Source organism: Pseudomonas sp. Irchel s3b6, from assembly GCF_900187415.1.
In the GTDB taxonomy this organism is placed as follows: Bacteria; Pseudomonadota; Gammaproteobacteria; order Pseudomonadales; family Pseudomonadaceae; genus Aquipseudomonas.
Genome location: NZ_FYDM01000013.1, coordinates 57,672 through 113,124, shown reverse-complemented (window position 1 = coordinate 113,124; position 55,453 = coordinate 57,672). Strand labels below are relative to the sequence as shown.

Below are 55,453 nucleotides of genomic sequence, written 5' to 3'. Positions count from 1 at the left end.
GCCAGGTCGACCCCAATTCGCATAAGCTTCATGTGTGGACTCCTTCTCACCGTTGACTGTGGTTCGCACTTTCAGTCTGGCACTCAAGATGCCGAAGTGAGGAGGAGTCCATCCCATTGCTTTTGGCGTTTTCTGCCTGTCGGGTCAGTTTGCATTGGACATCGTTAGGTTTCGTTGAGGGGGGCGATGTCCAATCCGCTGCATCATTCAATTTGATAACGCGGAGGGGTAGGAGGAGGGATGAATCTGGCTGCGCTGCGATCTACCTGGCGGTGTAATGCGCCAGGTACAGAGAGGTTGAAGCGACCCGTTCGAGGTCTTTACGTAGATCTGCAATCAGGCTCGCGATGGCATAACCGTTGTTGAGCGGGGCCATCGAGATCCCGGTGACAACGAGCATTTCTTGACTCGAGGCGCCTTGATAAAAACGCACGGTCAGCGCTGCTGTTGGGTCAACCGTACATTCGCAGCGGGTCGGGAGGAAGCTTTGCTCTATCAGGTGACGTAGTTCTAAAGTCGATAACATGGTGACTTGCCTCGACGGGAGTCAGCCAAGTGACTTTTGTCAGAAAGGAATGTTGAAGCTCCTGGAAAGTAGAGACGTGGTGGACCCCCTAAACTCATTGGCCAGGAGCCCGTCTTTAAGTATGGACCTGAGCCGCCCGAGGGATTAGAACGTTTTGTTCTCGCTGCTGGAAATGCTGCGCGTTCATCGCGGCCTATGAATCGCCCTTGGTTTCGTAGGCAGGCCCAACCGATCGCTCAATCCCGCCGCTCGGCCACCAGCAGCAATGACTGCGGCACAGGACTTTGCGGGTGCTGTGGCTCCTGCAGGCTGACCAGGCGAAAACCGGACATGTCCAGCGCATTGAGCCAACTGGACAAGGTGCGGAAGTACCAGGGCATGGGTTGCCATTGCCCCTTGAACCCGACGAAGGTCTCTTCCCGCCAACCATCCTGATAGTCGCCCACCGCAGCGGTCCACGGATGCAGTGTCTGGATCATCAGCGCGCCGCCAGGGACGAGCAGGGCGTTCATGGCGGCGAACAAAGGGATGATGTCTTGGTGCAGCAGGGAGAAGTTGGCGCAGATCAGATCGTAGTCGCTGCCGATGTCGACTTCTGCCTCCACCAGTTCCTCATAGCTCGCCACATGTACCGGCCAAGAGCCTGCGGCCCGTGCCGCCTCGACCAGTGTCGCATCGCCATCCACACCGACCGCCTTGATGGCTCGTTCAGCCTGCGCACGCAACAGCCAGCCCTCGCCGCAGCCCAGGTCGAGTACGTGCTCGGGCTGGCAGCCTTGCACCGCCAGCAGGATGGCCTGGTCGGTGACCTTGAGGCGGCTTTCGAGGGCGCCGGTGCGGATGGCTTCGATCCAGGATTGGGCGTTGTGGTGCCAGCTTTGGAGGAGGGTGGATTCGGGGGCGGGCATGTCGATGTCCGGCGTTGTTGGTTGGTTGGACGCAGGCATAGGACAAGTACTTCAGGTGCGGGCATGAGTGGCTGTTGTCGGCCATAAGCGACAGTCGTCACCGCCAAAAACTATCCAGATACAATCGCACCACTATAGGCCCGTAGTACGCTCCAACCAGAAACATGCCTTTGATTTACGCCGATATTTTCGTGCACCCGACTCCGGTGTCATCTACAACACTCGAAGATGGGTCAGAGCAGCCCTTGACTCTCGCCCCACTGCACCGCTCAAAGCCCCCTCTGCTGCGCCCCCTTCACGCTCACGCCTGATCCATAGCCTCGACTACTCCCATATCCTCACCCAGAAACCCGCCGCTTTGATGCTGCCACAGCCGCGCATAGACGCCGCTCTTCCCGAGCAATTCGGTGTGGGTGCCCTGTTCGATGATGCGTCCGTCATCCATGACGATGAGCCGGTCCATGGCCGCAATCGTGGACAGCCGATGGGCGATGGCGATCACAGTCTTGCCCTGCATCATTTCATCGAGGCTTTCCTGAATGGCCACTTCGACTTCCGAGTCCAGCGCGCTGGTGGCCTCGTCAAGAAGCAGGATCGGGGCGTTCTTGAGCATCACCCGGGCAATTGCGACGCGTTGGCGCTGGCCGCCCGATAACTTGATGCCGCGCTCACCCACAAGTGTGTCGTAGCCGGTATGGCCTTGCTGGTCGCTCAGTTGGCTTATGAACTCATCGGCCTGGGCATTGGCCGCGGCGCTTCGGATTTGCGCGTCGGTCGCATTGGGACGGCCGTAGGCGATGTTGTCTCGAATGGAACGGTGCAGCAGGGAGGTATCCTGCGTGACCATGCCGATGGAGCCGCGCAGACTGTCTTGCGTCACTTTTGCGATGTTTTGGCCGTCGATGCGAATCTGCCCGCTGTCTACATCATAGAAGCGCAGCAGCAAGTTGATGAGCGTGGATTTGCCTGCTCCGGATCGGCCTACCAGGCCGATTTTTTCGCCCGGGCGAATGTTCAGGCTCAGGCCATCGAGCACTTGGCGTTCGCCATTGTAGTTGAAGCTCACATTGTCGAAGGTTACCGCCCCGCCGGAGGTCACCAGCACACCCGCGTCCGGCGCATCCTGCACCTTGGGGCCGCGGGTAAGGGTTGCCATGCCATCCTGTACGGTGCCGATGCTTTCGAACAGCGAGGTCATTTGCCACATGATCCAGTGCGACATGCCATTGATACGCAACGCCATGGCGGTGATTGCCGCCACGGCACCTGCACCGACCTCACCCTGGTGCCATAGCCACAGGGCATAACCACCTGCGGCCATGATCAACGCCACCACCAATGCCTGGTTGACGATCTCGAACTGGCTTACCAAGCGCATCTGGCGGAAGCCGGTTTGCTTGAAATCCTCCATCGCTGCACGCGCGAAGTGCGCTTCACGATTGGAGTGGGAGAACAGCTTCACCGTAGTGATGTTGGTGTAGGCGTCTGAGATACGCCCGGTCATCATCGACCGCGCATTGGCCTGTTCCTGCCCGACTTTCCCCAGACGGGGCACGAAGTACAGCATGGCCAGCCCGAACAACACGACCCAGGCAACGAAAGGCAGCATCAGTTTCAGTGCGAAGCCGCCGGCCAGTGTGATGATCGCGATGAAATACACCCCGATCCCGGGTGCGATCTCGATAAAGGTGAATAGCACGTCGCGCACGGCTAGCGCAGTCTGCATCACCTTGGTAGTGACCCGGCCGGAAAACTCATCGGAAAAAAACGAAAGGCTTTGCCGCAGCATCAGGCGATGGAAGTCCCAGCGCAGCCGCAACGGCAGATTGATCGCCAATATCTGGTGCTGCACCATGGTGCGCAACGCCACTAGCCCGACGCTGGTCACCATTACGATTCCCATGCCCCACAACACGCGACTTTCCTGCGAAGCCGCATCACCGCCTGCCTGCCAGGTCGAGAGCAGGTCTACGACCTGCCCAAGGAAGGAAAACAGCCAGGCTTCGTAAATCGACACACCCGCACTGAGCAGCGCAAGCGCAAAGATGTAACCGCGGGCGCCCCGTGTGCAGGCCCACAGAAATCGAACCAAGCCATCGGGTGGCGGTGGTACCTCGTCAGGAGGAAAGGGGTCGAGCCTTCGTTCAAACGCACGAAGCATGGTGGTCTCCAAAACGATCAAGTTAAGGAGATTCTGCCATTGAACGCTTGCTTTGAGGGTTTTGCGAAGTTAGAGGTATGGCGCTGTTGGCAGGTCGCTCTGAGGATTGGGTTGCCGGGTACGGGCTCTCATACGTTGCCAGAGACCCGGTCGGCAGGGATAAAACGGCCGGTATCGAAGGGGGCTATTGGCCAAGATCGGACGTTCATCTAAGGACCGCTTTCGACTGTGGATTCAACCGGTCGATGCAACACAACTAAATTCTGTGTAAGCAGAAGGAGTGTTGCAGATGAAGCAGAGACCTCGGATCTATTACACCGAAAGCCAGAAAAAACTGATGTGGGATCACTGGGCGCTGGCATCGGCTTCGTGCTCGTCTGCAAATGCCATGAGCACCTCCAGATCGAGCACGTCGAGTTTGATCCGGGCGATAAAGGCAGAGAAGGCCAGGTTGGCGGCGAGCAGACGCAGGTCCGAGGCCCAGGCTGGAAGATAGATCGGTCCCTGGAGCCAGCCGGACTCGAAAAGTGGCGCCAGGCGTACGGTATCACCCAGGCTGAGGCGCCCGGCAAACAAATGGCCTACCAGTTCCGGCCGGTTGTCGCGGATCGCGATGCGCAGCAAGGTATGGACGCCGATCAAACCGGTCAGGTAAGCGGCATCCTTGGTGAACGCCGAGCCGCCATGCAGGTCCGCGCCGCGAAACACCCGTTGGGTCGAGCGGAAGGATTCCTCTTGCGACTGACCGGCGGCAAGGAAACCTTCGAATACCTGGATGAAGTCGGCGCCATCCAGCGCTTGCTGGACCGCGAGCACGCGCAGGGCGAGGCGCCGCAGGCGGTTGATGTCCATGCTGCCGGTGAACAGTTCGGCGAGGGTGGCGATCCCCTCCTGAGTTTGGGTCGTGCGTGGTGCCCCCAGACCCAGGCTTTTGAGATTGGGTTGGCGCGCACCGTTTTGTGCCGTGGCGACATGCACAAAGGCCTCATGTTGCAATAACTGGTTCTTGTCCAGCTCCGAAAACAGGGCGCTGGCACGCAGGCGGATGCGGCTTGCCCCGGCGATGGCCTTGGCGGCCAGGGTCGGATCGAGCATGACGGTGATCCGGCCCGCACCGAAGAAGCGGTCCAGTTCCGGCTGCATCCAGGCGGCAAAGGCCTCGGCCGGAATCTCGGCCAGGCTCGGTGGAATCTGGACGCCGCCCAGGAGGGCGTCGGTGGTCTTGAGGAAGAAATGGGCCGCGTCCAGCATGCTCAGTTTCAGGCGGGTGTAATAGAAGTCCGGGCGCCGATACAGCGCTGACGAATAGTGAGTAAAGGCGGGTGTGCCAATCGCATTCAGCATGCGTCCGGCGGTGGCATAGCTACGCGCTGTCATGGCGAGGTAGTTCCCGGCCGGATGCCCCTCATCGCAACGGCCAACAAAAGCTTCCAGGGCGGCGATCTCGGCGCTGTGCCTGCGTGGGCGCAGCTCGACTTTGGGCAACTCTGCATGCCCGCCGCGCCAATGCGCCAGGAAGACTTCCTCGACGCCACCCGGCCACGCCAGGGCATCCAGTACACGAATCTTGCAGGCCAAACGGGGCAGGGCGGCATCGAGTTCGGACAGGGTGGCGGTGCTCATGGAAATCTCCTTGGGGGACAAGGTTCATTCGCAAAAGTTTAGTCGCTGCCGATGTATTGCGTTGTAGCCGCTCAAGGTGGCCCGCTTTAGGCAGACTGGTGCTGACAGGCAAGAGGAGAGTTGAGCTAACAGCCATGCCATGCAGGCCGCTTCTGGCCGATTGCTGTCTGGCAGTGAGAGCCGCTCTCCAGCAGCCAACCAACCGAATCGCTCCTGATCATGATCTTCGGATCGGCGAGGACACTGGCCGGCAGCTTGGCCAGCCGTAGCATACGAATTGGATCGAGCCCCACTGAACGGGCAACCTGCGCATAGTTGGTAAGGTCGACACTTCGCGTCAGGTATACATGCTTTTCATCATGTCCCAGTTTCGCAAGATTGTGTCCTGAAAAGCTTAGTGTGGGACACCCTGTCAGGGCTACCTTCAGGCCGTCAACTGAGAATAGATGGAGGTAGATAATGGAGACACACACTGCAATGCGCATTGGTCAACCGCTCGCCGCAGCGCGGCAAGTAGATGCCGATGACCCTGATGCATTCCACCCCATACCTGGAGCGGCATCGATGGCTGTTTCGATGGCCCGAACTCGTTCAACTTCATCCACCGCGTGCAGGACAGTTGCACCCTGACCGCCGAATCCCTGCTCAATAACGTTCTGCCGTTCAACACCATGGCCCTGGCCCTGTAGATGCACCCTCGTGTGGGCATTGAAGACACTATCGCTCGCCGTACGGCTACACGCTTGATAACAACAATAAAACAAAGACATTGAGGAGGCTGCATGGCCTTTCACCCAATCGCCGCCGACGATGACGACTCCGGTGGAGTCGGCGTTGCGCGCCAATATGCCTGGATCGTCTTTGCACTGACGTTCGGCCTGTTGATTTCCGATTACATGTCCCGTCAGGTATTGAACGCGGTGTTTCCGCTACTCAAGGGTGAGTGGGCCCTGAGTGACGGTCAGCTCGGTTTGCTCAGCGGTATCGTGGCCCTGATGGTGGGCCTGCTGACGTTCCCGCTGTCGTTGATGGCCGACCGCTTCGGCCGGGTCAAAAGCCTGGCGTTGATGGCGCTGCTCTGGAGTGTGGCCACCCTCGGCTGCGCCTTGGCGCAGGATTATCAACAGATGTTCATCGCACGCTTCATGGTCGGCGTCGGTGAGGCGGCCTACGGCAGCGTGGGCATCGCCGTGGTGATTTCGGTGTTCCCCAAACACATGCGCGCCACCCTGGCCAGTGCCTTCATGGCCGGCGGCTTGTTCGGCGCTGTTCTGGGGATGGCTCTGGGCGGTGCCATCGCCGCCAAGTTGGGCTGGCGCTGGTCGTTCGCCGGCATGGCTTTGTTTGGCCTGGTGTTGGCGGCGTTGTATCCACTCATCGTCAAGGAAGCACGCATTGCTCCGCAACGTGCCGCGCAAGTGGCGAACAAGGCAACGGCTGCGGGCAAGCGTCCGCTACGCACGCTGTGGTCCAGTCGTTCGGTGGTGGCGACCTATGTCGCCAGTGGCTTGCAGTTGTTCGTCGGCGGCACGGTGATGGTGTGGATTCCCAGCTACCTCAACCGCTATTACGACATGCCCACGGACAAGGCCGGCGGTATGGCGGCAAGCATCGTGCTGTGCAGCGGTGTGGGGATGGTTCTGTGCGGCATGCTCAGCGACCGGCTGTGTCGCCACTCGCCGGAGCACAAGGTCAGCCTGGCCATCGCGTTTTGCCTGGGCAGTTGCCTTTTGCTGTCGACGGCCTTTGCCTTGCCGGCGGGGCCGGTGCAACTACTGCTGATCTGTCTGGGCATGCTGATTGCCACGGGTACTACCGGCCCTAGCGGCGCGATGGTTGCCAACCTGACCCATTACTCGGTCCACGGCACGGCGTTCGCCACGCTGACCCTGGCCAACAACCTGCTGGGGTTGGCGCCGGGGCCGTTCATAACGGGCCGAGTGTCCGATCTCATTGGTCTACATGCCGCGTTTCAATTGGTGCCACTGGTTAGCCTCGTGGCGGCGGCAGTGTTCTTTTATGCCAAGTGTCATTACCACAGAGATATCGCCCGCCTTCAGGGGCAGAGCGTTTCTGAGCCAATCAGCGAAGCCGGGTTAGGGGTGAAGTCGTGAATCTGCGCGCCCAGCGTCTGCTGGAGTGTGCCGGCACGCCGGGTAGTGCTGTCCAGCGTGAGACCTTGCTTGAGCGGCTGTTCGCGGCGTACTTCCAGAACGGCGAGGATTTGGGTAGCCGCGAGACGTTGCCGGCAATCGCCCGGTGCTGCGGCTTCGACGCGCAGGTCGTGGCCAGCGCTTCGATTCGCACAGCGGCTACCTGCTCAATTCCACCCAAGTCAAAGTCACCCACTACCCGGTCGAGATCATTGACGGCCAGGCGTTCATCGTCATCGTTTTCGAGGAGTCCGCGCCATGAGCGCCATTGCTTTCACCCGAATCCATAGTCGCACGCGCGAACTGGCCCCGGGTTTTATCGTCAGCCTGATCGTGGCGGCCGCTGCGTCGTTTCTGTCCGAGCACTACGGTGCGCCGGTCATGTTGTTCGCCTTGCTATTGGGCATGGCCCTGAATTTTCTGGCCGATGACGGCGCCTGCAAGGCCGGCGTCGAGTTCACTGCACGCACGGTGTTGCGCATCGGCGTGGCGCTGCTGGGCATGCGCATCACCCTCGAGCAAATGGTGGCGCTGGGCTGGAGGCCAATTGCGCTGGTGGTGATTCTGGTGGTAGTGACCATCGGCGTGTCCGTGGTCGCGGCCAAGGCCCTGGGCTTTCAGCGCTTGTTCGGCATGCTCACCGGCGGGGCGACGGCAATCTGTGGCGCCTCGGCTGCATTGGCGCTGGCGGCGGCGCTGCCCAACCATCCGCAGAAAGAACGCGCAACGTTGTTCACCGTCATCGGTGTTTCGGCGCTCTCCACCATGGCGATGATCGTGTACCCGATGATCGCCAACTGGCTGGGGTTGTCGCCGCAGGTGGCCGGGGTATTCCTCGGCGCGACCATTCACGATGTGGCCCAGGTGGTCGGCGCTGGCTACAGCATGTCGACGGAGACCGGCGACACGGCCACGGTGGTCAAGCTGATGCGGGTCGCCATGCTGTTGCCGGTGATCGTCACCGCCGCGATGATCACCCGCATGCAGGGCGCCGATCCGATGGGCAAACGGCCGCCGTTGTTGCCGTGGTTTGCCGTTGGTTTTCTGGCTCTGGCGTGTATCAACAGCACCGGCTGGGTGACGCCTGCGGTGCAAGGATCGGTCAACGAGCTGTCGCGCTGGTGCCTGGTGATTTCCATCAGCGCTCTGGGCATGAAGACACGGCTCAAGGAGCTGGTGGCGGTCGGGATCAAACCGATCCTGCTGATGGTGGGCGAGACGGTGTTCCTCGTTGTGCTGGTGCTGTTGTTGCTGCGCTGGGGCCTTTGAATACAGGCCTCCCATAGGTGTTATGGCAGGGCTTCACTGGGTTGGCTCCTCGTTTCAGTGAGGCTCTCGACCGGTGTCACAAACACCGGTTTTTCGCGGCGACTGTACCAGCAGTCGCCGTTTTTTTTGGCCGTGTGCTCAGAAAGGCTTGGGGGCGGCCGCGTCCGTTGAGGGGGGAACCGGACGGTTGCTGCGCGCTACGCCACACTGCCGGCGGCATGCCGAACTGGTTGATGAACCAGCGGGTAAAGGAACTCGCCATGGAGAAGCCGAACATGTCGGCAATGTGGCTCAGCGAGTTGTTCGGATTTTCCAGATAACGCAGCACCAAGGCGCGGCGCACATCGTTGATCAGGTCGTTGAAGGCACAGCCGTCTTCCTTGAGGCGACGTTGCAGGGTACGCACGTTCATGCCCTGGGACTGGGCGATCTGCTCGATGGTGGCGCGGCCCATGGGCAACAGCAGGTAGATTGCCTTGCGCACTTCGAACAGTATTGAGGTGCCTTCGGGGCTTTGCAGCGAGTCAAGGTAGTTCTGGGCATAACGGGCCATGGCCGGGTCGGCATTGGGGTTGATCATATCGAGACTGGCGTCGGAGCAAACGATGCCGTTGAACTCGCTGCCGAACTCTAGGTTGCAGCCGAACAGGCGCCGATGCAGGTGCAGGTTGTCCGGCGGCTGGTGCATGAAGTTGACGCTGTAAGGGTGCCAGTGCGAGCCGAGCAGGGTCGAGCACAGACGGAACATCACGCCGATGGCCAACTCCGTAGCCTGGCGACTGGGCATCGGCGACTCGGTGACCATCTCTGTACGAATGATCGTCATCTTGCCGGCCTCTTCAACGAAGATCGCCAGCGAATCGTTCATCAGATGACGGTAGCGCACCATCACTTGCAACGCTTCGCGCAGGGTGCGCTGATGGCTGAGCAGCAGGCTGACCACGCCGAAATCCGAAAGCTGGCGCGACTCGGCCATGCTCAGGCCGAAGGTCTGGCAACCGCTGGCGGCGGCCGAATCTTCCAGCAGGCGCACGGCGGCATCGATGGGAATGCGGTATTCGGGGGCTTGCAACTGAGCCTTGCTTAGGCCGGCGACTGCCATGACGTCGTGCGGGTTGAATCCCAGGTTCTGGGTGACGTCCAAGTATTTGGTCAAGACGGCGGCGCGAACAAGCATAGGCATGCGTAGTACTTCCCAGGGCCGATGGCGGCGGTCCATTTCTCATCGAAGATGTGTTGAGTGCGAAGACGGCGTTCAGATGGCTCTAGCAATACTCTTTCGGTAATCCGGGTGACGGAGTGCAAGTAGCGCGATCAGATTTAAGATCGTGTTTTTTTGCATCACCATCGAATTGTCTGGTGGACTCGAATTCGGAAACCGATGGAGCAATCAAAGATCCAATCGCGGGCGGGATACGTGTATCCGGCAGATGTTGCTGTCCCCTATCAGCAGAGCAGGGGCCGCTGACCCATAGTAGGTTGCACGAGAGCGAGGTTATGGGCTATTCGGGACAGTTTCTTCGCGTATTGGGACGCTGCCAGCGGGCCATGGTTGGGTGGCGGCGTCAGAAATATCGAGGATTCGACAGGTTCAGCCCATGTGGCTGGCCAGGAGGCTTGAGAGTCGCCCACGAACCTGTCTTTCTATTTATTCAGGCGATATGGGCTCGGATGCCGCCTTGCTCTCTCGATAGGAGACGGCCCAAGCCGAGGGTGTCTTGCCAAACTGGCTGCGGAACCAGCGTGAAAAGTCACCGGCAGAGGAAAAGCCGAGAAGTTCGGCGACCTCATACAATCGGCGTTTGCTGTTAGCCAGATACTCCTCAGCGAGTTCAGCACGTACAGCATTGATGATCGTTGTGACACTCTCACCCTCGGTCGCCAGGTGTCGGTTAAGGGTGCGTCGATGCACGCCAAGATGCTGGGCAACGCCATCGACGGAACACAGTCCGCTTGGCAGCAGCATCTTGACGATCTGGCGCGCCCGCTGCGCTGGCTCGTCACGCAGGTTAGCCAACTGCATGTCCAGCGATCGCTTTATCTCGCGATGCAGTGCCGGGTTTGCAGTAAGGATCGGCATGTCCAGATCTCGCCTTCGGCAAACGATGGCATTGGACTCCTGTGAAAACTCGATGGCTGTTCCCAGCACGCGGTGGTGCACTTCAAGGCTGACAGGGCGCTCGTGAGTGAAACTGACTCTTACCGGGCGTAACGTATTGCCCGTCAGCATGCTCAACGTCCGCAGTCCGACGCCAGCCGACTGTTCGATAGCCTGGCGCCAGACGCCGTGATGACCCTGCATATTCACACCTAAATGCAGCAGGACCAGGTCGCCTACATCCTCAAGCCGCAATTCCACGCCAGCGTTATGTAGCCGCATATAGCGAGCGCAAGATTGCAAGGCTGCGCGAAGTGTTGGTTCTTCGCGGATGAGCAGCGCCAGCATGCCAAAGTTGGAAAGGTGTCTCTTCTCCGCGAGCAGCAGTCCGAAGGCCTCTTGGCCAGACAGATGGGCTGACTCCTCCAGCAGCCACCCAACCGAATCGCTACTGATCATGATATTCGAATCGTCGAGTGCACTGGCCGGCAGCTTGGCCAGCCGCAGCATACGAAAAGGATCCAGTCCCACTGAACGGGCAACCTGTTCATAGTTGGTAAGGCTGGCGCTTCGCGTCAAGGTATACATGCTTTCCCTCATGTCCCAATTTCACCAGATTGTGTCCTGAGAAGCTTAGTGCAGGACACCCTGTCAGGGCTACCTTCAGGCCGACAACTAAAAAAAGATGGAGGTAGATGATGGACACACGCGCCGCAATGCGCATCGGTCAGCCGCTCGCTGCAATGGAGCCAGTGGATGCCGATGACCCTGATGCATTCAACCACTGCTTTGCCGAACTCAACGGCATTCGCATGCATTACATCGACGAAGGACAGGGCCCGCTCGTCATTCTGCTGCACGGTTTTCCCTACCTTTGGTACATGTGGCGGCGCCAGATCGTGGCGTTGGCCGAGGCCGGCTTTCGAGTCGTCGTCCCCGATCAACGGGGATTCGGGCAAACCGATCGACCCGATTCCATTGAAGCCTATGACATGAGTCAGTCAGTCGGCGACATGGTCGGCTTGATGGCTTCCCTGGGCGAAACGTCCGCGGTGATCATTGGACACGACTTGGGTGCCTGGGTGGCCCAAGCGGCGGCCATGCTGCGACCGGATCTGTTCCGTGGCCTGGTGATGCTCAATACGCCGGTGCCACCGCGCGGCAAGGTCAAACCGACCGTAGGTTTGCAGGCAATGGCGAAGGGCAGGGTGTATCACCACCTGTACTTCCAGCAGATCGATAAGCCGGATCGCGAGTTGGCCAGCGATACGAGAAAAACATTGCGTAGCGTCTTCTATTCGATCTCCGGCAGCGCTGTCGGGGCCGAACGCTGGCGCCTGTTCGTCGAGGCCGGTGAGCCCATTCTCAACGCCTTCACTGAGCCAAAGGAGGCGTTCCCGTCTTGGTTGAGCGCGCGGTCGCTCGACTACTACGTCGCTGAATACACCCGCACAGGGTTTACCGGTGCCCTGAACTACTACCGCTGTCGCGACCGGAACTGGGAAATCACTGCGTTTCTCGACGGTGCGGTGGTCCGCCAGCCGAGCATGTTTATCGGTGGTGCTGCCGACCCTTCACTTGAACCAGTCGAAATCCGCGGTCTCTACGACCAGCTCGACACCTATCTACCCGGACTGCAGAAGAAGGTACTGCTACCCGGCGTGGGCCATAGCGCCGCGGAAGAGAGCGCCGATCAAGTCAATGAATTGCTCTTGGAGTTTCTCGAGCAGTTGGAACGCTAGGCGCTAGCGTCCAGCGATATGACGCTTGAGCAAGGGGCATGTTTAGCCACTTGATAGCGTCGGTGCAATGGCAGGGCGAACGGTATTGGCATCTGCCACCGTTGGCCCTGCCATTGTGCACAGGTAGGACTGGATCGATCCTTACAACGCTCAGCCGACAGCTTTGACCATCAGATGGTCGCCGAACTGCTCCCGCAGTCGGTTCTTCTGGATCTTGCCCGTAGCACCCAACGGAATCGTGTCGACAAAGATCACATCATCCGGCGTCCACCATTTCGCGATCTTGCTTTCATAAAAGGCGAGCAGTTCTTCCCGCGTCAGTGTTGCTTGCGGTTTCCTGACGACGATCAGCAATGGGCGTTCGTCCCACTTCGCGTGTTTCGCGGCAATGCAGGCCGCCTGGAAAACTGCCGGATGGGCCATCGCAATGGTTTCCAATTCGATGGAACCTATCCATTCGCCACCCGACTTGATCACATCTTTGCTGCGATCGGTGATCTGCATGAAGCCATCGACATCGATGGTCGCCACATCGCCGGTTGGGAACCATCCTTGGCCTGCGTGCTCAAGCAGCAGCGAACTGTTTCCTTCGTTCCTGAAATAATCGCGCACCACCCATGGCCCACGCACCAACAGGTCACCTGAAGTTGCGCCGTCCCAGGGCAACTCCATGCCATCAGCGTCAACGATTTTCATGTCGACGCCAAACACCGCTCGGCCTTGCTTGGATTGCACGGCATAACGCTCTGCCGAGGACATTTCAACGTGCCTGGCCTTCAGGGTGCCGACGGTTCCGATAGGGCTTAATTCAGTCATCCCCCAGACGTGCAATACCGCTACGCCGTAGGTTTCCTGAAACGTGTGCAGCATGGACGGGGGGCAGGCCGCGCCACCAATGATGGTGCGTTTCATGCTGGAGAATTGCTGGCCCGTTTTTTCCAGATGACTAAGAAGGCTTTGCCACACCGTCGGGACACCAGCGCAGAGTGTCACCTGCTCGGCTTCGAGCAGCTCGAATAGCGATTCTCCATCCAAGGCATGTCCGGGCAGTACGAGTTTGGCCCCGACCATGCACGCGATGTAGGGAAGCCCCCAGGCGTTGATATGAAACATCGGCACAACGGGCAGGATCACGTCGTGCGCCGAACAATTCAGGGCATCAGGCAGCGCGGCCGCATAGGTGTGCAGCACCGATGAGCGATGACTGTACAAAACCCCTTTCGGGTTGCCCGTCGTGCCAGAGGTGTAGCAGAGCGTACTGGCGGCGTCCTCGTCGAAAATCGGCCAGGCGTAGTCAGAGGCCCCCCGTTGAAGCAGATCTTCATAGCACAGCAGGTTGTCGATTCCGGCGTCTGTCGGCATGTGGGCGTGATCGGTCATGGCGATGAACGCCTTGACCGTATTGCAGCGACCAGCGATGGCCTTGATCAGCGGCAAGAAGGTCAAGTCGAAGAAGATGTACTGGTCTTCGGCGTGATTGGCGATGTAGGCGACCTGGTCTTCATGCAGGCGAGGGTTGATGGTATGCACAATGGCACCCATGCCGGACACGCCGTAGTACAACTCCAGGTGACGATAGCCATTCCAGGCCAGCGTGCCGATCCGGTCGGAGGGCTGGACGCCCAGGCTGGTCAATGCACTGGCCATCTGGCGCGCGCGACGGTGGCAGTCACGGAAAGTGTAGCGATGGATATCGCCCTCCACCCTCCGGGACACGATCTGCGTATCGCCATGATGGCGATCGGCGTGCTCAATGAGCGAGGAAATCAATAGCTGCTTTTGCATCATCAAACCATTCATGGCATCGCTCCGTTCGTAAGTCTGTGATCGGGGAGCGGACAGGTAGCCAGGCCCTTGTCAGATTCCGCGTCAACACCGCGAACCGAGACAGCCCGTTTCTCTCCCCTGGATCTTTGCGATCTGGCAACTGCCCCGGCTACCCCATAAAACCGGGGAAGCCGGGTTTCTCCATGAAATCCAGATCAGTTGAATGCCGTCAGGTCTTTCGGTGCGATGTCATGCTGCTCGCAATAGGCAAGATAGCGCTGCAACCCGGACTTCCAGTTTTCGAGCGCGACGATGTTGTCGTTCCCGTCCAGGAACGCGAGATCGCCAGTCACTTGAACCAGCATGAGCGAATACCCGTCTGCGGTTCCCGTGCTGACGACTTCAGGTGTGTGAGTCGATGCAGCCGTCTCGTACACGATGCTGCCAGGGCCGGCGATCCAGTCATGCTCCTTGTATTTCCACTGGCCTTCGATCGTGTAGACCATGACCGTCCCCGTGTGGTGGTGCTTGGGGAGTTGCATGTCGAGCGGCGCCTTCATCATGACGATCCATTCACCGCGGATCGGGTCAAGTTTGAAGTACTTCAGCAGGACGTTTTCCGCATAGGGCGTAAACGGTATCCACGGCAGTGATTCGCCATCGATGACTGCGGTGTCGACGTGTTCGTAGAGCATATCTATCTCCTTTGATGCGGTTCAGATCGAGTATTTGCTGGCAACCAAGGCCGCCCGACCATCTCTGATGGTCGGATGTCCTGGATTCTCTGGGGGACTGTCAGGATCAGGTGAGCGGGGTGCCCGCCAGGGTGGCGCGCAGCATCTTTCTTGGCGCATTGCCGTAGTCAGCCACCGCGTAGTGCTGAACCTGTAGGTTGTCCCACATGGCAACCGTGTTGGTTCGCCATTTCAGACGTACCTGGTACTCCGGAACCGCAGCCTGAGACATCAGATAGTTCATCAGATGATGAGCCTCCGGCATAAAGTCCTGGCCGTAGCGGATATCCTCGAAGTTGAAGAAATTCGAGAAATGGGTGGTGAACGCGGAGTTGACGAACAGCACTTTTTCGCCCGTTTCCGGATGGGTAAGCACTACCGGGTGTTCAGCGGCAGGGTTCTTCGCGGCCATCGCATGACGTTCTTCGAGTGGCAACTGGGCACCAAAGGTCTGCTCGGCACCGTGTTTTGCGTACAGGCCGTCGATCCGTTGCTTGATGGCCTGTGGCAGTTTTTCGTAAGCCATCACCATGTTGGACCACATGGTGTCGCCACCAGTCTCCGGACCCATTTCGCAGCGCAGTACCGCTCCGCGGGGCGGCGCCTTCTTGTAGGTGACATCGGCATGCCAGAGGTTTTCGCGGCTGGCCTTTTCGACGTAATTGGGCTTCGAGCCGAGGTTGCGGTACAGCATCAGTAGCTTGTCCGCTTCTGGATGGCTCGGAGCAAGAGGATGGGCTTCCAGCTCACCAAATTGCGCCGCGAAATGCTGCTGCTCCATTGCAGTGATGTTCTGGTCGCGAAAGAACAGCACTTTGTGCTTGAGCCACAGGGTCCGGATTTGCGCGATCAATTCGGGGTCCTGAGCAGCGTCGGCCAGGCTGATGTTACTGAGCTCGGCGCCGATGGCGGGCGTGCAAAGCTCCACCTTGATCGAATGCTGGCGCACCGACGACCGGATAATGGCGGGTGCCGAGGGGGAGGTTGGTGAAGGAGTGTCTTGGGCTGCGGCGACTTTTGTCATTGTTGTCTCCAATCTACTTATACGACGGTGCGCAAAATGTGCATCCGGTAGAGGTAATTGGCCCCTGCCAGTTGGGCAGAGGTCCCGGCCCTATAGTAGGTATCGCGGGCGCGATACTATGGGCGTGGTGGGACAGTTTGTTCGCATATTGGGACGAAGGGTCGCGAGGTCATTACGGGAGGGCGGAAAGTGAAATGCGCGGCGGTGTTGCCTGGGCGGAAAATCCAGCAATAGGGGTAACTGGTCGGAATCTGAAACGTCAGGAACATCTAGGGTTATGCAAAAAGATCCTCGTCGACACGCTGACCGTTGCGTCTTGGCCTAACACATATGCGACACCCACCTGATTGGCCCTGAAACGGTTGTCCGGAAACTACCGCACTAGCTATTGGTAATTGAGGTGTTTGATATGTCCGCTTCTGGCCGATTGTTGTCTGTCGCCAAGGGCAGCTATCGCCCTTTACGGACGTTCAAAGACGTCTACAAAGGGGCGTTTCAAGTCACTCACCCATGATTAGCCGACTAGGTTCAACCCTTTGAACTCAAGGCTGTCGAGGAGGCTCTGGATGGGCCAGGCTGGCTCTTAGCGCTCTAGCTACCTGGGTTTGAATCTCGTAAGCAGGGGCCTCGACGGCTGTGTAATCACGGGTATAGCGAGTGGCAAACTCGCGAACACCCCATTGCAGGTACTGCTGCACGTGCTTCAATTCATGCGCCCACAGCGCGACATTGTTAAGTGCATCATCGGGACTGCGAAAGACGATGATATCTATGAGGGTGACTGCATTTACATCGGGATTTTGCAGCATGGTGTGTGCGGCGTTCAGCTCCACATCATCGCCTATCTTGTAGCGAGCCGAATCGAGCACCTGAATGTCATAGTAGGGTTCGAGTTGGGCTCGGATATTCAGCGGGATTGTCCGAGTATCGCCCGCTGCCGCGGTGTTGCGAGATTGCACAATCCAATTCTGTAATCCAGAGGCCGCCATTTGGTTCATGTTTTCGAAGATCTCCCCCATTTCCTCTTCGGAGCCAGGAGCACAAAAACAAGCGACCACGCAGACTTGGCGCTGCCCTACTGGGCAGGCGAAAACAGAGGACGAAATGCCAACGGAAGAAAGCAGTATCGCTAACCGGAAAACTTGACGCAGAAAGACAGTTAACAATGGGTTCTCCCGAAGGCAATGGCGGTCGGCAGGCGATACTTTGGGCATCTCGCGCCCGTTGTCCTGCCATGTGTTGGACCGCTGCGACTGTCGTTCGATTCCCTGAGCTCCACAAAACTTTTTCAGGCCATTTCCAACATTGCCTGAAAGGCTGCGCCTGGCCGGAAGGCGACGGTCTGAGTCTTGAACTCATCGGTGTAGTTACGGTGGCCGTTGCAGCGGGAACTTCAGGGTACTGGCCAGGTCAATAGGGGCCCTGTATCGGAGATGCCGAGCAGCGCTGTGGCCTGTTTTACGGCAGTGCCGTCCGAGATCAGCCGAGTCCGCCCCCTGATGTCAACCAAGAGTTTTCTGCCGGGTCTCATCCTGGCCTTCTGCGCCGTCGCGTCGCTTTGTTCGGTTGCTGCCGAGCGAAGAGCGGCCTCACAAAGTAACAGCGCATCAACCACCCTGATCGAAACCGCCTCGCGGCAGTATGAAAATGGCCAGTTGGACCAAGCCGCTGCCACGCTGGAGCGTGCCCTGCATATCCAGCCGAACAATCCCGCGACGCTGCATTATCTCGGTGTGTTGCGTCTTCAGCAGGGGCAGTACCAGCAGGCTGAAACGTTGGCGGCGCGCTCCAACATGCGGGTTGGTCGCAACGTCGAGTTACGCAACCGCAACTTCCAATTGATCCAGGCGGCGCAGCGGGCCCAGTCTTCGGGTACCCCACTCAACGCCAAAGAGGACCTGGTCGCAGTACAGAAGGGGCTGGAAGAGGAGACCCAAAGACGCCGCGAAGCAGAAATGGCCGTTGCTGAGCAATCCACTCAGGACACTGGGCGCGACGCTGGCAACTTCGCTCGCGCAAAGGCAGATTGGGTATCGGATTCACCGACGGCTGGCAGACCTCGGCCCGAAGGAGAATTGCAAATGGCTTCTGTCGAGCCAGAGCCCGCGTACGATAAGGTTGAGATTCCCCGCGGCCATTTGCCGCCTCCGGGTAAATGCCGGATCTGGTTTCCTGATCGCTCGCCGGGGCATCAGCCCGCACCCGGCAAATGCAAGAAGCTGCGACATCGGGTTCCGTTAGGGGCCTACTTGGTGCGTGGTTAAGTTTCTGAGTGTCCACTTCTGGCTGTGGATTCAGCCGGTCGACGCAACAGATTGGCTAAATCGTTCAGCGGGTGTTTCGTAGTCTAGTGTTTTCCGAGGGCGGCTATTTAGCTGCCTGGCCACTTCATTGAGCGTGTCGAGCCAGATGATCAGGTCGGCACGTGGCAGGCGAAGGTCGAATGTACGCCGGGCATAGTTGCCCTCACAAATCCAGGCCCGGTCCGATCGCTTCGCTGACCCGTGCGCGGAACTGCTGAGCGTCGGGTTCGACCCAGCCGGGCTCCCAGAACAGTGTGTCCAGGTGCACCACGGGCAGGCCCAGGCGTTTGCCGAGGGCGCGGGCGCGGGTAGATTTGCCGCTACCGGCATTACCGAGAATTACTTTGTTGGTCAGCTCTGCGAAGGGAGTGGTCCACTGAACCGCGGGGCCCCCACTCAAAGTATCAGCCTGCCCGACGGCTCATCAGCTGGCGATACTGCCGTGCGCGGCGCAGGCTCGCCCATTGTTCCTGTAGCAATGCCCACAGCGGTGAGGCGTTCGGGGCCGGCGGGTTGCCGTGTGCCAGATGGCGCATCTGGAACTTCACCAGGGCCATATAGGCCAACGCGGCCAGGGCCTTGCGCTTCCAGCGGATCGGCGGCAGCTCGGCGCTGGCCTGAACCTGGCCCGCTTGCCAGAGGCCCGGCAGTGCCGGGTTGACCGCCAGCGCGGTGGCGATGCCGGCCATGGCCACGCCGCCGGCCAGCACCTGCTCCACGACTGGCAGGCGGCGAATGCCACCGGTGACCATGACCGGCATGCGCGCGATGGCGGCAATCTCCTGGGCAAACTCGAGGAAGTAGGCTTCGCGTTTCAGGGTACGGCCATCACGGGCATCGCCCTGCATGGCCGGCGCCTCGTAGCTTCCGCCGGAGAGTTCTACCAGGTCCACCGCAAGCTCGTTGAGCCAGCGCACCACCTGGCGTGCGTCGCTCGGCTCGAAGCCGCCGCGCTGGAAATCCGCCGAATTCAACTTCACCGCCACGCAGAAGCCCGGCGACACTTGGGCGCGCACCGCCTTTATCACCTCCAGCAGCAAGCGCGCGCGGTTCTCCAGGGAGCCACCCCAGCGGTCTTCGCGGCGGTTGCTCAGGGGCGAAAGGAATTGGCTCAGCAGGTAGCCGTGGGCGGCATGCACCTGCACCCCGCTGAAGCCGGCCTGTTCGGCCAAGGCTGCGGTGCGGGCGAAGCGCTGGATCAGCGCGGCGATCTGCGCTTCGTCGAGCGCCTTGGGCACCGGGAACAGTTTCGACAATCCGCCCATCTCCAGCGCCACGGCGGAGGGTGCCACGGTGGGCTGGCCGAGATTGGCCTGCATCTGCCGGCCGGGGTGGTTGATCTGCATCCAGAACTGCGCCCCTTGCGTGCGGCCGATGCGCGCCCATTCGCGGAAGCGCTCCAGCCGCTGCCCTTCCTCCAGCACAACACCACCGGGACCGGTCATGGCGCGGGCGTCGACCATCACGTTGCCGGTCAGCAGCAACCCTGCGCCGCCCTCGGCCCAGGCCTGGTAGAGGCGCAGCAACGGGTCCGATGGAGTCTGGTCCTGATTGGCGAGATTTTCCTCCATCGCCGCCTTGGCGATCCGGTTGGGAATGACGGCGCCATTGGGCAACTGCAGGGGCTCGAAAGGGGACATGGGACTCTCCGGAAGGTTGGGCGCCGTGCGTCGGCTCGTGGATAGCCGGACGTCGGCGGGGCTTTGATACGACAAAGCCTAAGGTTAAAGTCAACTTTAAGGTCAATAGGGGAGCCCCAATTAAATGAAGATCGGCGAACTCGCCCGGCGTAGTGGCCTGGCCGCCTCGCGCATCCGCTTCTACGAAGCCAGTGGCTTGATTAGCGCCCGGCGCCTGGGTAATGGTTATCGCGACTATTCCGAGCAGACGCTGCACGCGCTGGAAATCATCGGCTGTGGTCAACAGGCCGGCTTCAGCCTGGATGAGATGCGCAACCTCATGCCTGACCCGGCTCAGCGCACCGACAACCACGGCCGTCTGCTGGAAAGCCTGCAGCGCAAGGTCACCGAGATCGACGCGATGCAGCAGCGCCTGGCTCAGAACCGAGCGCGGCTGTTGGAAATCATCGCCGGCATCGAAGGCAAGCCCGAAGGCATGGGCTGCGAGGAGAATGCTCAGCGGATGCTGGCCGGGTGGCGGCAGCCGGGAGGGAAGGACGCGAACGAGGCCGAACGGTAGGGCACGCAGGCGCAAAGCGGCCCGCCACAAATAACCTATCCTCAACTCGCACGCAGAACACTCGAGTTGCCGAGTATGAAATTTCCCTTGGGTGCAAAAATTGTCGTCTTTTAGCTCAACGTCATGTGCGGAGAGTCAGCGATGGACCAATACCAACAGCCAAGGCAGACTCCTCCGGAGGAACAAACCCGCACATCCAGTAACGCAAGCGACATGTACTCTGCATCGGCTTACGTTCCGAATACGGTCCCGTTCAAGGTTCGCTTGTGGAATGTCACGCTGTCAGTCGTCTTGTTGGCCTATGGAACCTTTGGTGTGGTCACCGACCACTTTGTGGTTCCCGGGAAACGTGGCTCATTAATCTTGTATGGCTACCCAGCGTGGATCATGTATGGGGCGCTGTTGTGCCTGGTGGCCAACCTGGCGGCTGCCGTCATCGATCATTACGACACACGAAACAATGAAGGGCGGTACACGCGATTCGAGGCGATTTCGCGAAAGACCGGATGGGTGCTGTTTTTTCTGGCATTGACACTAGGCCTCGTCAAACACTTCCAGGATTTTACTTGTGAGAACAGTGTTGTCCTGAAGACGACCAACGAAAGGAGGGGGCTTACGGCATTCGCTTACAATCGCCACTGCGCGCCGCACCTTTCGTCCAGGGCGATTGAACCGCAACTCAAAATCACCGTGGTTCCTGCCGCCTCTATTCTCCCCGCCAATTTTACAATCGCGGTGAACATGAATCGGACAGACATTGTTCGCATGTACTGGAACGGGGAAAAACTGGCCATTGAGTATCGCTTGCGTCAAGGTGCACGCGGCAAGGAAGCACGTCCAACGGTCTACAATGAAACACCTGTGCCGGTCGAGTTGATTGACGTGAACCCAGGTCCGGTGGCGCAGGGCTCGCGGGGCCATAACGCTGTACCGAATCCCTGAGCGTGAGTGTTATCCGCGCCAAATGAATCACGCAAGGTGCGACTGTCGGACGCCGATCCTCAATCAGCTTCCTGAACCTTGGCATGACTCAGGCTGGAAGCCCCCAGGCAGTAGAACAATCCCCCCGCAACAATGAACAGGGCGAGCATGTAGAAAATGTAGTGGGGGGGCTGGCTCGCCAATACGATGCCGCACAGCACCGGGCCCAGTGCCGCGCCGAGGCTGGCCAGGTTTTGCGCGCCGTAATACATGCCGCGCAGGTGGTCGGGGGCGATCTTGTCGATGAACATGTATTCAGCCGGGAACACGATAATTTCGCCGATCGTGAAAATGACCATGGAAATCACCCAGAGCACCACCGTGGTCGACAGGGCAAAGCCCGCCAGACCCAGTATGAACATGCTCAGCCCCGCCGCCAGCCACCGACTCAGGTGCCGGTGGGAAATCCTTCTGCCAATGGCGTACTGCAAGCCGATCACCGTCAGCGCATTGGTCGCCAGCGCGGCACTGATGATCCGGTAAGTGGTCTCGGGCGTCGTCGTGACCACCAGGTACTGCGACAGGTAGGCCGCGAACTGGCCAAAGACCACGGCGCTGAGCAGCCCGCCGAGGGTGAAGCAGACTAACCGATAGTCCTGCAGCAGCAGTTTCCCCACGGCCAGGAACGGTGTGGAAGGGTGAGCCCCATCGGCGCTGCTCAGGTCTCTGTCGCCCCAGACGAAATAGAGGCAGAAGAACCCTGTGCCGAGCCCGGCGGACAACAGGAATGGCAGGCTGATATCCAGCTTGGCCATGGCGGCCCCGATAAACGGGCCAATGGCATAGCCGATATTGGTCAGGGTGTATTTGATCGAGAACACTTCGCTGCGTTCGGTGACGGGGAGCAGGCTGGCAAACCCTGCCTTGACCGCGATATCGATCACCGCATACGCCAGGTTGATCAGCACCAGGCAGAGGTAGAACAGCCAGAGATCGGGCGCAAGAAAGGCGCCGAGAAACCCCAGGGTGAACACCGCGCAACAGCCCAGAATCAACCGGTAGCTGGGCATCCGGTCCACCAGAAAGCCACCGTAGAGGCTCAGCAGCGAGCCGATGATCAGTGTGCTGCCAATGACCAGGCCGATGTCGGCGACGCTGAGGCCGAAACGGCTGGCAAGGTAGATGACCAGATAAGGCAGGGTGATCCCCCGCGCGAGGGTCAATATCAGGGGGGCCGACAGCAGTAATTTGACTGCTCTCGGGTAGCGCTTAAGCGTGGTCAGCATCCTTGCCTCATCATTCAACAGGTGGTTTCCAGGGTGTTCGCCAGTCGCACATCGTTGATCGATGCGTGGCAGCCAGCTTACTGGGAAATACCGTGCTGATTCATGATGATTTTTAGCCGATGTCTGGAGCTGAATTCATGAACAGGGAGCGTCCCTGTTTTCTTCCGGGCGATTATCGAGTGGTCGCTACCGGTCCCCGCCAGGAAGAGGCCTTGTCCAGCGCCTCTTCCCGATCAAGTGACAGGCACTCAAGCCTGGGAGGCGGCGACCCCGCCAGTGGCCGTGGCGTTGTTGCGTACAGCCCTGTACATCAGGCTCGAGACCATGAAGCCGATAATGGCCAGCACGCTCATCAGGCTGAAGACATAGTTGTAACCCAGCTCGCCCGGGAAGTGGTCGAGGATGGCGCCATAGATCACATAGGCGAACATGCCCGGCGCATAACCGATCAGGCAACCGATGCCGAAGGCCGAGCCGGTGATGTGCTGGGGAATGCCGACTTCACCCATGGGCGCCCAGAAGACGCCGCGCATGGAGAACACAATCAGCGCGAAGGACAGGGTGGCCGCCATACCGGCGTAGATGAAGCTCGGGTTTTTCGGGATCAGCATGATCACCGCCATGGCCGGCAACAGCGCCAGGAACGCCCACTTCAGGTAGCGGCTCGGGCTCTTGAACTGCTTGTCGGCAATGAAACCACCGGCCGGCCCGCCCAGGATCTTCAGGAAGTACTGGTTGATGATGCCGTAGGCGCCGACCAGTGCCACGGGCAGGCCATACATTTCCTTGAGGTAGGGAATGAAATAGGTCAGGCCGCAGTAGACGATGTAGACCATGAACACGTTGAGGCTGACCAGCCAGATACCGGGAACCTTGATGGCTTCGAGCAGGTTTTCCAGGCTGTTCTTGGGCTTGGCGACCGACTGCGTGGTACCGCCCTTGAGCAGGAACCAGGTCAGTGTGCCGGCCAGGATGTCGATAACCGAGTAGAACAGGATCGCCGATTTCAAGCCCGCTTCACCGGAGCCCATGGCCACGAAGACACCGAGGGCGGCAAACGCGACCAGGGTATCAACCACGCCACGCCCGCCTTCCAGCAGGCCGAACAGGCGGCCTTGTTCCTTGTCGTCGCCCAGGTTGCGAATGGCCTTGAGCAGCGAAGGCCAGAACAGGCAGTCGGCACAGACCGCCAACAGGCTGAACACGATCAGCAGATTGCTGAACGGCGGGAAGGTCGCCAGGTAGAGGCCCAGGCCACCAGTGCCGATCAGGCCGATGGGGATCAGCTTGCGCGTGTCGAAACGGTCCGCGAGCATGCCGCCGACGACAAACAGTGCGGTGGCGATGATCGCATTGGCGCTGAGCAGCAGGCCGATTTCAGTGTGGGTCAATCCCATGAATTCTTGCATGGGCACATAGAAGGCGTCCTTGAGGTTCGCCAGCTTGTAGATGGTGCCGCCACCGAGGATGAGAATCAGGAATCTGAGCCATTTGGCCTTGTCACGAGTTGTCATTATTGTTCTCCAGGCATCATTGAGTCGGCAGTGCCGGTTGTCACGTCAGGGTCAGGCGTTCGCGTGGTTGTCCAGGGTCAACTGGGCCAGGGTGCGGAATTCGGCCAGCAGGCTTCGTACATAGGCGACCTGGTTGTTCGCCCAGCGGTGTTCATCGGCCAGCATTCGCTCCAGTGTGAAGCCTACGGGCAGCGCTGTTTCACTCATTTCCCGGTAGGCAATGAACGGGTCGGCGACCTCACCGGTCTGGCGGAACGCCGGGGCGACATAGTGGTTCTCCTGCTCAAGGATGAACGCGATCACTTGCGGCGTTGTTTCGCCGAGCATCAACAGCTCGAACAGCATGCGGGCATTGGGCAGGTCATCTTCGTCACTGCCCTGCAGCACGCCGTAATGGCCGAAGCCGTTTTGCTCGGGCACCACGCGTACACCCTTGAGGTGGGTCTGGCGAATGTGCGGGGCCAGGTTACGCAGGGCCTGCAGGGGTTGTTCGCAGGCATTGATCATGTTGCCGAAGTCGAACAAGGCATGCAGGCGAGGATGGTTGAGCCGGCTCAGCAGCTGGGCGATTTCGTCGCTCTTGAGCTCCTCGTGCTGTTCGAAGTCGAAGAACAGGTCGTGCTCGTCGGCCTGTTGCGCCAGGTAGTGCAGGTCGGACTCGATCACGTCCATGACCCGGGACAGCGCCCCTTCATAGCGTGAGTAGACGCGGATGTTGCGGGTGCCCACGGCCCTGGCAATGGCGATCACTTGATCGACGTCTTTTTTCAGGGTGCTGCTGATTTCCAGGTGTACATCCAGCCCCAGGGCCTTGGCCTTGTCGGCGAACGCTTGCAGTTGCGCGGGTGTCATCTGGCTCAGGCTGTTTTCCTCGCCATCGAGCAGGTGCAGGCTCAGGCCCTGCAGTTCGTGGCGATAAGCGAAGTCCAGCAGGTCGGCCGGGGTGACGCGACCATGGGTGAGGTTGGTCAGCAACGGGTAGGCATGGGCAAACAGGCGCAGCTGCGCGAGTCGATCGAGCAACTGGCGGGCCAGTGCCTGCGTGAGTACGGGAGGGGCCCCGGCCTCGACAGCCTTGTGGCTGAGCAAGGTATTGAATCGCTCTTGGATCTTATTGTTCATTCGAGTCGTTCCTGGTTCAGACGCCGGGTCTACCGGCGCAGCCTTTATCGCGCCAGTCGGGAACTCTCGATAGATCCATTATTCGTTAATTGATAAGACCACTCGGTTCACGGGTGCAGGTAGCCCATGCTGATCAGTGCCCGGGCCAGTGCCTCGACGCGCTCCTGGGCCTTGTCCACGGGCGTGCCGGCGAAGCCGATCAACAGCGCCGGAGGCAACCTGTGCTGCAGGCAATAGTCGCTCAGGGCATAGGTGTGGATATTGTGCCGGGCCAGTTCCTTGGCGATGGCATCGTCATCCGTTTCCGCTGGCAGCCAGGCGATCAGGTGCATGCCGGCTTCCACCGGGGTGATGCGCAGGAAACTGCCCAGGCGTTGTTGCAGGTGCTCGACCAGTGCTTGCTGGCGAGCCTGGTAGAGCGTGCGCATGCGGCGGATATGCCCCAGGAAGTGACCCTCGACCATGAAGTCGGCGGTCACCGCCTGCAGGAGGGTGGGCGGGCTGCGATCCATGACCGCCCGCAAGGTGCAGAACGGCTCGATCAAGGCCTGTGGCAGGACCACGTAGCCCAGCCGCAATGAGGGGAACAGGACTTTGCTGAACGTGCCGACATAGATCACCCGGGCCCACTGATCCATGGCATAGAGCGCGGGGAGGGGGCGGCCGCTGTAGCGAAACTCACTGTCGCAGTCGTCCTCGATGATCCAGCTCTGGTTGTGCGCGGCCCAGTCGATGAGCGCCTGGCGCCGCGCATAACTCATGGTGATACCCAGCGGGTGCTGGCGCGAGGGCGTGGTAAACACCAGGCGCGCGTCGGGGCACTGGGCCAGGCCTTGCTCGATATCGATGCCCTGGTCGTCGATGGGCAAGGGCACCACCTGGCCACCCTGGGCCTGGAACGCGATGCGCGCCGCGATATGTCCGGGATCCTCCATCCACACACTGTCCTGCGGGTTGAGCAGGAGCATGCCCAGCAGGTTGAAGGCCTGTTGGGCGCCGGAAACGATCACCACCTGCTCGGCACTGCAGTCGATGCCATGGGCATCGAAGACGTATTCGGCAATCGCCGTGCGCAAGGCCAGCAACCCCTGCAGTTCGCCATAGCCGAGCATGGCCTTGGTCGGCTTGTGCAGGTGGCGGTTCATCAAGCGCTTCCAGATATGCTGCGGGAACGCGTCGTACGTGCTGTGGCTGGGCAGGAACGAGGTGGGGCTCGCGGGGTCCCAGTCGGCATAGGACACCCCGCGAAAATGACTGCTGCGCAGCGACAGCATCGACTGGCTCAGGTCGGACAGGCGCGGTGGCTGGCGCTGGCGATCCTCATCGGCGATGCCACGGTTTTCCCACTCGTTGCCGACATACGTCCCGGCCCCGGTGCGCGAGGCCAGGAAGCCTTCGGCAATCAACTGGTCGAAGGCATTGAGAATGGTGATCCGCGACAGCGCCAGCTCTTTGCTCAAGGTGCGGGTAGAGGGCAGGCGTACGCCTCCTTGCAACCGTCCGGACAGCACCTGTTTGCGGATCTGCAAATAGAGTTGACGGTAAAGGGGAATGGAGCTGGCACGGTCCAGCTCAATACCCGTCAGCAGCAAGCCGGCAGGGGATTTCATGACATGCTCGTCTGAATGGAGTAGGGGGTTGGCCTGGAATGATTTCAAGCCCCGGGTAGCGCAAGGGTAGCGAGCGGCAACGCAGAAGTCACCCACCGCAGACGTTGCGCGGGCCCCTGTGCCGAGGTGTTTGAGGATTGTGCGAGCGTTGCGTGCAGGCGTCGCACCTGTCATGAAATGCCAAGCCATTGTCGTTTGATGAGAAGCACCCCAGCGACCCGGGACCTACAGTCCAGCCAGCGCAATTCGACGCAGCCCGCCAACAGTGCGCAGGGGAGAACAACAACAATGGGTCGTGCTATCAACGCCAGCGCCGAGAGGCAGGGCAAGGATCGAATCAAGGACAGGGTCAAGGCCGGTACGGAGTGGATCCGTCCCCAGGACCTGGAGCGCCTGATCAACGAGCACGCGGCCGTCCGCTCGGTCGCGGTCGTCGGCATTGCCGACCGGCAATGGGGCGAGCGGCCCATGGCGCTGGTGGTGTGCGAGCCCGGCCAGTACCTGGACCGCAAGATCCTGGAGGCGCATCTGCAAGCGTTTGTCGAGCGTGGGCGGATCAACCCATGGGCGATCCCCAAGCAATTCAAGTTTGTCACGCAGATCCCTCAAGCCGGTGCTGGCAAGCGCGACCGCCAGTAGGGGCGGGCATTGGCCCGGCGGGCAGGTGCGTCAGGGTACGCAGGCGGCGCGAAAGTCTTTGCGAAATGAGGCAAACTGCTGGCCCCCCAGTTGTCGCTTCGTTGCCAAACTTGCTTTCTTTTCAGCAGGTTAGGTGTTTGCTCCATGCGGACTTTTGTATTGACCCTGACAACGTTCGCCCTGGCGGCGTTCTCGCTTGGGTCGCACGCCAGGGAACTGAGCAAAAACGAGCGTTATGTGTGCAACTGGGGCTCGGGAATCGCCGCCGGCGCCCAGGAGTCGAAGCTTTCCGGCATGTCGCTGTATGGCGCCCGCAAGCAGTTGCAGACCCGCAAGTTCCCGCAGCCGTGGATGCGCATGACGGCCTTCGGGATCACCGAGCAGACCTACAACAGCACTTCGCGCCTCAAACCATCGGCCGTCAAACAGACGTACTACGAGCAATGCGTCCAGCATGAGCTGGCCAAGCGTTAAAGACGCTCGATGAACTGCATGATCGCGGTATTGACCGGGTCCGGGTGGGTGATGGGGCCCATATGGCCCAGGTCCTCGAACTCCACGCATTCGACGTTCGGCAGTGCACGGATCAACAGCCGTGCCACGGCCCGCGAGGACGCCGGTGAGTGTTTGCCGACCATATAGAGCACCGGCAGCTCGAGGGCGCTGAACACCTGCAGCGGTGTCGGCTCGTTCAGTAGCGCGTGGGCCCAGCCCGGCAGATTGACCACCGAGGCGCTGATGGCGGGTTTGCGTTGCGACGGAATCTGTTCCCACGCCCCCGCACCCATCCAATAGTCAATGAACCGTTCCGCGGCGCTGTCCAGGTCGCCCGCCTCGAGGGACAGCCTTGCCTTGGCCACCACCTCACGAATGGCATCCGCCGCATTGGGCGGTGGTGTCTCGGCATCGAGCAGGGCAAACAGTGTCGGTTCGTACAGGGCCATGGCACGCACCCGGGTAGGGTTCTGCGCCGCGGCCACCAGCGCCACGGCGGCGCCATAGGAATGGCCCACCAGGATCAGCGGCTGGCCCGCTGTGGCCAGCACGGGTTCGGCGAGGGCCACTTCGTCACTCAGGGTGACGACCCGGTCGGTCGGCCAAGGAGGACTCTTGCCTGCACCCCATGAGTCCAGGGCCAGCACTCGAAAGTTCGCCGCCAGGCTATCCTGCAACTCGCGCCATTGTGCCGAGTGACTGGCGTTGGCGTGGAAGCAGACGATGCCCGGGCCTGCGCCAGTGTCCCGGAAGAAGGGTTCGACAGGTTTCATGTTGATCACATCCCGTTGCTCACCCCTCATAACTATAGATCGCCCCGGGGTGTTGTCCGTCAGATGCCGGGGAAGGACGACCGGCGGGATCTACACTGTTTCTACTGCACCGGGCTCGGCATCGCCCTGATAAGAGCCTGTCGTTCGCTCGGGCGTGGCGTTTTGCACGCTAACTCACTGTTTTGGAGGTCATCATGAACAGGTTGTCGTCCCTTGGCCTATGTGTCGCGCTGTCGGTTTGCTGGACCCAGGGATGGGCCGAGTCGGTGGTGCCGACCAAAGGCCAAAGCCCGGAACAAACCCAGCTGGACATCAACGAGTGCCATAACGTGGCGGCCAGTCAAAGTACTTCGTCGGACTCTTCTTCAGGAGGCGGCAGGCTCAAGGGCGCCGCAGTGGGCGCGGCGGCAGGTGCAGCGGGGGCGCAGGTCAGGGGTAATCAGCGTGACGAGGCTTACGATCGGGTGGACGACGACGTCAAGCAGGAGTATCGCCAGGATCGAGCCAAGGAAACAGCGGCGGTGGGCATGGTGGTCGGAGGCTCGCGTCAGCGTCAGGAGCGCCGCGAGGAAGAAAAGACCAGCACCTCGACCAGCTCGACGGTCTATACCAGTTGCCTGCAAGGGAAGGGGTATCAGGTCACGCCATGACTCCCGGTGACTGGCCAGCGGCCCGAACAGACTGATCAAACCGCTGCGCCAGCGTCGGGGTCCGGGGGCCGCCCGCCAGTTGCCACGACCTGGCAACTGGTCGGGTGGCCGGCAATTGCGTAACATCCCCAGCCCTCTTTTCCCGCCATTCCCTGCGGCCGCTTTCGCCGGCCCATCGTTTAGGTACTCCATGAAGCCTGCTCGTCTGCGTGCTGATGTCCTGGCCGGACTCACCACCTCGTTCGCCCTGTTGCCCGAGTGCATCGCCTTCGCCCTGGTGGCCCACCTCAATCCGCTGATGGGGCTGTACGGTGCGTTTATCATCTGCACCCTCACGGCGCTGTTCGGTGGCCGGCCGGGCATGGTGTCCGGTGCCGCCGGCTCGATGGCCGTGGTGATCGTCGCCCTGGTGGTGCAGCACGGGGTGCAGTATTTGCTCGCCACCGTGTTGCTCGGCGGGTTGATCATGATTGCCTTTGGCCTGATGCGCCTGGGCAAGCTGGTGCGCATGGTGCCGCACCCGGTAATGCTGGGCTTCGTCAACGGCCTGGCGATCATCATCGCCCTGGCCCAGCTGGAGCACTTCAAGAGCGGTGAAGGCTGGCTGAGTGGCACGCCGCTGTACATGATGATCGGCCTGGTGGCGCTGACCATGGCCATCGTCTACGTGCTGCCGCGCTTGACCCGCGCGGTGCCGCCGGCGCTGGTGGCGATCCTCGGCGTCGGTCTGGCGGTGTACCTGCTGGGCCTGCCGACCCGTACCCTGGGCGACATGGCGCACATTGCCGGCGGCTTGCCCGGCTTCGCGCTGCCCGATATTGCGTGGAACCTGGAAACCCTGCGCATTGTCGCGCCTTACGCGATATTGATGGCCCTGGTCGGCCTGCTGGAAACCCTGCTGACCCTGAACCTGACCGACGAGATCACCGAGAGCCGCGGCTACCCAGACCGCGAGTGCGTGGCGCTGGGGGCGGCCAATATGGTGTCGGGAGTGTTCGGTGGCATGGGTGGCTGCGCCATGATCGGCCAGACCGTGATCAACCTCAGTTCCGGTGGCCGTGGCCGTCTCAGCGGTGCGGTGGCCGGGGTGCTGATCCTGCTGTTCGTGCTGTTCCTGTCACCGCTGATCGAGCGCATCCCGCTGGCGGCGCTGGTGGGGGTGATGTTCGTGGTGTCACAGCAGACCTTTGCCTGGGCCTCGCTGCGGGTGATCAACAAGGTGCCGTTGAACGATGTGCTGGTGATCATCGCCGTCACCGTGATCACGGTGTTCACCGACCTGGCCACCGCCGTGCTCTGTGGGATCATCGTTGCCGCGCTGAATTTCGCCTGGCAGCAGGCTCGCCAGCTTTATGCCGACAGCCACCAGGAAGCCGACGGCAGCAAGCTCTACCGGGTCCACGGCACACTGTTCTTTGCCTCGACTACACCCTTTCTCAACCAGTTCGACCCGGCCAACGATCCGGCCCGGGTGACCCTTGACTGTCGCCACCTGAGTTTCGTCGACTACTCGGCCATCGCCGCGCTGGACACCTTGCGTGAGCGCTACGTCAAGGCCGGTAAACAGCTGCGGGTGCTGCACCTGTCCGAGCGCTGCAAGAAGCTGCTCAAACGTGCCCGGGTCAGTCACGATTGAGGCTCGGCTGTAGCCATCGGTTTCGACCCGACGAACAAAAAAGGGCGTGCCAGTCAGTTAAGTAGAGCGGGGCGCATTGTAGGAGCGAGCATGCTCGCGATGAACTCAAGGGCAGCGCGTTGAGTCAGAAAACACGCGTTATCGTTAACGTCCATCGCGAGCTCGCTCGCTCCTACAGGGGGCCGCGTTCGCTTAACTGGAAAAACGCTGTTTTTCGTGGGGCCTTGCACAGGCCGCTATCCGTGCGATCAGCCGGCCGTTTCCCGCGCCTCGAGCGCCAGTTGCCGGCCGTGGACCCGGTTGACCCACCAACCGAAGCCTGCCGCCGTGAAGAACATGATGAAGCTGTAGATGGCCGCCGGAATGGCCATGGTCGGGCTGTTCAGCAGGCTCGGGCTCAGTGCCAGGGCGATGGCCAGGGTGCCGTTGTGGATGCCGATTTCCATGCCGATGGCCACGGCCTGGCGTTGCGGCAGGCGCAGCAGGCGCGGCACGCCGTAACCGATGGCCAGGCTCAGCAGATTGAACAGCAGGGCCGCCAGGCCCACCACCGGGGCGTAGTCGAGCACGGTTTGCCAGTCCTTGATAAACGCCAGGGCCACCGTGCCGAGCAGGAACAGCGCGGAAACGACCTTCATCGGCCGCTCCATGCGCGCGGCAAAGCGCGGTGCGAAGTGGCGCACCAGCATCCCCAGGCACACCGGGACCAGGACAATGGCGAACACCTGCAAGACCTTGGCAAATTGCAGGGGAATGGCTTGGTCAGCCGACATGAAATACAGCAGCGACAGATTGACCACCAACGGCATGCTGAGTATCGCGATCACCGAGTTGACCGCGGTCAGGGTCACGTTCAGTGCCACATCGCCGTGGGCCAGGTGGCTGTAGAGGTTGGCCGTGGTACCTCCGGGGGACGCTGCCAGCAGCATCAGGCCGACGGCCAGGGCTGGCTCCAGGCGAAAACCGTTGGCGATCAGGAAACAGAAGAACGGCAACACCAGCAGTTGGCAGATCAGGCCGATCAATACCGGCTTGGGGTACTTCACCACCCGCGCGAAATCGGCCGGGGTCAACGACAGGCCCAGGCCCAGCATGATGATGCCCAGGGCAATGGGAAGAAAAGCGGTCAGCAAGGGGCTGGCAGTCATTTGGTTGTTCCACTCGAGAAGGGGCGCCCACAAAGGTGTAGCACGCAGGGCGAAAATAGACAGCGCCTGCGTGCGGAACCTGCGTTCAGGCACTCATCGTTGCCAGCGACATCACCAAGGGGCTGCTTCATTGCCCGGCAGCCGATCCGTGGTTTGTTACTACACTGAAGTACGGGCGGCTATGCCCCTGAGGCACAATTGGCACGCATCATTCCACTGATTTTCATGAGGTAAGGCGTATGCAAGGTGCTGGCGAGCAAAAGCGGGTCCGGGTGCTCGATCCGGTCGAGCGTGTCACGGAGGTGATCTTCGGCCTGCTGATGGCCATGACGTTCACCGGCACCATCAGCGTGGCAACGGCGGGGCAGGAGGCCGAGCGCACCATGATGATCGCGGCGCTGGGCTGCAACCTGGCGTGGGGGTTGGCTGACGCGGTGATGTACGTGCTGCGCAGCGTCATCGAGCGCACCCGCAACCACACGTTGCTGACGACCCTGCGCGGTGGCGCGGACGCCACCACCGGCCAGGCGCTCATCGCCGATGCGCTGTCGCCACGCCTGGCCACCGCCGCCGGCAGCGATGGCCTTGAACTGTTGCGCCAGCGGCTGATCGACAACCCGGGCCTGCCGCTGAAGTCGGGCTTGCACCTGGAGGATTTCAAGGGCGCGTTGGGCGTGTTCCTGCTGGTGGTGTTGTCGACGTTCCCGCTGGTGGTACCGTTCCTGTTGCTGGAGGAGACCGCACTCGCGGTGCGCCTGTCCAATCTGGTGGGCCTGTGCGTGCTGTTCATCGCCGGGTGGATCCTGTCGAAATACGCCGGTGCAAAACCCTTGTTTGGCGCTGTGGCACTGGCCGTGACCGGTGCCGTGCTGATCGCCGCGATCATTGCGCTCGGCGGATAAGGGCGAACCGCGCCGGGCAAGCCATGCCGGTGATGGGCATTGACGAGGACGGGGGTGAGGGGATAGAACCGCTGCACTCGTCTATGTCCCGGACCTGTACAGTGACCCGCACCTTGAGCTCAGTCTCATTGGTTCCGTTCGCCACATCCCCAGCCGAGATGGATCCTCCATGCAAACCCCCGTCACCCAACGCCCCCTCTGGAAAACCTACCTGCTGTTCCTCGCCCCGATGGTCCTGTCCAACTTCCTCCAGTCCATGTCGGGCACAGTCAACAGTATCTATATCGGGCAAATGCTCGGCACCCAGGCGCTGGCAGCCGTGTCCGGGATGTTCCCCATCGTGTTCTTCTTCATTGCCCTGGTCATCGGCCTCGGTGCCGGGGCAGGGGTGTTGATCGGTCAGGCCTGGGGGGCTCGAGAGCCAGCTTTGGTGAAGGCGATTGCCGGCAGTACCTTGTTGCTGGGGGCGATGATCGGGCTGGTCGCCGCCGTGCTGGGCAGTGTGTTTGCGCGTCACGCGTTGCAAGGGTTGGGAACCCCGGCGGATGTGCTCGAAGAGGCGGTGGCCTATGCGCGGGTGATGATGTGGATCATGCCGCCGTTGCTGGTGTTTGTGCTGTTTACCCAGTTGCTGCGTGGGGTCAGCGATACGCTCTCGCCCTTGTTGGCGCTGGTGGTGTCGACCTGCGTCGGGCTGTTGCTGACGCCAGCGTTGATTCGCGGTTGGTTCGGCTTGCCGCAAATGGGCATCCAGAGCGCTGCGCTGGCGGGCCTGGCGGGTAACCTGGCGGCCATGGCGATGCTGGCGTGGCGCTTGAATCGCAAGGGCCATGCCCTGGCGCTGGATCGCGCGCTGTTGGCGGCGATGCGTCTGGACCGGGCAATCCTGGCCAAGGTACTGCGCATCGGGTTGCCGACGGGGTTGCAGATGGTGGTGATTTCCCTGTCGGAGTTGGTGATCCTGGCCCTGGTCAACCAGCACGGTTCCCAGGCCACGGCCGCCTATGGGGCGGTCACGCAGATCGTCAACTACGTGCAGTTCCCGGCCCTGTCGATTGCGATCGCCGCATCGATCCTGGGTGCCCAGGCCATCGGCGCCGGGCGAATCGAGCGTATCGGGCCGATCCTGCGCACCGGGTTGCTGATCAACCTGGGGCTGACCGGTGGTTTGGTGCTGTTGGGCTACTTGCTGTCGCACTGGTTGCTGGGGTTGTTCATCACCGAGCCTGCGACCCGGGCCCAGGCGGCACACCTGTTGCACATCATGCTCTGGAGTATGCTGGTATTCGGTTTCCAGGCGGTGATTGGCGGCGTGATGCGCGGCAGCGGAACGGTGATGGTGCCGATGGCGATCTCGGTGTTCTGCATCCTTGGCGTGGAGTTGCCGGTGGCATACCTGCTGGATGCGCGCTTCGGGCTGCAAGGGGTGTGGATGGCGTTTCCAGTGGCTTACCTGAGCATGCTGGCGCTGCAGACCACCTACTACAAACGGGTCTGGCAGCATCAGAAAATCGAGCGACTGGTATAGGGCAGCTCTGCCCATGGAGCAAAAACGCCCGGTGCTGTGGCGACAGCCCGGGCGTTTTGCTGTTTCCTTACTTCGGCGCCGGGATGGTGCGCAAGTAAGGCAGTTTGGCGTCGAAGTTGCCGTACTTCTCGCGGGCCTGATCATCATTGAGGGTCAGGGCGACGATCACATCCTGGCCCGCCAACCAGTTGGCCGGAGTGGCCAGTGGCACGTTGTAGGTCAACTGCAGGGCATCCAGGGCCCGCAGCACTTCGGCAAAGTTGCGACCCACGGACATGGGGTAGGTCATCGACAGCTTGAGCTTCTTGTCCGGGCCGATGATGAACACCGAGCGCACAGTGGCGGTATCGGCGGCAGTACGGCCATCGGGCAGGTAGGCTTCGGCCGGGAGCATGTCGAACGCCTTGGACACGGCCAACCCTTCATCGGCAATGATCGGGAAGTCGGCCTTGGTGCGGCAAACGCCTTCTATGTCAGCCTTCCATTTCTTGTGGGCCTCCACACCGTCTACCGACACACCGATGACCTTGGCGCCACGCTTGGCCCATTCGTCGGCCAGTTGCGCGACGGCACCGAATTCGGTGGTGCACACCGGAGTGAAGTCCTTCGGGTGAGAAAAGAGAATGGCCCAGCCCGAGCCTATCCAGTCGTGAAAATCGATGGGGCCCTGGTCCGTGTCGGCGTTGAAATCGGGAACGAGGTCATTGATGCGCAATGCCATGGGAGTCTCCTTCTGAGGGTGCATGAATTGCAAGCCTGGAACAGCCTAGCCCGGATTTGCCTGACTGTGGGCGTGTGAATCGAACAGGACTGTATCGCCATGTGAGTGTAGGAGGGCTGAGGACGTGTCGTCGGTCGTGGAGGGTGGCTTTCGACCCATGGCTCTCATTCGCGCAATCGTTGGGTCGGTGACTTTTTTCTGCATCGACAGGATTGCCACGAACTTACTTCAGCATGAATGCTGTTTTGAGCGGTATGACAACCTTGCGCACATTGTCCTTAAGAGTGATTTCTATCGTCCAGATGCCTATGGGATCGCCAGGCTCTGCGAGGAAATCGATCACGGGGGCGGCGAGGTATATATTGCTCGGCTCCTCCTTGAGGCGTCCTTGAAAACAAACGACATCTCGTTGATTGATCGATTCTGTACCGTCCGGCCTGATGACTTTCAAATCGCACGTTATGTTCGCTTCGTGATTGGCATCCAGCTCCGGATTGGCAAAGAAGGTCAGCGTGAAGATTCTTTCACCCAATGTAACCATTCGTGCTTCGTTAAACACGGGAGCGGTTTCGGGTGGAGTATTCCACTTTTTCTCCCAATCGGGATCGGAAGTGGTTAACAGCCAGCCACCAAACTCTCCGATGGATCGTCTTGATGCCGTGTCGGGGGATGGATTGCCATTTGAATCCATCCAGTAGCCGGCATACACACTGGACCATGAAAAAGACATCGCGATGAGAGCGGTGAGCAATCGAAAGTTCATGAGCGACTCACTATAAGTAGGCGCTATAAACGGCGTCATGTTTTGCGCAATTTGTATCTGATAACGCGCCATGTTCATGTGCAATGCCCTGTTCTGCTTGAGTGTAGCGGCAGAAACCGCGACACAGGGCCCAGAGAAGGAGCGGCACGTGCGATGGCATGAACAGGGGCTGATGGTCGGCTTGTGGCTGTGGGTTGCACCGATCGAAGCAACAGGGTCAAGGCCGCACTGCGGGCAGCCACTCTGCATCATAGGTACGCAGGTAGTGCAATAGATGCGGCAAGATGTATCCGGAGTCAGGTCCCACTCCTCTGAGGGTGGCCGACGCAAAGTTGCGCTGTTTTGGCAGCCCTACAAAGTACAAACCGGGGACGTGCGTAGCTAGTCCATCACACTGCATGACTCGTCCGCGGTCATCCATCACGGGCAAACCTTCGAGAAATGACAGGTTCGGACGGAAACCTGTCGCAAACACTAAAGTGTCTACACGCTCATGCTGACCATTCGTCCAGATAACACCCGTTGAGGTGGTCTGTGTGAACATCGCCTGTTGCGTGAAGTGTCTGGCGTTCAACGCCTTTTTATAGGTGCCATCGTCGAGCACAGGCGTACTTTGGTCACTTAGCCAGCGGGTTTTCTCCAGGCCTGTCCATTTCAACCAGAAGTGAAAGTCCGCCCCCAGAATCCGCTGCGCAACGAATCGAATCGGCTCTCGGGTAGCCAGCGTGACCGTGGCCACTTTGGCTAGATCATGCGCGATCTGCACGGCCGAGTTCGCAGCGCCAATCACAATGATGCGCTGCCCGCTGAAAGCCTGTGGATTCCGATATTCGGCACTGTGAAGGTGAGCGCCACTGAAGTTTTCGAGTCCTGGAACATCGGGTATATAGGGACGACTAAAGGCTCCCGATGCTACGACCACGGCTCTTGCCAATATGCGCTGTCCGTTGGCGGCCGTTATCTGGAACCCCCCATCTTCCTGATCTACCCGCACGACCTGAGTATCTTGGAGAATAGGCAGTTGGAAAAGGTCGGCATACTCCTTCAGGTACTGCACCACTTCGTCGCGAACAGGGTAGTGGCCTGGCGCTCCAGGGAACGGCAATCCCGGTAGAGAGGAATAGGCTGCCGGCGAGAACAGTTCGAGGCTGTCGTAGTAGTGACGCCAGTTCCCGCCAGGTTGCGATTGCTCGTCGAGAATGAGGGCGTTGAGCCCTTGTTGCTTAAAGTGCCAGCCGCTGGCCAATCCAGCCTGGCCAGCCCCGATGACAACAACATCGAACGGTTGGTTTGTCATGTTCATATGTGCGCACCTATGCACTTATTTGGTCAAATAAAATCAATCCGATCTACCTGGGCAGCACAGTGGCGTCATGTTCTTGGTGTGGTGGAGGATGTCTTCCAGGCGCTGGATGATGGCGGGGCCATCCACCTCGTAGAACATCTGCCGGCCAACCTTCGTGGCACGAACGATCCCTGCTTCAAGTAACACCTGGAGATGGCGAGAGACGACCGAGCGTTCCTGGGGCAATTGAGCCGCTATTTCGGTGACATCTGCTCGGCCTAACAGCATTACGCGCTTCAGCACGGCGACTCGTGGTGGTTCGCACAGGGCCTTGAAGAACGCGCCATCAATCGATTCGATGGCGGCCTCGATGGCTTTGGCTCGGGTAAGGGATGTAGTCATGTGGCGACTATATGTGCATGCTGGCGCACATGTAAAGCCTGAAAAGGGTCGGAGCTGCTCCTGTGAGGTTGAGGTATGGAAGCGTCTAGTGCAGCCGTGATGAGCGATTGAATAACAATATTTGAATATACGACGAATCGAATGTGAATTGCCAGAATTGCTCGTAAATTCATCACTGATAGCGCACTGATGCGAGCAAAGTCAGAGGTTAATCAGTGATCCTGGCTGCCAGCGATACATTCAGCAAACTTTACATCATATTCGTATAATCATATATTCATCCATCACAGCCTTGACGATACTTGGCAATAACCTGAAGAACGTGCGCGCTGTTCGTTTGGGTGGCGAGGGAAGGGCATCTGTTACACCCTTTACCGGATTCCTGAATGCCTCAAGATGCTTGTGCTGGTGGCAACCAGACAATGAGACCTCTATGACTGACCATCTGACACCCACCACCGTATTCAAATGCCTGGCTGACGAAACGCGTATTCGCCTGATGCTGCTCATCGTCCGTGAGGATGAATTGTGCGTGTGTGAGTTGACCTGCGCACTCAATGAGAGCCAGCCGAAGATTTCGCGCCACCTGGCGCAATTGCGCACTTGCGGGTTGCTGGAAGACCGTCGGCAAGGTCAGTGGGTCTATTACCACCTGCACCCCAGCCTGCCTGACTGGGTGGTCGCCATTCTGAAGGCCACTCTGGATGCCAACCAGCACTGGCTCAGTCCCGACGCCAAGCGCCTCGAGGAGATGGGTGACCGCCCGCAGCGGCTTGCTGCCTGCTGCTGAGTCGCGCCGGGCCTATCAGCGACATCAGCCAGTTCGACATTACCCCATCGATATTGCCCGCCGACAGCGGCCTTAAGAGAGCATGAGCATGAGTATCAAAGTAGGGATCAACGGTTTCGGTCGTATCGGTCGTCTTGCCCTGCGTGCAGCCTGGAGCTGGCCGGAGTTCGAGTTCGTGCAGATCAACGATCCGGCAGGCGACGCCGCGACTCACGCGCACCTGATCAACTTTGACTCGGTGCATGGCCGCTGGAACGAAGAAGCCAGCGCCGAGGGCGATCATGTTGTGATCGGCGGCAAACGCATCAAGGTGACCGCTAACAAAGAGATTGTCGACACCGATTGGTCGGGCTGCGATCTGGTTATTGAAGCCAGTGGCAAGATGAAAACCGTTGCTGTACTCCAGGCCTTCCTGGACCAGGGCGTGAAGCGCGTGGTGGTGTGCGCGCCCGTCAAGGAGGCAGGGGCACTGAACGTCGTCATGGGCGTCAACCAGCACCTGTTCGATCCGACGCAGCACCGCATCGTCACCGCGGCGTCCTGCACCACCAACTGCCTGGCTCCGGTGGTCAAGGTGATTCATGAGCACCTGGGCATTCGCCATGGCTCAATCACGACCATCCACGACCTGACCAACACCCAGAGCATTCTCGACCAGCCGCACAAGGATCTGCGTCGTGCTCGTGCCTCGGGCATGAGTTTGATCCCGACTACCACGGGTTCGGCCACTGCGATTGCCGAGATCTTCCCCGAGCTGCGCGGCAAGCTGAACGGCCATGCCGTGCGCGTACCGCTGGCCAACGCCTCTCTGACCGATTGTGTGTTCGAAGTGGCGCGCGCCACTTCGGCCGATGAGGTCAATGCGCTGTTCAAGGCTGCCGCCGCTGGCCCGTTGAAAAATATCCTCGGCTATGAGGAGCGCCCCCTGGTCTCCATCGACTACCGCACCGACCCGCGCTCCTCGATCATTGATGCGCTGTCGACCATGGTGGTCAATGACACCCAAGTGAAAATCTACGCCTGGTACGACAACGAATGGGGGTACGCCAACCGTGCTGTCGAGTTGGCCAGGCTGGTCGGCTCGGCCGTTTGACAAGGAGCGATCATGACGGCGTTGTCAGCCCTTTCCCCGCCAGTGCGCCAGTACCTGGTGGTCACCGGTAACTACTGGGCCTTTACCCTGACCGATGGCGCGCTGCGCATGTTGGTGGTGCTGCATTTCCACACGCTGGGCTACACGCCACTGCAAATCGCTGCACTGTTCCTGTTCTACGAGATCTTCGGTGTCATCACCAATCTGGTGGGCGGCTACCTTGGCGCTCGCCTGGGCCTGAACCGCATCATGAACATTGGCTTGGGCCTTCAGGTGGTCGCCTTGCTGATGCTTACGGTGCCTGCCGTCTGGCTGACCATCCCGTGGGTCATGGGGGCGCAGGCGATGTCGGGTATCGCCAAAGACCTCAATAAGATGAGCGCCAAGAGTTCGATCAAGCTGCTGGTGCCAAATAATCAGCAAGGCACGTTGTACCAGTGGGTGGCGATCCTCACTGGATCGAAGAACGCCCTGAAAGGGGTTGGCTTCTTCCTCGGTGGTGCGCTGTTGGCCTTGTTGGGATTCACAGGCGCATTGCTGGCAATGGCCGCGGTGCTGGCGCTGATCTGGTTGGCCAGCCTGTTCCTGTTGAAGAAGGATCTGGGCAAAGCCAAGGCTAAACCCAAGTTCCGCGACATCTTCTCCAAGAGCCGGGCGATCAATATCCTCTCGGCGGCGCGGATGTTTCTCTTCGGTGCCCGTGATGTGTGGTTCGTGGTGGCGTTGCCGGTCTACCTGAGCACCGTGTTTGCCTGGAGCTTCTGGCGGGTGGGTGGCTTCATGGCCGCTTGGGTCATCGGCTATGGCATCGTGCAGTCATTGGCCCCGAACATCACCGGGAAAAAGCGTGCTCACGTTCCCGATGGGCGAGCGGCCTCGGTTTGGGCCGCGTTGCTGGCCGGACTGCCTGCTGCCATTGCAGTGGGTCTCTCAGCGGGCTGGTCGCCGCAGATTGTGCTGTTGGGTGGGCTGATGGTGTTTGGCGCGTTGTTTGCGGTGAACTCATCCCTGCACAGCTATCTGATCGTTTCCTACGCGAAGGAGGATGGGGTGTCGCTGGATGTAGGTTTCTACTACATGTCCAACGCACTGGGCCGGCTGATCGGCACGATCCTTTCAGGCTGGGTTTATCAGTCCCATGGACTGATGGCTTGCCTGTGGATTTCCTCTGGCTTTGTGTTGCTCGCCGCGTTGATATCCATTGCCTTGCCCAGGCACGCCACCCAGGCTTGAGCGCCTGGAGGGCAGTGGCTTGGCTCGACCTCGCGCATACCCAGCGCGATGGCGGTTGCCGGTAATGCGAGCTTTTATCGGTGTCAATCACCGACGCTAAGCGTTTTGCACAGATAGATCGCTGAGGAGCCGCATAGTGTTGAGAATTGAGCCGTTTGGCTGATCGAGTCCGGTGCAGCGCAGCGATCCAGGCGTGAGTACCCATGAGCACTGAATAAGTCTGCAGCACTATTGGTCAGCAGATGCAGCGCAAGCACCTTATGGCCACAGGCGTAACGCTCCAGGGCAGCAAGCATGCGTGTCCCAATTCCTTGGCCACGCCTGGAGTCAGCAACAACCATTGAGCGCAGCAGCCGATCAGGGCCTTCGCCTTCTAACCCCCCCATACGCAATCCAATCCCCATCCAACTCGAAACGGAAGAATTGCTGGCCCGGTTGCCCCACGTCGTCAAACGGCAACCCTGAACCGCTTAATGCAAGGCGAAGTTTTTCGAGTTCAGCCCCCTCAACGGGTTTCATGAGCATGCTTGTCTCCTCTGGCAACCAACAATTTATAGACTCAATCCGCAGCGCCAGGTGAACAGGCTGGCGGCGGTATTCGTTGTTTTGGCCTGGGTCGTCGTTGCCGTTACGGTCTGGGGCATTTACGTTCACTGAGTCCAACGCGTTACGTTGCCAGGCTGGTCGCGGTCGAGCGACGACTTCATGGCGTGCCGAACATCGCCGTCCAGTAGATGCCCGCATCGCTCTTGGGATCAACCGCATAGGCGGCGCCCAGTTCACGGTACTGCGGGTTCATCAGGTTGGCGCAGTGGCCGGGGCTGGCCAGCCAGCCATCGATCACTTTGCGCGGGGTGTCCTGTCCGGCGGCGATGTTCTCGCCGATCTGCTGGCCACTGTAGCCCGCCAGTTCTGCCCGGTCTCCGGGGGTACGGCCGTCGCGGTCCTTGTGATCCAGGAAGTTGTTGTTGGCCATGGCGCGGGTGTGGGTTTCGGCCGCGGTTGCCAGTGTCGGGCTCCAGGCCAGCGGCGTGGCCGCGACAAAGGCCTGGGCGCCGCACTGGCGTGGCTGCTGGCGGGCGCTGTTGATCATCGTGAGCAGCTTCTGTCCTTCGGCCTGCCAGTCTCCAAGGCCTCCGGTCAGCAAGGGGCGGGCCAGGACGATGCGCCACTCGCGTCCGGCTCGGCTGACGCCGATATCGACGAACTGCGGGTTCAGCACCACCTGGCAAAAACTTTCCTGTACCGCTTTCATGGCGGCCTGAGGGTCATTGGGACCCTTGAGGCTGATCATCTGCACGTTGACCATCGGGTAAGCCGCGCGTGCCATGGCTTGCTGCAGGTCGCCGATGTTGCTCGCCGCGGGCAGCACCAGCCGCGGTTCGGCCGCCAGCGGCGGCAGTTCCAGGGATGCCTGGCCCGCACAGCGCTGGACCTGGCTGCGGTAGCTGTTGATCGAATCGATCAATTGCGTTGCATCGCTGGCCACGGCGGTGGCAGCGCACATCACGCCCAGCGACAACGCGGCAAGACGGATAACGGATGACAGGACGTGCATGGGGTTCTCCCTTGAACTGACTGGGCACATGATGCGCGATTTTGCCTCCCGCCGCGCAATGGCTTTTCTGGCTGATGGGCAATGGGTTGTCCATTGGTGGACGGGAATGTTTTGCCGCCCACCGTGTCGACTCATTAGAGGGCTGCGACTCACCCAGGGTGGCCGGCGGCTCAACCCGAGTTCAGGTAGAAGGTCCGACGATGCGCCCGGTGTGGATAGCCAGTGGTCTTGTTATCGCGTTACTGGGCGCTCAAGTGTTCGCCGCTGATGCTGTGCGAAACCCGGCCGCGGTCGAGGGCAAGGCCCAGGTCCTGGAGGAGAAGGCCGCCGACAAGGACGGTGCGACACCGCGACCCAAGGTTGAAACCATAACGCCTGCGGAAGTGCAGGTGGTCGATCCGGCAGGCCGCGCGCCGCTGGACGATGCCATTACCTGCCTGTCGCGGACCATTTACTGGGAGGCCAAGGGGATTGGTGCGGCCGATATGGAAGGGGTCGCCAACATAGTGATGAACCGCCTGGGTCATGAGGGTTTCCCCGATACGGTGTGCGCTGTGGTCAAGCAAGGTGTCGAGACCCGGACCTGCCAGTTTTCCTGGTGGTGTGACGGGCGTCCGGATCAGGTAGAGGAGGAGGCGCCCTACGCGACGGCCAAGGAAATCGCCCGCAAGGCCCTCAACCAGCAACTCAGGGACCGCACCCGTGGCGCCCTGTATTTCCATGACAGGACGGTAAAACCGGAGTGGGCGAGGGTGTACGTCAAGACCGCCGAGACCCGGAAATTCCTGTTCTATAAACCCCGCGGTGGCACGGCCCGCTAAATCCAAGTGCAGCAGGTCTTGCCGGGTGGTCATCCAGTCAGGAAATGAGAAACAGAAGCGCCTTCGTTGAGCGCGGCACCTGAGGTAGAATGTCGCGGCAAGGAGGCTCGCGGCGTTGGGGATCACAGGTTCGGTGTGTTGATGCGCCTACCTGTGTGAGCGCCGCGAAGCAGTTGACGGGCACAGGCGGCTAAGCGGGTCTAAGCTGTTTATTCACTGTGTTCGATGATGTACCCACAAGTATTAGTGTCACCCAAGTAGCTGAAGCCAATGACTAACAAAAAGTCAGCACAGGAGGGGCCTAAACGTGAGGTCGATCGAGTTTGTCGGCCTTATATGTTCACCCATCAGTCTTTCTGAGAGCGGGGTTCGACGGCATGCAGCCTTGCATGCGGTGAGCCAGGGCGCCTCATGGGGACGACGCGGGTGAATGGCGTTCTATCCTAGGTATTACCGTATGTTGAAGAAAATGAACAAGGGGCTACTCGGCCTGGCCATGTCGATGGCCCTTATGCCTGTGCATGCAGCCGAAACCAAGAAAGTCGATGTCCTGCTGATCGGTGGCGGCATCATGAGTTCGACACTGGGCGTCTGGCTCAATGAGCTCGAGCCGGGCATGTCGATGGAAATGGTCGAGCGTCTCGATGGCGTCGCCCTGGAAAGCTCCAACGGCTGGAACAACGCCGGTACTGGTCACTCCGCCCTGGCCGAACTGAACTACACGCCGCAAGACAAGAACGGCAACGTCGAGATCCCCAAGGCCATTGAAATCAATGAAGCCTTCCAGATCTCCCGTCAGTTCTGGGCCTGGCAGGTCAAGAATGGCATCCTGAAGAACCCGCATTCGTTCATCAACTCCACACCGCACATGAGCTTCGTGTGGGGCGATGACAACATCAAGTTCCTGAAGAAGCGTTACGAAGCTCTGCAGGCAAGCCCGCTGTTCGCTGGCATGCAGTACTCCGAAGACCCGGCGCAGATCAAGAAGTGGGTTCCATTGATGATGGAAGGCCGTGATCCGAACCAGAAGATCGCCGCCACCTGGTCGCCGCTGGGTACCGACGTGAACTTCGGTGAGATCACCCGTCAGTTCGCCAGCTACCTGCAAACCAAGCCGAACTTCTCCCTGAAGCTGTCGAGCGAAGTCGAAGACATCGTCCGCAACGAAGACGGCGGCTGGCGCGTTACCTACAAGAACCTGAAAGACGGTACCGAGACCCAGACCGACGCCAAGTTCGTGTTCATCGGCGCCGGTGGCGGTGCACTGCACCTGCTGCAGAAGTCGGGCATTCCTGAAGCGCGTGAATATGCCGGTTTCCCGGTAGGTGGCTCGTTCCTGGTGACCGAGAACCCGACCATCGCCGAGCAGCACCTGGCCAAGGCCTACGGCAAGGCCTCGGTTGGTGCGCCGCCGATGTCGGTTCCCCACCTGGACACCCGCGTGCTGGATGGCAAGCGCGTGATCCTGTTTGGCCCGTTCGCGACCTTCTCGACCAAGTTCCTGAAAGAAGGCTCGTACCTGGACCTGCTGACCACCACGACCACCCACAACGTCTGGCCGATGACCAAGGTCGGTATCAAGGAATACCCGCTGGTCGAGTACCTTGCTGGCCAGCTGATGCTGTCTGACGAAGACCGCCTCAACGCCTTGAAAGAGTACTTCCCGAACGCCAAGGCTGAAGACTGGCGCCTGTGGCAAGCCGGCCAGCGCGTGCAGATCATCAAGCGTGATGAAGCCGCCGGTGGCGTGCTGAAACTGGGCACCGAGATCGTGTCTTCCGAAGACGGCAGCATCGCCGGCTTGCTCGGCGCATCGCCTGGTGCATCCACCGCAGCGCCGATCATGCTGACCGTGCTTGAGAAAGTCTTCAAGGACAAGGTCGCAACCCCGGCCTGGCAGGAAAAGCTGCGCCAGATCGTTCCGAGCTATGGCACCAAGCTCAACAATGATCCGGCCCGTGTAGCCCAGGAATGGGCTTACACCAGCAAGGTCCTGGAGCTGGACCCACCACCGGCCATCAACCCGGCACTGGCTCCGACCACGGCACCTGTTGCCCCGGCCAAGCCACAGCCGAGCAACCCGGCTGCTGACATGGCCCTGTAAGTCATTGCCCCGGCCAACACGGTTGGTTGGGGCGCAGGCTTCAAGCAGATGTGAAAGAACCCCGGCCAGTGCCGTAATGCTGTTCAGTTAAAGTGATGAGGTCGCAATTGTAGGAGCGAGCTAGCTCGCGATGGACGTTAACGATTACGCGTACTTTCTGAGTAATCACGTAGTTCTTGAGTTCATCGCGAGCGCGCTCGCTCCTACAAAGGTCGGCGTACGCTTAATTGAACAGCATTGCGGCCAGTGCCGGGGTTTTTTTATCTTCTGGATCCCACAGATTTCTGTGGTGTTCTCAGGGCTGCTGGAAAAACCAGTCCAGTACCGCCTGGCGCGTCGGGTGTAAGGCGCTGGAAGGTTGCAGGTACAAGGTGTAGGCACCACCGGTTCTCAGGGCGGGGCCGAAGGGAATGATCAGTTCGCCGCGATGGATGTGCTCCTGCGCCAGTGTCTGGTCGGTCATGGCAATGCCCAGCCCGCGCGCGGCGGCATCCAGGGCCAGTTCGTCGAGGTTGAAGGTGATGTGCTTGCAATCCTTGGCGGGTTCCAGCGATTGCGCCTTGAACCAGGTTGCCCATTCCAGCTGCCCCGTTGAACCATGAATCAATGGATAGCCACCCAGTGCTTCGCGGGAGGAGGGGGGCGGTTTGCCGTTGACCGAAGTTGGCGCGCACACCGGTACCAGAAACTCTTCGAACAGCACGTGGTGCGTCCCATCGTCCGGCACGGCGGGCAGGTAGAGAATGCAGGCGTCGCATTCCCCTGACGGGTCGACCCGCTCGGTGGCCACGGTTTCAATCGACAGTGCCAGGTCAGGGTAGCGCGCATAAAAATCGGTCAGGCGGGGCAAGAGCCAGCGCACGGCGAGCGACACGTGGACCCGCAGGCGAAACGGCGAATCCCGCGGTGCCAAGCGCTTTTCCAGGGCCTGCAAGTCGTCCAGCATCTTGCGTGCGGTTTCAAGCACTTCCTTGCCTTCGACGGTCAGCGACACGCTGCGGCTGCTGCGAATCAGCAGCGCAACGCCGTAGTGGCTCTCCAGTTGTTGAATCTTTCTGCTGACCGCGCTCTGGGTCAGGCACAGCCGTGCCGCCGCTTCGGTGAAGTTGCTGGCGGTCGCCACTTCGACAAAGGCCTGAAGGGCTTGCAACGAGGGCGGTCGAAAGAATTTATCCATGCGAAAACCGAATGAATGGATGCATTAATAACGTTGGATTGCCCATCCGTATCCCCATAAATTCTGGTGGTGGTCGTCAATTGGCAGGCATGTGCTCATGCTAATTGCTCATGGCTATAGCATTCAACGGTATGAGGTGAATAGATGACTGAAAATACCTGCGGCTGGATTGCGCAGACACCACCGTCTGCTGCGCAACCGCCCTTGCATGGGAGGCAGACGGCGGACTGGCTGATCATTGGCGGTGGGTTCACCGGGCTATCGGCAGCCCATACCCTGGCCGAGCTGCATCCCCAGGCGCGGATTGTCATCGTCGATCGCCAGCGTGCCGCCCAGGGGTCGTCGGCGAGAAACTCCGGGTTTGTGGTGGCCCATGAAAACCCGGCCGGTGACGATCTGCTCGGTCGTCCGGGGCACGACTACTACCAGGCCAGTACGCAAATCAGCCGCGCGGCCAGCGAAGAAGTGCGCCGCCGCGTGAGTAGCCTGGGCATTGCTTGTGATCTGCAGGAGCAGGGTTACTTCTTTGCGGTGCACGACCCGGCCAAGCTGGAAGACGCTGCATTGCGCGTGCAGACCTTGCGCAACGCCGGGGCCGATGCACTGTTACTGCAGGGGCAGGCCTTGAGCCGGTGCCTGGGCACGGAGTTCTATCGGGCGGGGATCTGGTGTCGAGGAGGCAATGCCTTGTTGCAACCGGCGAAGTACGCCAAGGGCTTGCGCGATACCCTGCCGGAATCGGTCTCGGTCTATGAGTACACCGACATCACCGCCCTCACGCGCTTGGCCAATGGCAACCTCAGCGCTTCGTCAGCCCAGGGCCGCGTGGAAGCGCCCCAGGTGCTGATTTGCGTCGGGCCCTTTTTGCCCCGTGTTGGTGTCCGTGAGCCGGTGTTCCCCCTTGAACTCAGTGCCTCGCTGACCCATCCATTGAGCGATGAGGAGTTCGCCCGGATGGGCAATCCGCAGCCCTGGGGGGTACTGTCCACCCGGCCTGCCGGCGCGACGTTGCGGCTGACGGTCGATCGCCGGCTGCTGATCCGCAACACCGTGGAGTTCCGCTCCCGCGACCTCGATGGCGCAGCCCTGGGCGCGCGTCGACAAACCCACCTGCGGGGTTTGCAGCGCCGATTCCCCTGGATCACCGAGCAGCATTTTCAGTACAGCTGGACCGGTCACCTGAGTGCCACGCGCTCTGGGGAACCACGTTTTGCCCGGCTGGAGCGGGGTATCCACACCGTGGCCGGCTGCAATGGCTCCGGTGTTGCGCGCGGCACGTTATGGGGGCGTTTGCTGGCAGAGATGGCGTCTGGCAGCCAGTCGCCCCTGCTCGACAACGTGCTCGCCCAAGCCGAGCCGGGCTGGCTGCCACCGGCGCCATTTTTCGATATCGGTGCCTCGGTCCGCCTGCGCTACGAGGCCTGTCGCGCCAAATCAGAGTCCTGATCCACACCCATTACCCACGTCGGCGCCTTGCCAGGAACAACAATAATGATTACGCCCAAACACATCGTACTTGCACTCTGCGCGGCCTCAAGCGGGGCGGCGGTGGCCGCTGAAGCCGTACGCATCTCCAACTGGAGCAGCTACATCGCTAGCGACACCCTGAGTAACTTCACCCGGCAAACGGGTATCCAGACTACCTACGATTTGATCGACAGCAACGAGATGCTCGAGGCCAAACTGATCACCGGCAGCAGCGGCTACGACGTGGTCAGCCCGTCAAACCACTTCCTGGCGCAATTGATCAAGGCCGGCGCCTTGCAGAAGCTGGACAAGGACAAGCTGGCCAACTGGAAGAACCTCGACCCGCAATTGCTGAAAATGCTTGAGGTCAACGATCCCGGTAATCAGTACGGCTTTCCCTACATGTGGGTGACCGTTGGCATCGGCTACAACGTCGAGAAGATCAAGGCGATCTTTGGCAACACCGATGTCACTCACAGCTGGAGCCTGCTGTTCGATCCGCAGAACATCGAGAAACTCAAGCAATGCGGCGTCGCGTTCATCGACAACTCGACGCAGATGTTGCCGATCACCCTCAACTACCTGGGGCTCAAGCACGACAGCGAGGACCCGGCCGACTACCTCAAGGCCGAGGCCGCCTTGCTGAAGATCAAGCCCTACATTCAGTACTTCCATCAGTCCAAGTACGTCAGCGACCTGGCCAATGGCAACCTCTGCGTGGCCATTGGCTTCAGTGGCGACATTGCCCAGGCCACCGCCATTGCCCGTGAGGCGAAGAACGGTGTCGAGCTGGCGTATTCGATCCCGCGGGAAGGCTCGACCCTGGCCGTCGATATGGTGGTCATGCCCCGCAATGCCCCCAACCAGGACAACGGCTACGCCTACATGAACTACCTGATGGAGCCCAAGGTGATCGCCGACATCAGCAATTCGATCCACTATCCGAACGGCAACAGTGCGGCCACGGATTTTCTGGAGCCGGGCCTGCGCAATGATCCGGCGATCTACCCGGCGCCAGAGGTCATGAGCACCCTGTTCCCACTGAAGGCCTTGCAGCCCAAGGTCATGCGCCAGGTCACCCGCCTCTGGACCAAGGTGGTCAGCGGACTCTGAGCCGGGTCGTTCAAGGGCGCGGGGAGGTATCGTATGATGGGCACCTTAGATCGCCACCCCCATTCAAGGATCCCCCATGTCGTTGAGCAAACGCGATCAGGCCCGTATCGAACGCCGCCTGATCGCCACCCTGACCGAAGCCTGCGAAACGGCCAAGGCAGAAATTCCGGGGTTCTCCTGGCTCACCCATGAACTGGACTATGAGCAGTTTCCTTCGAGCCTGAGGGTCGTCTGGGTCTTCGATACCCAGGTCCATCAGGACCGGGCACTGGCCGCCGGGCAGGATGCGCGCATGGTCGAGCTGACGGCCATGGCATTACGCGAGGCGGATGTGCCCGTCAGTCCGGTGGCGGCCCATGTGCAGTTCGACAGTGAAGAACAGTGCCAACGCAGCCACGGCGGCAACTGGCAGCAGCGCCTGGCGCGCAAGCGTTCGGGGCGGGGTTGAGGCATGGCCAAGGACATTGAAAACCCGTGCATCGCCGTGTGCCAGTTGAGCGGTGAACTGTGTGTGAGTTGCGGGCGCAGCAAGGAAGACATCCGCAAATGGAAGCGCATGAAGCGCCCGGAAAAAATGGCCGCCGCACAGCGCGCTACCCAGCGCTTGAAGAGCCTGCAGAAAAAGAATGCCTGATACCCCGAGGTTACGCTCGACGCCGGCTTAACTCAGGTAACGCTTGAACCAGTCCAGAGTCCTGCTCCATGCCAGCTTGGCGGCCGCCTCGTCGTAGCGCGGTGTGGAGTCGTTGTGGAAACCGTGGTTGGCACCGGGGTAGATATAGGCCTCGTAGGTCTTGCCCGCCGCTTTCAACGCCTGTTCATAGGCGGGCCAGCCTTCGTTGATGGCCTTGTCCAACTCGCCATAGTGGAGCAGCAGCGGGGCCTTGATTTTCGGCACATCCGCGGCGGCCGGCTGGCGGCCATAGAAGGGCACGGCGGCCCCCAGTTCCGGATAGGCCACGGCTGCCGCATTGGCGACGCCACCGCCATAGCAGAATCCGGTAATGCCCACTTTTCCTGTGCTCGCCTCATGTTTCATCATCCACTCGATGGCGGCGAAGAAGTCGTTCATCAGTTTGGCGGGATCGACGGTCTGCTGCAGCGCCCGGCCTTTGTCATCGTTGCCGGGGTAGCCGCCCACCGAGGTCAGGCCATCCGGTGCGAGAGCGACGAAGCCGGCCTTGGCCAAGCGCCTGGCGACGTCTTCGATGTAGGGATTGAGCCCACGGTTTTCATGCACGACCACCACCGCCGGCACCTTGCCGGTGGCCTTCGCCGGGCGCACCAGATAACCCCGTACCTGCCCGTGCCCCTTGGGCGAGGGGTAAGTGACGTACTCGGCGAGGATGTCCGGATCGGTAAATTCCACTTGCTCGGCGAGGGCGTAGTTCGGGCTCAAGGCGGCGAGGAGGGCGGAGGCGGTCAGTCCGCCCAGCGCGAACAATGCCGCGCGGTCGAGAAACTCACGGCGGTTGATCTTGCCGTGGGCGTAGTAGTCGTAGAGTTCCAGCAGTTCAGGGGCAAAGTCTTTGGCAGTGAGACGGTTCATCGGTGCGCTCCCATTCAGGCTTCGGATTGCCCCGCTGGCAGGGGCTGACTGGCACGGCTGGCGTTGAACCATTAAAGCAGCTTTCAACGCCGGCCGAAGGCACGCTTCCCGGCGGTAGGGCCGGGCACGCACCGCGTCAACCTGACAGGCCCCGCCTCAGTCTTCACGACCATGGGCGGCGGCCGCCAGTTGCCCGGTATCGACGCGCACAAAAATGGAGTCGCCCACTGCCGTGAGCACATCGGCTGCGTACACCTCGCAGATCACCCGGGTCTTGCGCCCGACCTCACCTTCCACCCTGGCCCGCAAAGTGAGTGGGACGCCCATGGGCGTGGGCTTGATGAACTTGATGCCCAGGTTGCCGGTCACGCAGTCGATGCGCGGCAGGCTGCCGGGGCTGCGCTGCTCTGCCCGATAGTGGTAGGCCATCACCGTCCAGTTCGAATGGCAATCGACCAGCATCGCGATCAGCCCGCCGTACACCAGATCGGGCCAGCCGCAGTACTTGGCCTCTGGCAGATGCTCGGCCACGACGTGCACACCGTCTTCATGCCAGGTGCTCTTGATGTGCAGCCCGTGCGGGTTGCGGCTGCCGCAGCCAAAACAAACGCCTTGCGGCGCAGCGGTGTCTTGCAGGGAGGTGTGGAGCGTGGGCATGCCTGGGTCCGTCCTGGGAAATGGAAAAACCTAGCCTAGCGGATTTTGCGTCGGACCAGAACCGTCGAGCGTCGTATGGTCCAAGGGAAAACGGCCATTCCCCGGTCCCAGGAATTGCTACCCTGGCCTCGGATCGGCTAATATACGATTCATATGCATTTCATATAGGTCGACCCCGTGGGTATCGTCAAAATTTCAGAAGCCATGCACGAACATCTGCGCATTGCCAGTACGGCGCTGAGTCGCTCGATCAATGCCCAGGCCGAGCACTGGATGCGCATCGGGATGCTGGCGGAGCTGCATCCCAACCTGGACCACAGCGAAATCAGCCGCTTGCTGATTCGCGCCGAACAGGCCGGAGGCCTTGATTTGAAACAGCTATGCGAACCTGCATCGGGAGCCAGGCCATGAAGGCGAATAGTGTTGTGATCCATACCCCGGCACAAATCGCCCAGTCCGCCACGGCGGGCAAGCTGGCCGCCGAGGTGCTGGCGATGATTACCCCCTACGTCAAGGCCGGGGTCACCACCGATGAACTCGACCGCTTATGTCACGACTACATCGTCAACGTGCAGAAAGCCATACCCGGTAACGTGGGGTATCACGGCTTCCCGAAAACCGTGTGTGCGTCGGTCAATGACGTGGTCTGCCATGGAATTCCGTCGGCCAAGGCACTGCGCGATGGCGACATCGTCAACATCGACATCGCCGTGATCAAGGACGGCTGGTACGGCGACACCAGTCGCATGTACTTCGTGGGCGAGCCCACCCCGCAGGCACGGCACCTGGTCAAGACCACCTACGAGGCCATGTGCGCCGGCATCCGCCAGGTTCGTCCCGGCGCTACGCTGGGCGACGTCGGGCATGCCATCCAGTCGGTGGCCGAGACAGCGGGGTTCAGTGTGGTGCGTGAGTACTGCGGCCACGGGATCGGCAAGGTTTACCACGACGAACCGCAGGTTCTGCATTACGGTTATCCAGGCCAGGGCCTGAAGCTCAAGGCCGGCATGATCTTCACCATCGAGCCCATGCTCAACGCCGGCAAGCGTCATGTGAAAACCCTCGCCGATCGCTGGACGGTGGTCACCAAGGATCAGTCCCTGTCGGCCCAGTGGGAGCACATGGTCGCCGTGACGGACGAAGGCTTCCAAGTGTTGACCCCTTGGCCGGACAGTGTCGACGACTATCGCGCCATTGTCTGAACGGCTCAAGGTCATTGCGGTTCACTGGCAAGGGAGGGGGGGATGAGGGCGCGTGTGCTGCGCTCATCGATCCTCTTTCCTCGCTGGAATTTTGTCCTGGGTCAGGAACAGGCTCAGCAGCACCGAGCCCAGGATGATGCTGGCGACCAGCGCCAGTGACCATTGGATCGGCATGTGGAACCACGGCATCAGCGACATCTTGGTGCCGATGAACACCAGCACGATGGCCAGGCCATATTTGAGCAGGTGGAAGCGCTCGGCCATGTCGGCAAGCAGGAAGTACAGGGCGCGCAGGCCCATGATCGCGAAGATGTTGGAAGTGAAGACAATGAAGGGGTCGGTGGTGACGGCGAAGATCGCCGGGATGCTGTCGATCGCGAACACCAGGTCGCTGGCTTCGATCAGCACCATCACCAGGAACATCGGCGTCGCCCAGCGCACGCCGTTGCGTCGCACGAAAAACCGTTGGCCGTGAAACGTGTCGGTGATCCGCAGGTGGCATCGCAGCCAGCGCAGCAAGGGGTTCTTGTCGAGGTCGGGCTTGTGCTCGGCGAAGACCAGCATCTTGATCCCGGTGAGGATGAGAAAGGCGCCGAAGACGTAGAGCACCCAGGCAAACTGCGACACCAGCCAGACGCCGGCAAAAATCATGCAGGCGCGCATCACGATGGCACCGAGCACGCCATACAGCAGGACACGGCGCTGCAAGGACGGTGGTACGGCGAAGTAGCCGAAGATCATCACGAAGACGAACATGTTGTCGATCGACAGTGACTGCTCGATCAGGTAGCCCGTGAGGAATTCCAGGGTAATGCGTTGGGCGTCTTGCGCGCCGAACTGCCCGTGCAGGTACCACCACAGCAGCGCGGCGAAGGTCAGGGCCAGGCCGCTCCAGGCAATGACCCAGGACAGCGCCTCACGGGCGGACACCCGATGGGCCTTGCGCCCGCCCAGGACAAACAGGTCGAGCGCCAGCATGGAAACGATGAAGGCGATGAAGGCCGCCCACATCCAGGGTTCGCCGACATTGAGGGGGGACATGCCATTCTCCCGGTCTGGCAGGTGCAGTGTTCACCAGGGACTCCGTCATCCTATCGGGCCTGCCGGATCAGGAAAAATCGTTTATTTTTTGCGAACGCTTCGGGTTTTACGAGGTGTTGGCCTGTTGCCCGGCCGCCAGGGGCACTTGGCGGCAAGTGGCAGCCTCACGGGAGGCTGCCACCGCAGGGCTAGTTACCGGTAGGCAATTGCAGGTTGATGCCTTCTTTTTGCAGGTCCTCGCGTACCGACTGGAATTTCTGGTACTTGGACAACTCGATCGGCCCGTCATAACCCATGCTTTGCAGTTTGCGCGGCGGGTATTTGACATAGGTCTTCATGAGCGCGTTGATCGCCAGGCTGATCGGCACCATGGTCCAGGTGCGCTCGGTGACGTTACTCATGAAGATGTCGTAGCGCTCCTGGGGATCTTGCAGCAAGTCGAAGACTTGCGGTACGACCGCCACGTACTTCGACTCCCCTTTCCAGCCCAGGTTGGTGTCCACGGCCAGGCCGCCGGTCGCCACACCATTGTCGCCACGCAGGTTGAACACGGCCTTGTAGTTGCCTACGCGGGCCGCCCCCGGCGACAACTCGTTTTCGGTGAAGTAGAACCACTCTTTACGTGGGCCGGGGCCAGTACCGGTTATCACCGGGGTCATGTCGTAACTGTCGAAATAGATTGGCTGACCTTCGCGATCTTTCTCTGGCAGCTTCACGCCGGCAACCGAGGCAAATGTGGCCATCAGGTCGAGGCCGCCAAGGATGTCGTGGTTTTTCGCGTTCTCCTTGATTTTACCTGGCCAGGTCATGATCGCGGGGACCCGGTTACCCCCCTCGCGCACGGTGCCCTTGGTACCCCGGAACGGCGTGTAGCCGGCGTCCGGGTAGACGTCCTGCCAGGCACCGTTGTCGGTGGTGTAGACCACCAGGGTATTTTTATCCATCCCCAGCGCCTTGAGCTTGGCCATGATGCGGCCAATACGGGTATCGAGCTCAACCACGGAGTCGGCGTACTTGGACTTGGAGATCGACTTGTGGACGAACTCGGGGGCCGGCAGGTTCGGTTGGTGCACTTTCATGAAATTGACGTTGATAAAGAACGGCTTGTCCGACTTGGCGGCCGTGTCGAGGAACTCCAGCGCGGCTTTCTCGACATAACCGTCAAAGAAGGGAATCCCGACCACCCCTGGCTTGCCATCGATCACCGGCGTGTCCACGTACTGGCCATTGATCTTGAACTCTTCGACGGCCTTTTCCCCGGCCTTGCCCGAGAGCGCACCCTTGGTCACTTTGGCGAACATCGCCCGGGTGTCCGGGTCCATGTCGGGGAACCATTGCGGGTCGGCATAGGTGTAGGCATTGAGGTGATAGAGGCCGACGTATTTCATCACGTCATACCCCTGGGCATTGGGCAACGCATAGTCGGCTTCGCCCAGGTGCCATTTGCCGGTGAAGTAGGTGTCATAGCCGCCGGTCTTGAGCACCGAGGCCAGTGTCCACTCCGCCGCCGGCAAACCGCCGCCCTGGCCCTGGAAGGCCACGGTGGTCATGCCGCTGCGGTTCGGAATGCGTCCGGTCTGCATCGCCGCCCGGCCGGGGGTGCAACTGGGCTGGGCGTAGAACGAGTAAAAGGTTGTGCCTTCTGCGGCCAGCTCGTCGATGCTGGGGGTCGGCATGCCTCGGCCGACACCCCCGCCATAGGGGCCCAGGTCACCGTAGCCGGTGTCGTCGGAGACGATAAACAGG

General features: G+C 60.4%; 51 protein-coding genes and 3 pseudogenes (1 of these 54 running past the window's edge). 25 read left to right on the top strand and 29 right to left on the bottom strand.

Annotated elements, in window-relative coordinates; translation table 11 throughout:
* Positions 1–262 precede the first annotated feature (262 nt).
* The 4 genes from CKW07_RS19750 to CKW07_RS19735 all read right to left on the bottom strand — a co-directional run bounded on the left by CKW07_RS19750 (position 263) and on the right by CKW07_RS19735 (position 5,218).
* Positions 263–526 (bottom strand): DUF1652 domain-containing protein, encoded by a 264-nt coding sequence (locus CKW07_RS19750; RefSeq protein ID WP_095146644.1) that lies wholly within the window; start codon positions 524–526, stop codon positions 263–265.
* Positions 527–762: 236 nt separating this feature from the next.
* Positions 763–1,434 carry a bifunctional 2-polyprenyl-6-hydroxyphenol methylase/3-demethylubiquinol 3-O-methyltransferase UbiG gene (locus tag CKW07_RS19745; RefSeq protein ID WP_095146643.1) on the bottom strand — a complete coding sequence of 224 codons (672 nt, stop codon included), beginning with the start codon at positions 1,432–1,434 and terminating at the stop codon, positions 763–765.
* 301 nt (positions 1,435–1,735) lie between these two features.
* Positions 1,736–3,595: an ABC transporter ATP-binding protein gene (locus CKW07_RS19740; RefSeq protein ID WP_095146642.1), complete on the bottom strand. Its 1,860-nt coding sequence runs from the start codon at positions 3,593–3,595 to the stop codon at positions 1,736–1,738.
* A gap of 345 nt (positions 3,596–3,940) precedes the next feature.
* Entirely contained in the window at positions 3,941–5,218 is a 1,278-nt protein-coding gene (locus CKW07_RS19735; protein ID WP_095146641.1) for a flavohemoglobin expression-modulating QEGLA motif protein, read from the bottom strand.
* 548 nt (positions 5,219–5,766) lie between these two features.
* On the opposite strand from CKW07_RS19735, the pseudogene CKW07_RS19730 reads away from it, so the two are divergent.
* The 4 genes and pseudogenes from CKW07_RS19730 to CKW07_RS19710 form a co-directional block, all read left to right on the top strand.
* Positions 5,767–5,904, top strand: a pseudogene (locus CKW07_RS19730) (3-keto-5-aminohexanoate cleavage protein); the annotation flags it as partial.
* Positions 5,905–6,000: 96 nt separating this feature from the next.
* Positions 6,001–7,332 carry an MFS transporter gene (locus CKW07_RS19725; RefSeq protein WP_095146640.1) on the top strand — a complete coding sequence of 444 codons (1,332 nt, stop codon included), beginning with the start codon at positions 6,001–6,003 and terminating at the stop codon, positions 7,330–7,332.
* 172 nt (positions 7,333–7,504) lie between these two features.
* Positions 7,505–7,633 (top strand): annotated as a pseudogene (locus CKW07_RS19715) ((2Fe-2S)-binding protein); the annotation flags it as partial.
* Positions 7,630–8,640 (top strand): YeiH family protein, encoded by a 1,011-nt coding sequence (locus CKW07_RS19710; RefSeq protein WP_095146639.1) that lies wholly within the window; start codon positions 7,630–7,632, stop codon positions 8,638–8,640. The pseudogene CKW07_RS19715 and the gene CKW07_RS19710, both read left to right, overlap by 4 nt.
* Positions 8,641–8,716: 76 nt before the next feature.
* On the opposite strand, the gene CKW07_RS19705 is transcribed toward CKW07_RS19710, so the two are convergent.
* Together CKW07_RS19705 and CKW07_RS19700 are read right to left on the bottom strand one after the other, a co-directional pair.
* A complete protein-coding gene (locus tag CKW07_RS19705) occupies positions 8,717–9,823 on the bottom strand; it encodes an AraC family transcriptional regulator (protein ID WP_095146638.1) in 1,107 nt (368 codons plus the stop codon).
* Between the two features lie 465 nt (positions 9,824–10,288).
* Positions 10,289–11,326 (bottom strand): AraC family transcriptional regulator, encoded by a 1,038-nt coding sequence (locus CKW07_RS19700; RefSeq protein ID WP_095146637.1) that lies wholly within the window; start codon positions 11,324–11,326, stop codon positions 10,289–10,291.
* 110 nt (positions 11,327–11,436) lie between these two features.
* Between CKW07_RS19700 and CKW07_RS19695 the strand changes: the two genes are divergently transcribed.
* Positions 11,437–12,480, top strand: coding sequence for an alpha/beta fold hydrolase (locus tag CKW07_RS19695; protein WP_218192038.1), 1,044 nt, complete (start codon positions 11,437–11,439; stop codon positions 12,478–12,480).
* A 150-nt stretch (positions 12,481–12,630) separates the two neighbouring features.
* On the opposite strand, the gene CKW07_RS19690 is transcribed toward CKW07_RS19695, so the two are convergent.
* From CKW07_RS19690 to CKW07_RS19675, 4 genes are all read right to left on the bottom strand, one after another.
* Positions 12,631–14,280 (bottom strand): 3-(methylthio)propionyl-CoA ligase, encoded by a 1,650-nt coding sequence (locus CKW07_RS19690; protein ID WP_095146636.1) that lies wholly within the window; start codon positions 14,278–14,280, stop codon positions 12,631–12,633.
* Positions 14,281–14,462: 182 nt separating this feature from the next.
* Entirely contained in the window at positions 14,463–14,942 is a 480-nt protein-coding gene (locus CKW07_RS19685) for a 2,4'-dihydroxyacetophenone dioxygenase family protein (protein WP_095146635.1), read from the bottom strand.
* 106 nt (positions 14,943–15,048) lie between these two features.
* On the bottom strand, positions 15,049–15,915 hold the full coding sequence (locus CKW07_RS19680) for a TauD/TfdA family dioxygenase (RefSeq protein WP_218192039.1): 867 nt from the start codon (positions 15,913–15,915) through the stop codon (positions 15,049–15,051).
* Between the two features lie 632 nt (positions 15,916–16,547).
* Positions 16,548–17,219 (bottom strand): DUF4157 domain-containing protein, encoded by a 672-nt coding sequence (locus CKW07_RS19675; protein WP_256577072.1) that lies wholly within the window; start codon positions 17,217–17,219, stop codon positions 16,548–16,550.
* Between the two features lie 285 nt (positions 17,220–17,504).
* On the opposite strand from CKW07_RS19675, the gene CKW07_RS19670 reads away from it, so the two are divergent.
* Entirely contained in the window at positions 17,505–18,269 is a 765-nt protein-coding gene (locus CKW07_RS19670; protein ID WP_095146652.1) for a tetratricopeptide repeat protein, read from the top strand.
* Between the two features lie 202 nt (positions 18,270–18,471).
* On the opposite strand, the gene CKW07_RS19665 is transcribed toward CKW07_RS19670, so the two are convergent.
* Positions 18,472–18,708, bottom strand: a complete 237-nt coding sequence (locus CKW07_RS19665) for a hypothetical protein (protein WP_371850660.1) — start codon at positions 18,706–18,708, stop codon at positions 18,472–18,474.
* A gap of 4 nt (positions 18,709–18,712) precedes the next feature.
* The gene (locus CKW07_RS19660; RefSeq protein WP_095146633.1) at positions 18,713–19,948 is read right to left on the bottom strand and encodes an NADH:flavin oxidoreductase/NADH oxidase family protein; all 1,236 of its coding nucleotides are present in this window, start codon (positions 19,946–19,948) and stop codon (positions 18,713–18,715) included.
* Positions 19,949–20,072: 124 nt separating this feature from the next.
* Between CKW07_RS19660 and CKW07_RS19655 the strand changes: the two genes are divergently transcribed.
* Positions 20,073–20,507, top strand: a complete 435-nt coding sequence (locus CKW07_RS19655; RefSeq protein ID WP_095146632.1) for a MerR family transcriptional regulator — start codon at positions 20,073–20,075, stop codon at positions 20,505–20,507.
* 141 nt (positions 20,508–20,648) lie between these two features.
* Positions 20,649–21,449, top strand: a complete 801-nt coding sequence (locus CKW07_RS19650) for a hypothetical protein (protein WP_095146631.1) — start codon at positions 20,649–20,651, stop codon at positions 21,447–21,449.
* Positions 21,450–21,508: 59 nt separating this feature from the next.
* Here the strand turns inward: CKW07_RS19650 and CKW07_RS19645 are convergent, their stop codons facing one another.
* The 4 genes from CKW07_RS19645 to CKW07_RS19630 form a co-directional block, all read right to left on the bottom strand.
* A complete protein-coding gene (locus CKW07_RS19645; protein ID WP_095146630.1) occupies positions 21,509–22,714 on the bottom strand; it encodes an MFS transporter in 1,206 nt (401 codons plus the stop codon).
* 248 nt (positions 22,715–22,962) lie between these two features.
* A complete protein-coding gene (locus CKW07_RS19640; RefSeq protein WP_095146629.1) occupies positions 22,963–24,228 on the bottom strand; it encodes an MFS transporter in 1,266 nt (421 codons plus the stop codon).
* Positions 24,229–24,279: 51 nt separating this feature from the next.
* Positions 24,280–25,350 (bottom strand): sugar phosphate isomerase/epimerase, encoded by a 1,071-nt coding sequence (locus CKW07_RS19635; protein ID WP_095146628.1) that lies wholly within the window; start codon positions 25,348–25,350, stop codon positions 24,280–24,282.
* Positions 25,351–25,457: 107 nt separating this feature from the next.
* Positions 25,458–26,960 (bottom strand): PLP-dependent aminotransferase family protein, encoded by a 1,503-nt coding sequence (locus CKW07_RS19630; protein WP_095146627.1) that lies wholly within the window; start codon positions 26,958–26,960, stop codon positions 25,458–25,460.
* A gap of 327 nt (positions 26,961–27,287) precedes the next feature.
* Between CKW07_RS19630 and CKW07_RS19625 the strand changes: the two are divergent.
* Positions 27,288–27,599, top strand: a pseudogene (locus tag CKW07_RS19625) (fatty acid--CoA ligase); the annotation flags it as partial.
* A gap of 144 nt (positions 27,600–27,743) precedes the next feature.
* Complete coding sequence (locus tag CKW07_RS19620) at positions 27,744–28,073, top strand: hypothetical protein (RefSeq protein ID WP_095146625.1); 330 nt, start codon at positions 27,744–27,746, stop codon at positions 28,071–28,073.
* Here CKW07_RS19620 and CKW07_RS19615 read toward each other — a convergent pair.
* Positions 28,070–28,867, bottom strand: a complete 798-nt coding sequence (locus CKW07_RS19615) for an alpha/beta fold hydrolase (protein ID WP_095146624.1) — start codon at positions 28,865–28,867, stop codon at positions 28,070–28,072. The genes CKW07_RS19620 and CKW07_RS19615 overlap by 4 nt on opposite strands.
* Positions 28,868–29,061: 194 nt before the next feature.
* Here CKW07_RS19615 and CKW07_RS19610 point away from each other — a divergent pair, with 194 nt between their 5' ends.
* Positions 29,062–29,517 carry a YMGG-like glycine zipper-containing protein gene (locus CKW07_RS19610; RefSeq protein WP_095146623.1) on the top strand — a complete coding sequence of 152 codons (456 nt, stop codon included), beginning with the start codon at positions 29,062–29,064 and terminating at the stop codon, positions 29,515–29,517.
* Positions 29,518–29,707: 190 nt separating this feature from the next.
* The gene (locus tag CKW07_RS19605; protein ID WP_095146622.1) at positions 29,708–31,153 is read left to right on the top strand and encodes a SulP family inorganic anion transporter; all 1,446 of its coding nucleotides are present in this window, start codon (positions 29,708–29,710) and stop codon (positions 31,151–31,153) included.
* Between the two features lie 248 nt (positions 31,154–31,401).
* Here CKW07_RS19605 and CKW07_RS19600 read toward each other — a convergent pair whose 3' ends face one another.
* Positions 31,402–32,301, bottom strand: a complete 900-nt coding sequence (locus tag CKW07_RS19600) for a bile acid:sodium symporter family protein (RefSeq protein ID WP_095146621.1) — start codon at positions 32,299–32,301, stop codon at positions 31,402–31,404.
* 239 nt (positions 32,302–32,540) lie between these two features.
* On the opposite strand from CKW07_RS19600, the gene CKW07_RS19595 reads away from it, so the two are divergent.
* Entirely contained in the window at positions 32,541–33,203 is a 663-nt protein-coding gene (locus CKW07_RS19595) for a hypothetical protein (protein ID WP_095146620.1), read from the top strand.
* A gap of 169 nt (positions 33,204–33,372) precedes the next feature.
* Positions 33,373–34,731, top strand: coding sequence for an MATE family efflux transporter (locus CKW07_RS19590; protein ID WP_095146619.1), 1,359 nt, complete (start codon positions 33,373–33,375; stop codon positions 34,729–34,731).
* 67 nt (positions 34,732–34,798) lie between these two features.
* Here the strand turns inward: CKW07_RS19590 and CKW07_RS19585 are convergent, their stop codons facing one another.
* The 4 genes from CKW07_RS19585 to CKW07_RS19570 form a co-directional block, all read right to left on the bottom strand.
* A complete protein-coding gene (locus CKW07_RS19585) occupies positions 34,799–35,452 on the bottom strand; it encodes a peroxiredoxin (protein ID WP_095146618.1) in 654 nt (217 codons plus the stop codon).
* 223 nt (positions 35,453–35,675) lie between these two features.
* Positions 35,676–36,293, bottom strand: coding sequence for a hypothetical protein (locus tag CKW07_RS19580; RefSeq protein ID WP_176465343.1), 618 nt, complete (start codon positions 36,291–36,293; stop codon positions 35,676–35,678).
* Between the two features lie 139 nt (positions 36,294–36,432).
* Positions 36,433–37,518, bottom strand: a complete 1,086-nt coding sequence (locus tag CKW07_RS19575; RefSeq protein ID WP_095146617.1) for an NAD(P)-binding domain-containing protein — start codon at positions 37,516–37,518, stop codon at positions 36,433–36,435.
* 36 nt (positions 37,519–37,554) lie between these two features.
* On the bottom strand, positions 37,555–37,902 hold the full coding sequence (locus tag CKW07_RS19570; protein WP_095146616.1) for a helix-turn-helix transcriptional regulator: 348 nt from the start codon (positions 37,900–37,902) through the stop codon (positions 37,555–37,557).
* A 433-nt stretch (positions 37,903–38,335) separates the two neighbouring features.
* Here CKW07_RS19570 and CKW07_RS19565 point away from each other — a divergent pair, with 433 nt between their 5' ends.
* The 3 genes from CKW07_RS19565 (at position 38,336) to arsJ (ending at position 41,018) form a co-directional block, all read left to right on the top strand.
* Positions 38,336–38,692, top strand: coding sequence for a metalloregulator ArsR/SmtB family transcription factor (locus CKW07_RS19565; protein WP_095146615.1), 357 nt, complete (start codon positions 38,336–38,338; stop codon positions 38,690–38,692).
* An 88-nt stretch (positions 38,693–38,780) separates the two neighbouring features.
* Positions 38,781–39,785, top strand: coding sequence for an ArsJ-associated glyceraldehyde-3-phosphate dehydrogenase (locus CKW07_RS19560; RefSeq protein ID WP_095146614.1), 1,005 nt, complete (start codon positions 38,781–38,783; stop codon positions 39,783–39,785).
* Between the two features lie 12 nt (positions 39,786–39,797).
* Positions 39,798–41,018 (top strand): organoarsenical effux MFS transporter ArsJ, encoded by a 1,221-nt coding sequence (gene arsJ / locus CKW07_RS19555; RefSeq protein ID WP_095146613.1) that lies wholly within the window; start codon positions 39,798–39,800, stop codon positions 41,016–41,018.
* An 83-nt stretch (positions 41,019–41,101) separates the two neighbouring features.
* Here the strand turns inward: arsJ and CKW07_RS25990 are convergent, their stop codons facing one another.
* Complete coding sequence (locus CKW07_RS25990) at positions 41,102–41,404, bottom strand: GNAT family N-acetyltransferase (protein WP_218192037.1); 303 nt, start codon at positions 41,402–41,404, stop codon at positions 41,102–41,104.
* 317 nt (positions 41,405–41,721) lie between these two features.
* The gene (locus tag CKW07_RS19545) at positions 41,722–42,576 is read right to left on the bottom strand and encodes a CAP domain-containing protein (RefSeq protein WP_095146612.1); all 855 of its coding nucleotides are present in this window, start codon (positions 42,574–42,576) and stop codon (positions 41,722–41,724) included.
* A 200-nt stretch (positions 42,577–42,776) separates the two neighbouring features.
* Here CKW07_RS19545 and CKW07_RS19540 point away from each other — a divergent pair, with 200 nt between their 5' ends.
* Together CKW07_RS19540 and mqo are read left to right on the top strand one after the other, a co-directional pair.
* Entirely contained in the window at positions 42,777–43,397 is a 621-nt protein-coding gene (locus tag CKW07_RS19540; protein WP_095146611.1) for a cell wall hydrolase, read from the top strand.
* A 457-nt stretch (positions 43,398–43,854) separates the two neighbouring features.
* Positions 43,855–45,501, top strand: coding sequence for a malate dehydrogenase (quinone) (gene mqo / locus CKW07_RS19535; RefSeq protein ID WP_095146610.1), 1,647 nt, complete (start codon positions 43,855–43,857; stop codon positions 45,499–45,501).
* 295 nt (positions 45,502–45,796) lie between these two features.
* On the opposite strand, the gene CKW07_RS19530 is transcribed toward mqo, so the two are convergent.
* Complete coding sequence (locus CKW07_RS19530) at positions 45,797–46,678, bottom strand: LysR substrate-binding domain-containing protein (protein ID WP_095146609.1); 882 nt, start codon at positions 46,676–46,678, stop codon at positions 45,797–45,799.
* 144 nt (positions 46,679–46,822) lie between these two features.
* Here CKW07_RS19530 and CKW07_RS19525 point away from each other — a divergent pair, with 144 nt between their 5' ends.
* From CKW07_RS19525 to CKW07_RS19510, 4 genes are all read left to right on the top strand, one after another.
* Positions 46,823–48,124, top strand: a complete 1,302-nt coding sequence (locus CKW07_RS19525; protein ID WP_095146608.1) for an FAD-binding oxidoreductase — start codon at positions 46,823–46,825, stop codon at positions 48,122–48,124.
* A 45-nt stretch (positions 48,125–48,169) separates the two neighbouring features.
* Positions 48,170–49,258 carry a polyamine ABC transporter substrate-binding protein gene (locus tag CKW07_RS19520; RefSeq protein ID WP_095146607.1) on the top strand — a complete coding sequence of 363 codons (1,089 nt, stop codon included), beginning with the start codon at positions 48,170–48,172 and terminating at the stop codon, positions 49,256–49,258.
* A gap of 76 nt (positions 49,259–49,334) precedes the next feature.
* A complete protein-coding gene (locus tag CKW07_RS19515) occupies positions 49,335–49,706 on the top strand; it encodes a hypothetical protein (protein WP_095146606.1) in 372 nt (123 codons plus the stop codon).
* Between the two features lie 3 nt (positions 49,707–49,709).
* The gene (locus CKW07_RS19510; protein ID WP_095077179.1) at positions 49,710–49,892 is read left to right on the top strand and encodes a DUF1289 domain-containing protein; all 183 of its coding nucleotides are present in this window, start codon (positions 49,710–49,712) and stop codon (positions 49,890–49,892) included.
* Between the two features lie 27 nt (positions 49,893–49,919).
* Here the strand turns inward: CKW07_RS19510 and yghX are convergent, their stop codons facing one another.
* On the bottom strand, positions 49,920–50,807 hold the full coding sequence (gene yghX / locus CKW07_RS19505) for a YghX family hydrolase (protein WP_095146605.1): 888 nt from the start codon (positions 50,805–50,807) through the stop codon (positions 49,920–49,922).
* A gap of 156 nt (positions 50,808–50,963) precedes the next feature.
* The gene (locus CKW07_RS19500) at positions 50,964–51,464 is read right to left on the bottom strand and encodes a PaaI family thioesterase (RefSeq protein WP_095146604.1); all 501 of its coding nucleotides are present in this window, start codon (positions 51,462–51,464) and stop codon (positions 50,964–50,966) included.
* 177 nt (positions 51,465–51,641) lie between these two features.
* Here CKW07_RS19500 and CKW07_RS19495 point away from each other — a divergent pair, with 177 nt between their 5' ends.
* On the top strand, positions 51,642–51,875 hold the full coding sequence (locus CKW07_RS19495) for a ParD-like family protein (RefSeq protein ID WP_095077174.1): 234 nt from the start codon (positions 51,642–51,644) through the stop codon (positions 51,873–51,875).
* Positions 51,872–52,666 (top strand): type I methionyl aminopeptidase, encoded by a 795-nt coding sequence (gene map, locus CKW07_RS19490; protein WP_095146603.1) that lies wholly within the window; start codon positions 51,872–51,874, stop codon positions 52,664–52,666. Before CKW07_RS19495 ends, map begins: the two co-directional genes overlap by 4 nt.
* 63 nt (positions 52,667–52,729) lie before the next feature.
* Here the strand turns inward: map and CKW07_RS19485 are convergent, their stop codons facing one another.
* Positions 52,730–53,707: a TerC family protein gene (locus tag CKW07_RS19485; protein WP_095146602.1), complete on the bottom strand. Its 978-nt coding sequence runs from the start codon at positions 53,705–53,707 to the stop codon at positions 52,730–52,732.
* A 188-nt stretch (positions 53,708–53,895) separates the two neighbouring features.
* Positions 53,896–55,453, bottom strand: partial view of an arylsulfatase gene (locus tag CKW07_RS19480; RefSeq protein ID WP_095146601.1) — the 3' portion only. It continues 101 nt past the right edge of the window; 1,558 of the gene's 1,659 nt are visible here — the last part of the coding sequence; the start codon falls outside the window, past its right edge — the gene reads right to left on this strand; it ends in the stop codon at positions 53,896–53,898.

Excerpts from the sequence above, each read along its gene's own strand:
- CKW07_RS19655 (WP_095146632.1), top strand. The coding sequence starts at position 20,073 with ATGAAGATCGGCGAACTCGCCCGGCGTAGTGGCCTGGCCGCCTCGCGC.
- CKW07_RS19675 (WP_256577072.1), bottom strand. The coding sequence starts at position 17,219 with ATGCCCAAAGTATCGCCTGCCGACCGCCATTGCCTTCGGGAGAACCCA.
- CKW07_RS19485 (WP_095146602.1), bottom strand. The coding sequence starts at position 53,707 with ATGTCCCCCCTCAATGTCGGCGAACCCTGGATGTGGGCGGCCTTCATC.
- CKW07_RS19525 (WP_095146608.1), top strand. The coding sequence starts at position 46,823 with ATGACTGAAAATACCTGCGGCTGGATTGCGCAGACACCACCGTCTGCT.
- CKW07_RS19620 (WP_095146625.1), top strand. The coding sequence starts at position 27,744 with ATGCGGACTTTTGTATTGACCCTGACAACGTTCGCCCTGGCGGCGTTC.
- CKW07_RS19585 (WP_095146618.1), bottom strand. The coding sequence starts at position 35,452 with ATGGCATTGCGCATCAATGACCTCGTTCCCGATTTCAACGCCGACACG.
- CKW07_RS19710 (WP_095146639.1), top strand. The coding sequence starts at position 7,630 with ATGAGCGCCATTGCTTTCACCCGAATCCATAGTCGCACGCGCGAACTG.
- CKW07_RS19590 (WP_095146619.1), top strand. The coding sequence starts at position 33,373 with ATGCAAACCCCCGTCACCCAACGCCCCCTCTGGAAAACCTACCTGCTG.
- CKW07_RS19705 (WP_095146638.1), bottom strand. The coding sequence starts at position 9,823 with ATGCCTATGCTTGTTCGCGCCGCCGTCTTGACCAAATACTTGGACGTC.
- CKW07_RS19745 (WP_095146643.1), bottom strand. The coding sequence starts at position 1,434 with ATGCCCGCCCCCGAATCCACCCTCCTCCAAAGCTGGCACCACAACGCC.
- CKW07_RS19750 (WP_095146644.1), bottom strand. The coding sequence starts at position 526 with ATGTTATCGACTTTAGAACTACGTCACCTGATAGAGCAAAGCTTCCTC.
- CKW07_RS19660 (WP_095146633.1), bottom strand. The coding sequence starts at position 19,948 with ATGTCCCCTTTCGAGCCCCTGCAGTTGCCCAATGGCGCCGTCATTCCC.
- CKW07_RS19515 (WP_095146606.1), top strand. The coding sequence starts at position 49,335 with ATGTCGTTGAGCAAACGCGATCAGGCCCGTATCGAACGCCGCCTGATC.
- mqo (WP_095146610.1), top strand. The coding sequence starts at position 43,855 with ATGTTGAAGAAAATGAACAAGGGGCTACTCGGCCTGGCCATGTCGATG.
- CKW07_RS19650 (WP_095146631.1), top strand. The coding sequence starts at position 20,649 with ATGGACCAATACCAACAGCCAAGGCAGACTCCTCCGGAGGAACAAACC.
- CKW07_RS19520 (WP_095146607.1), top strand. The coding sequence starts at position 48,170 with ATGATTACGCCCAAACACATCGTACTTGCACTCTGCGCGGCCTCAAGC.
- CKW07_RS19740 (WP_095146642.1), bottom strand. The coding sequence starts at position 3,595 with ATGCTTCGTGCGTTTGAACGAAGGCTCGACCCCTTTCCTCCTGACGAG.
- CKW07_RS25990 (WP_218192037.1), bottom strand. The coding sequence starts at position 41,404 with ATGGGGGGGTTAGAAGGCGAAGGCCCTGATCGGCTGCTGCGCTCAATG.
- CKW07_RS19500 (WP_095146604.1), bottom strand. The coding sequence starts at position 51,464 with ATGCCCACGCTCCACACCTCCCTGCAAGACACCGCTGCGCCGCAAGGC.
- CKW07_RS19595 (WP_095146620.1), top strand. The coding sequence starts at position 32,541 with ATGCAAGGTGCTGGCGAGCAAAAGCGGGTCCGGGTGCTCGATCCGGTC.
- CKW07_RS19540 (WP_095146611.1), top strand. The coding sequence starts at position 42,777 with ATGCGCCCGGTGTGGATAGCCAGTGGTCTTGTTATCGCGTTACTGGGC.
- CKW07_RS19600 (WP_095146621.1), bottom strand. The coding sequence starts at position 32,301 with ATGACTGCCAGCCCCTTGCTGACCGCTTTTCTTCCCATTGCCCTGGGC.
- CKW07_RS19630 (WP_095146627.1), bottom strand. The coding sequence starts at position 26,960 with ATGAAATCCCCTGCCGGCTTGCTGCTGACGGGTATTGAGCTGGACCGT.
- CKW07_RS19735 (WP_095146641.1), bottom strand. The coding sequence starts at position 5,218 with ATGAGCACCGCCACCCTGTCCGAACTCGATGCCGCCCTGCCCCGTTTG.
- arsJ (WP_095146613.1), top strand. The coding sequence starts at position 39,798 with ATGACGGCGTTGTCAGCCCTTTCCCCGCCAGTGCGCCAGTACCTGGTG.
- CKW07_RS19510 (WP_095077179.1), top strand. The coding sequence starts at position 49,710 with ATGGCCAAGGACATTGAAAACCCGTGCATCGCCGTGTGCCAGTTGAGC.
- CKW07_RS19605 (WP_095146622.1), top strand. The coding sequence starts at position 29,708 with ATGAAGCCTGCTCGTCTGCGTGCTGATGTCCTGGCCGGACTCACCACC.
- CKW07_RS19530 (WP_095146609.1), bottom strand. The coding sequence starts at position 46,678 with ATGGATAAATTCTTTCGACCGCCCTCGTTGCAAGCCCTTCAGGCCTTT.
- CKW07_RS19695 (WP_218192038.1), top strand. The coding sequence starts at position 11,437 with ATGGACACACGCGCCGCAATGCGCATCGGTCAGCCGCTCGCTGCAATG.
- CKW07_RS19580 (WP_176465343.1), bottom strand. The coding sequence starts at position 36,293 with ATGAACATGGCGCGTTATCAGATACAAATTGCGCAAAACATGACGCCG.
- CKW07_RS19560 (WP_095146614.1), top strand. The coding sequence starts at position 38,781 with ATGAGTATCAAAGTAGGGATCAACGGTTTCGGTCGTATCGGTCGTCTT.
- CKW07_RS19615 (WP_095146624.1), bottom strand. The coding sequence starts at position 28,867 with ATGAAACCTGTCGAACCCTTCTTCCGGGACACTGGCGCAGGCCCGGGC.
- CKW07_RS19645 (WP_095146630.1), bottom strand. The coding sequence starts at position 22,714 with ATGCTGACCACGCTTAAGCGCTACCCGAGAGCAGTCAAATTACTGCTG.
- CKW07_RS19545 (WP_095146612.1), bottom strand. The coding sequence starts at position 42,576 with ATGCACGTCCTGTCATCCGTTATCCGTCTTGCCGCGTTGTCGCTGGGC.
- map (WP_095146603.1), top strand. The coding sequence starts at position 51,872 with ATGAAGGCGAATAGTGTTGTGATCCATACCCCGGCACAAATCGCCCAG.
- CKW07_RS19670 (WP_095146652.1), top strand. The coding sequence starts at position 17,505 with ATGTCAACCAAGAGTTTTCTGCCGGGTCTCATCCTGGCCTTCTGCGCC.
- CKW07_RS19690 (WP_095146636.1), bottom strand. The coding sequence starts at position 14,280 with ATGAATGGTTTGATGATGCAAAAGCAGCTATTGATTTCCTCGCTCATT.
- CKW07_RS19700 (WP_095146637.1), bottom strand. The coding sequence starts at position 11,326 with ATGTATACCTTGACGCGAAGCGCCAGCCTTACCAACTATGAACAGGTT.
- CKW07_RS19570 (WP_095146616.1), bottom strand. The coding sequence starts at position 37,902 with ATGACTACATCCCTTACCCGAGCCAAAGCCATCGAGGCCGCCATCGAA.
- CKW07_RS19610 (WP_095146623.1), top strand. The coding sequence starts at position 29,062 with ATGAACAGGTTGTCGTCCCTTGGCCTATGTGTCGCGCTGTCGGTTTGC.
- CKW07_RS19565 (WP_095146615.1), top strand. The coding sequence starts at position 38,336 with ATGACTGACCATCTGACACCCACCACCGTATTCAAATGCCTGGCTGAC.
- CKW07_RS19635 (WP_095146628.1), bottom strand. The coding sequence starts at position 25,350 with ATGAACAATAAGATCCAAGAGCGATTCAATACCTTGCTCAGCCACAAG.
- CKW07_RS19725 (WP_095146640.1), top strand. The coding sequence starts at position 6,001 with ATGGCCTTTCACCCAATCGCCGCCGACGATGACGACTCCGGTGGAGTC.
- CKW07_RS19685 (WP_095146635.1), bottom strand. The coding sequence starts at position 14,942 with ATGCTCTACGAACACGTCGACACCGCAGTCATCGATGGCGAATCACTG.
- CKW07_RS19575 (WP_095146617.1), bottom strand. The coding sequence starts at position 37,518 with ATGAACATGACAAACCAACCGTTCGATGTTGTTGTCATCGGGGCTGGC.
- CKW07_RS19640 (WP_095146629.1), bottom strand. The coding sequence starts at position 24,228 with ATGACAACTCGTGACAAGGCCAAATGGCTCAGATTCCTGATTCTCATC.
- yghX (WP_095146605.1), bottom strand. The coding sequence starts at position 50,807 with ATGAACCGTCTCACTGCCAAAGACTTTGCCCCTGAACTGCTGGAACTC.